Raw genomic sequence first — 51,461 nt, 5'->3', positions numbered from 1 at the left:
GGGGACTTCCTGCTGTGAAGCAGCATGCATTGCATCATTCGAAAGCGGGGAGCGGCCGGCAAGGCCACTCCCTCAAGGCTTTTCACCGGATCGCCTGTCGCCCGGTGGATCGCTTGCGGCTCGGCGTCTCGACACTTGCCGTGCTGGCGGCGGTGGCGGGTCCGGCATATGCCCAGGAAACAGAGACCGAGGCCGACGCCGAAGCTGTCGGCAATTCCGAGCCGACGGTGCTCGAGCAGATCGTCGTAACCGCCACCCGCGTCGGCGAGCGGGTGTATGAGACGCTTTCCGGCTCCAGCGCGGTCGGTCGCGACCAGCTTGAGGTCGAGATGCCCGGCGCGCCGGTTTCACAGATCGTCACCCTGATGCCCAGCGTGACGACGCAGACTTCCGCGGACGATCCCGGGACTGCGATCAACATACGCGGGTTGCAGGATTTCGGGCGGGTCAATGTGCTCGTCGACGGTGCCAGGCAGAATTTCCAGAAGAATGGCCACGAGGCGAACGGAACGTTCTATCTCGACACCAACATGCTCAAGAGCGTGGAGGTCACCCGCGGGCCGGCGGCGACCGTCTACGGCAGCGGCGCAATCGGCGGGGTGATCAGCTTCACCACCATCGATGCCGACGACGTGCTGCGCGAGGGGGCGACCAAGGGCGGACGCGTCAAGCTCGGCTTCGACACGAACGGCCCCGGGCCGACCATCCACGGCGAGGCGGCAGCCCGCATCGAGGACAGCGCGGACTTCGTCGTCGCCGGCACCTGGTACAAGCCGAACGACTACAAATCCGGCGACGGTACGAAGGTGGATTCGGCGCAGGACCTGCGCTCTGGCCTTGCCAAGGCTCGTTTCCGTCCGACCGACGACCAGGAGATCACGCTTTCGGCGTCGCGCTACTTCAACTCGTTCGAAAACGGCAGCACGCTCATCCGCAACATCGACGTGACCGTCGATACGTTGACCGCCGGATACCGCTATACGCCCGATTCCGATTTCTGGGACCTCAGCGCCAAGATCTATTACAGCGGCACCCTGTCGGATCAGCAGGGGACGGGTGACATCGCCGGCGAGAGCCAGTCGTTCAAGGTCGGCACGACCGGCATGGACATCTTCAACACCTCGACCTTCGATACCGGGGCGGTGACCCATGAAGTCACCTATGGCGGCGATGTGTTCCGCGACAAGGTGAACACGAAGGACGAGCTGGGCAGCAGCGACGACCTGACGCCGCCGGGTACCCGCGTCGCCTATGGCGCGTTCGTTCAGGACAAGCTTACCTATGAGTGGCTGGAGGTCATCGGCGCGCTTCGATACGACGGCTACAGCCTCGAGAATGACGAGACGAAGACGGACGGCAGCCGCCTGTCGCCCAAGCTCACCGTCGGCGTTACCCCCTGGGATTCCGTGACCTTCTACGGCGGCTACTCCGAGGGATACCGCGCGCCGGCGCTGACGGAAACGCTCATCGAGGGCTTTCATCCGCCACCGGTCATGGGGCAGTTCTTCCCCAATCCGAACCTGAGGCCCGAGGTCGCCCATACGATCGAGGCAGGCGTCAACCTGCGTTTCAACGACATCTTCACCGGCTCCGACCAGCTAGGCGTGAAGCTGGGCATCTTCCGCAACAATGTCGATGACTATATCGACCAGGTTTTCGTGATGTTCCCCATCCCCGGGGGATACCAGTACCAGAACATCGCAAAGGCGCGCATCGAGGGCTTCGAGTTCGAGGCAAGCTATGATGCGGGCAGCGTGTTCGCGGGGCTGGCCGGCCAGATCCTCGACGGCGAAAACCTGACGACGGGTGGACCGCTGCAGAAGGTGCCGCCCTTCCGGGCGGTCACGACGCTCGGCTTCCGCGCCTTCGACGAACGGCTGAGTGCCGGCACCCGGCTGACGATTGTCGGCAAGAAGGACGATGCCGCCGCAACGGGGTTCGTCGGCGAGGCCTATCAGCTCGTGGACCTCTTTGCGCAGTTCGAGATCAACGAGACGGCGACGGCCAACCTGGCGCTGAACAACATCTTCGACCGCCAGTATACCCAGTATCTCAACGCCGATCCGAGCCCCGGCTTCAACGCCAAGGCATCGCTGACGATGAAATTCTAGCGACCAGATTCCGCCGCCGGACGCATGGCGGCCGGGCAAGGGAATGCAACGCGGAGCAACGACATGACGATTACGATCAAGCTAACGGCCAAGCTCGGCTCTTCCACAGGCGTCGATTTCAATACGGAGTACGCCAAGTTCTTCTCCGGCCTTGTGCCGACCGGCTGGCCCTACATCCTGGGCGGCTCCACCAATTTCCAGGGCGATCAGATCGTGCTGCTGGACAAGATCGTCTCCGGCAAGGAATCCGATACCAAAGCCATCATCCTCGACGGCAAGAACTTCGACTACTACTTCAACGGCCACACGCTGAGCGGCACACTCACGACTGTCAGGCTTTCGACGCTGGGCGACAGCTATAATAGCTCCAACGGTTCGTTCGATATGGAGGATGGCCATATCACCAATGTCCTGACGCCGATCGAGATCAGCGGGCTGAACATCTCCAATGCAAAGGGCGTGAAGGGCGAGATGCACGAGGTGATCTACGGCCTCATGGGGGGAGGCCATGACAGCGGCGGCATTTCGCAGGTGGCCGCGCTCAACGCTTTCGTCTGGGGGCAGGGGCACAATGTCGTCGGATCGGCGGGCACCGATAGCTACACCGGGACGAAATACGACGACACCATTCGCGGCAATGGAGGCAACGACGTGCTGGACGGGGGGACGGGCAAGGACGTCGCCGTCTATTCCGGTGCGAAAAGCAACTATACGCTGACCAAGAACGCCGATGGCACCGTGACGGTCAAGGATAATCGCTCGGGCGCGAACGACGGTCGGGACACACTGAAGAACATCGAGATCGCGAAGTTCTCGGACGGCAGCGTCGATCTGACCAAGCTGGGTTCGACCAACCTTGCCCCGACGTCGCTTGCCCTGTCGAAGTCGAGCGTCAAGGAGAACGTCGCGGTCGGTACCACGGTCGGCACGCTGTCGGCCAAGGATCCCGAAGGCAAGACGCTGAGCTACACGCTGACCGACAATGCCGGCGGCCTGTTCAAGCTCGATGGCAACAAGCTGGTCACCGCCAAGGCGGTCGACTACGAGGCGGTCAAGTCCGGCAAGGTTACCGTCGAAGTCTCCGACGGCGTCAACAAGGTCGCAAAGACCTTCACCATCGCCATCGAGGACGTCGACGACGTCAACAAGGCCCCGACGTCGCTTGCGCTGTCGAAGTCGAGCGTCAAGGAGAACGTCAAGACCGGCACAACGGTCGGCACCTTCTCGGCCGTCGATCCGGAAGGCAAGACGCTGAGCTACAAGCTGACCGACAATGCCGGCGGCCTGTTCAAGCTGTCGGGCACCAATCTCGTCACCGCCAAGGCGATCGACTACGAGAAGGTGCAGAAGGACACGGTGACGCTTCAGGTCACCGATGCGGATGGGGCGAGCGCGAAGAAGACCTTCACCATCAAGGTCACCGACGTGGTCGAGACGATCGCAGGGTCTTCGAAGGGCGAAACGCTGAAGGGCGGCATCGGCGCCGACCTGATCAAGGGCGGGGCCGGCAACGACACGCTCTACGGCTATGCCGGCAACGACCACCTGAAGGGCGAGAAGGGCAACGACATCCTGATTGGCGGCAAGGGCGCCGACCGGCTGGACGGCGGGGCGGGCAACGACACCGCCTCCTACCAGGGGGCTGCGAAGGGCGTCACCGCCAGCCTTTCCAAGCCTTCGCTCAACACCAATGACGCCAAGGGCGACGTCTATGTCTCGATCGAGAACCTGACCGGCTCGAAATACGCCGACAAGCTGACCGGCGACAGCAAGGCCAACATCCTCACCGGCGGCGCCGGCAACGACGTGCTCAAGGGCGGGGCCGGCAACGACACGCTGATCGGCGGCAAGGGGGCGGACGACCTCTATGGTGGCAAGGGAGCGGATACCTTCCTGTTCAAGTCGCTCGCAGACCTCGCCAGCTCGAAGGCCAAGACCGACACGATCTTCGACTTCTCGCAGAAGGAGAAGGATCTGATCGACCTGACCGGCATCGACGCCGTCACCACCAAGTCGGGCAACCAGGCGTTCTCGTTCATCGGCACGGAGAAGTTCTCCAAGACCGCCGGCGAGCTGCGCTACTTCAAGGAGAAGGCCGACACCTACGTCTATGGCGACGTCAACGGTGACGGCAAGTCCGACTTCGCCATCCACATCGACAACCTCGTCAATTTCAAGGCGGACGACTTCCTGTTGTAACGGCAACGGGCGCACGATCGGCCGAACCGGCTGGCCGTGAGGCCGCAAACACATCGAAGCCGCTCATCGCAGGATGGGCGGCTTTTTCGGTGCGACTGCGGCACTTTATGCGTCTGCTGCCGGCCGATAGGAAACGAGCGGTTGCGCGGAGGGAACGTAGAGCGGATGCCGTGGGGAACCGTTCGCCGTGGTGCCGAGGCAATGCAAGTGGTTCCCCGTGAGGCGCAGGGCGTCGCCTGCGCGGGCGCGGGCCAGGGGATGCGAACCCCAGGCTGCGACCACGGCGCCTCTGCCGCCTGCACCGGTGCGGGCTTCGCGGCATGCCATGGCGAGGTAGGTGTCGTTTTCGGGACCGATCGGATGCACTTCTCGGTAGAGCTCGTCCGGGTTCGTCGCGCGAAGCCCATAGAGGTTCACGGCAATCATTGCGCCGTAGCCCCATTGCCGGGAGAAGGATAGGCAGCGCCGGATGGTCGGATCGTTGCTGCTGGCGTCGGCCTGCGACGGGTTCAGCATGATCCAGGCGACGATGCCGCCGGTCTCCGACCATCGGCGCCGCAGAGCATAGCGATACCGGCCGCACGGCGAGACGACAGCATTGCTCGCGCAGGCCTCCGGCAGCAGACCGGTCATTGGACAGGCGGGCGCGGCCCGCCATCGCGGCAATCCGGGCAATTTTGCATCTGCCAGCTGGTCATGTCATGCGGGCGCTTTTCGGCCGGAGGCTCGGTCAGGGGCCCTGCCGACGTGCAGGCCGTCAGCGCCAGTGCGAGAAGAATGTGCCTCATCGCCATCCTTTACCCTCCGCCGAGCCGTTGACGAGTGTACGCGAACCTGGCCGATCACGCGAACGTGCGCGCAAGGACGAAATTCCGCCGCGCTGATGGCGGATAAGCGATGTCAGCCTTGCGCATGGTCTGGCGGTCTTTATCTAAGGGGTCGCTTCCTCAGTTGCCGCCCGGCAGGTACCGAGCGATGAGGGGCGGCGGCGCCAACGCCAAATTGCAGTATATGGGACGGCAGAAAATGTTGAATTTCGGGCGCTTGGTAAAGCTGCGGGCTTTCTTTTCGCGGGGGTCGCTGAAAATCGGCAGGCGACCGAAGATGCCGTACCTGCCGCGTTTTCGCTGGCGCCAGGGCACGATCCGGATCGGCGATCGCATCTCGACACGATCGGGCGTGGTGATCGACGCGCAGAGCGGCGACATCGAAATCGGCCGCAACGTATCCATCAACGATCATTCGGTCCTGCTTGGCCACGGCGGCATCCGAATCGGCGACGACGTCCGAATCGCCGCGCATGTCGTCATCGCTTCCTTCGAACACGGATATGACGATGTGGACCTGCCCATCCGCCGCCAGCCTATCGTCAGGAAGCCGATCGTGATCGAGGACGACGTTTGGATCGGCGCCGGCGCGAAGATCCTCGGCGGCAGCCATATCGCAAGGGGTTGCGTCATCGGCGCAAACAGCGTCGTCAAGGGCACGACGGTGCCCTTCGGCGTTTACGGCGGCGCGCCAGCGCGACTTCTGAAGATGCGCGGCGCGCGCAAGACGCCGCCGATCGAGCTTGCAAGCGTACGCGCCGAGCGCGGTCGAAACAGCGGCGCGCATTGACAGCCGCGCCACCGGCTGCATCTTATCGGAGAAGAAACAGATCTTCGATGGACGGCAAGAGTGGCATTTTCAGACGCAAAGACCCGGATTTACCGGCGGATCAAGTACAATCTCCTGCGTCCCGCCCCTCCGGCCACCGTCGTGCCACTTGACGGTCCGGTCGTCGTCGTCGGCTCCGCGCCGGTTTCCCACAAGCCCGCAGGTTTCGACGAGAGTTTCCGCGTCGTCACCATCAACGGTGCGCAAACCGTCACGCAGCGCTGGGGTTTGAAGGCGCCGGATATCACCTTCATGATGTTCAACCAGGTGCGCGGCACGAACACCAATGCGGTGGAGGTGCGCCGCGTTCTGTCGGGACAGAGGACCGGAGCCCTCTACGTCCTTCTGTGGCGTGACGGGCGGTCGTCGCTGGAGGAGGGGCTGAAGGCGTTCGACTATGGCTACGACAACCTCACCATCGTCGATCGATACCAGCGCATGGCGCTGCTCGATCGTATCTGCGGCTTCAAGAGCGACGAGCTGGATGCCGAGAGCAAATGCTCGAACGGCATCAACGCGGCCCTCTTCGCCCTCTATCACGGGGCACCGGCGGTCATCCTGACCGGCATCAATCCGCAGTCCACCGGACACGTCTACAATCAGGAAAACCTTGTGCGGTTTCATCGCGACATGGACCAGAAGGTCCTGCAGCGGCTGCGCGAAAAGGGCTATCCCGTCTTCACCGCCGATCCCGAAGTAGCCGAGACGTCGGGCCTGCCGCTCTGGCAGGGGCGCGCCTGACAGAGACGGGCCTGACGCGGCAAGACCGCAGCCAGCCGGCGTGGTGCGGGCCTCAAGACGTGGCAGCGCCTGCGGAGGGGCGGGGCTGTTGCGCGGACGAAAGCCGGATGCCGTGCGCGGCAATGAAATCGAGCATGCTGCGATCTTCGGTTTCCGCCTGCTGGATGTTGCTCAGCGTGGTGCGCATCTTTTCCTCGAGCCGATCGGCGGAAACGGCGTAGTTCGAGCCGCGCGCCATCTTCGCCAGCATCTCCTCTTCGGACTTGCTGTAGTAGTGGTTCAGCTGGAGGAAGGCATTGGAATAGAACTTCTGGTCCTTGCGGCCGTCGCGGCTGGTGCGGAAGCCGGCATCGTTGACCGTCGCATCGCCGAATTGACGCGTCTTGAACTGGTGGATCGTCACCTCCACCACCTCGCAGGGGTCGACGATGCATTTGAAGTTCGTCGAGTGCTCCTGGCGGCTGATCGGCTCGGCGCCGCGCCGGGTATAGTTCAGCGTGACCGGGCCGTCCGGCCGTCTCTTGTGGCCGCTGGTCCCGAACATGTGCCAGGGCAGCGAGACGTTGGGAAACCCGCCGGTCGCGGCCAGGGCTTCCTCGATCGTCGCGCCCTTGCGCGGCAGGAGGAATTCGTCGGCATCGACGAAGGCCATGCGCTGGAAGTTGCCGCCGAAATTCAGGATTGCGTGGGCGTGCGCCAGCACCTGGCCATCAATCAGCTGCTCGGCCTTGGTGGCGACGACGCGGCCAGCCCACGGCATCAGCGTCAGCTCACCCGGCGAAAGCACGTCGCGCACGATTGCGCAGGTCTCGTCGGTCGAGCCGTTGTCGTAGACGACGAAGTGGCGGACGCCGACGGCCCGGTGGAACCGCAGCCATTCCTCGATGTAGCTCGCCTCATTCTTGACGCAGAGTGCAATGGCGATGCCGTGCCGGTCCGGGGCGGGTGGCGGCGGCGTGATGGTCAGGGCCTTTATGCCGCTCTTGCTTTTTCCGAACCAGCGCATTCCGCCTCCAGAAGTCCCGTTTTCATGCCCGGTCGCACGACCGGCGCACTATATATTGCGCATTGTCATTACAGGCCAGTGGCTGGCCTAAGATAGGCGTTTGTGCCTGCCGCTCCGGCCTTCTGTCGCATTGACATCGCTTCTTTCCTCATGCACACGATACCCCCGCTGCCGGCCCGCGACGCGCGGCGCGGTGGCAAATTGAGATTTGCCAACAGACAAGCTGAAATGCCCCATGGACGGGTAGAAAAGCGGAAGGCTTCGACATGAGAGATGACGTCGCACGTATTTTTGTCGGTTTTGATTCCAAGGAAGTTGTAGCTTATCACGTTCTTTGCCAGAGCATTATTGAACGCTCCAGCATTCCGGTGGTGTTTTCACCGATCGTTCTGAACAATCTTGGCCCGATGTTCTACCGCGAACGCAACGCGTTGCAGTCGACCGAGTTTTCTTTCTCGCGCTTCCTCGTGCCTTATCTCAGCGGCTTCGAAGGCTGGAGCATGTTCATGGATTGCGACATGCTGGCGCGCGCGGACATCGCAGAGTTGTGGGCATTGCGCGACGACAAGTACGCCGCAATGTGCGTCAAGCACGACTACGTTCCGAAGATCGAAACGAAGTTCCTCGGCCAGACGCAGACCAAGTACGAGAAGAAGAACTGGTCGAGCATGATCCTCTTCAACAATGCCAAGTGCACGGCGTTGAGCAAGGAGTTCGTCAACACCGCAACGGGCCTGCAGCTTCACCAGTTCAAGTGGCTGGAAAGCGACGACCAGATCGGCTCCGTGCCGGTCGAATGGAATTATCTCGTCAACGAGTACGACTATCGCGACGATGCAAAGATCGTACACTTCACCGACGGTGGTCCCTACTTCGACGAATACAAGGACGACGACTATGCCGAGGAGTGGTTCGCGATGCGCGACCGCGTGCTCTCGGTGCAGCAGAAGGCATAGTTCTTGGCGCAATCGCCCGATACTCCCATGGCCGATTCCGCGAACGGCGCCCTGCCGCCGCGGGGGGCAACTTCGGGGCTGACGCAGCCGGATGGATGGCGTCAGCTCCTTTCCTCATATTCGGACATCGTGCTCGTCGCCAACAGCACGGCGTCGAACGTTCGCGAGCTGCGGGCCCAGTATCCGGCGGACACGCTGTTCGTGTTCTTCAACAAGGTCTTCAAGGTTCTCGACCAGCCGTTCGAAGGGCATGCGCTGCTGATCACGCGCGGGCAGCCGCGCGGAGCGGGGATAGTCTATCGCGGTGAGGTGGACGAGGTTCTGTCGTTCTTTGACAAGGCGCATTTCCTCGGCATCATGAACATCCGCCTTGCGGAAGACGAAAAGCCGAACACGGCCGCCGATTTCCACGATGCGCCGACCGGGCATCTGGATCTGCGCGGGCATTTCGATCCGCTCTACACCGAAGGCAAGGTGCCGACGAGCGGCTTTGCCATGGCGATCTGGCTGAGCGAACTGCGGTTGCCGGGGCGGATCACCCTTGCCGGCTTTTCCGCCCGCCGCAGCGAGAAGTGGCGCGTGGTCTCGGTTCACGACTGGAGCTTCGAGCAGGTCTTTTTGCGGCTGTTTTCCCGTCTCGGCAAGATTGCCATCCATGGCGGCGCCGGATCGAACCCCTACCAGAAGCTTGCCGAGCGTTTCCCGGAAATTCCACCGGCCGAGATCGCGCTCGCCGCATCCGAGGTGCTGTCGGAGCGGCTGTCCAATACCGACGCGGAGGTGGACAAGCTGATCTCGCTGACGAATATCATCCGCGCTGCCGACAATTTTCTGCGCAGGCTGAAGCCTTCGCTCTTGAGAAAGCGCAAGCGGTCCTGACCGCTGCATCCTGTGCGCCGGGCAAATGTGGCTTCGCAATGCGGCGGGTGGTGATCCGCTGAAACTCCGCAACCGTTGAGCGGTGTCTTTCTACCGGGCCGCACAGTAGCCTGTGACGACAGAATGGCGCGGGTCGTCGGCCCGACATCCGGACGTTGCGCTATCTCTTTGTTTTGATGCAGTTCCATCCGGAAGCCTGCCGCGTTCACGGCGGAGCTTTCAACGTCGGTTATGGTTGTAGCCAAGATCGCGGCAGGTAACGATGCAGCAAAGCTTGCTCAAGGCGATCCTGTTTGCCGACGCTGTGCAATACAGCCAGCACATGGCGCACGACGAGCCATCCACCGTCGAATTCATCCAGCGCTGCTTCGACGTATTTCGCGAACTGGCCCCGCTGTATCGCGGCGAAATCCTCAAGACGATGGGGGACGGGGCACTGGCCGATTTCGAGTCCGCGGTCGAGGCGCTACGGTTTGCGCTGGAGGTGCAGAAGCGGTTTCGCCAGTTGGGCGCTTACCTGCCGGAAGAACGCCGCATCAGCTTTCGCATGGGGATCGATCTCGGCGAGGTGCAGTTCCGCGACGGCGAACTCTTCGGCCACATCGTCAATGTTGCCGCGCGCCTGCAATCGCTCGCGGAGCCGGGCGGCATCTGCGTTTCGCAGGCGGTACTCGATCAGGTCGACCGCCACGTCGTCGCCACCTTCCGCAATCTCGGCCCGCAGGCGTTAAAGAACATACCGCGGCCGGTTGTCGCCTACCAGGTCGTCGGCGGCGAAGACAGGCGCGGGGAGCGCGAACGCCGCCTGTGGCGCAAGCTCTCGGTTTCCGTGCTTTCCCGGATGGCGGCCTTCAGCGAGGCGGGCGAGGAACTGACACCGAACTCGCCCAAGGTTCGCGCGCTTCTCGGCTATCTCGCGCTCAGCCATCGCTCGCACGAGATGCGGGAGCGGCTGGCGGGGCTTTTGTGGAGCGACCGTGGCCATGCGGCGGCCCGGCACGCGCTGAGCGCTGCGTTGAAACAGATCGGCGAGGTGTTCAGGCGAGGGCAGTGCGAGGCGCCGGCCACCGATCTCGGAAAGGTCAGCGTCGCGCCCGGTAGCATCGAGGTGGATCTGCACCTGATCAGCGAAGGGCTGGCGCAAGGCGCGATCGCGCGCGAATTGCTCGACGGCCGCGCCTCGCCGGACGAGATCCTGGCCGGGCTCGATCATGTAGACGAGGTGTTCGCCTCATGGCTGCGGGTGGCGCGCCACCGCTGGCGCGAGCGGCTGGTGGAGCAACTGGAGCAGTGCGTGGAGCGCTTTTCGGGTGATCTCACGGCGATGAAGCCGGCCGCCACCGCACTGCTTGCCATCGATCCGACCCATGAGCGCGCCGCCTGCATCTTGATGCGCGCCTTCGTGGCCGAGGGGCAGGCGGCTGCGGCCCTGCGGGTCTATCGCAACCTGAACGACGTGCTCGCCTCCGAATTCGGAATCGGGCCATCGGGGGAGGCGCAGGAGATCGTCGCGCTGATCCGCTCGGGGCGATCTGATGCGAATGGCAGCGGTCCGCGCGCCGTTGCCGCGCGAATCCAGAGCGGGCGGCTGCCGGTAATCGAGGTGCGGCCCTTCGACGGAGCGGAGGAGGCCGCCGGTGCGGCGCACCTGTTGAGCGGCTTCCGCGCCGATATCGTCGGATGCCTGACCAAATTCCGGGAATGGGTAATCATCGAGGACCGCGGCGAGGGGTCGGCAGATGCGGACGGGTCCACCATCGACTATCGGCTGGATGCGCGGACGCCGGTTGGCGAGGGGGTGATCGTCATCACGCTGACGGATGTACGGAGCAATCATGTGCTCTGGAGCGAGCGCTTTCCGCTGGCGCTCGACAACTGGATTGCAGCATCGGCCGGCATCGCGCGTCGGGTTGCGGCGACGCTCGATATCTATCTTTCCGTCGAGCGCGTGGCCGGCGGTGGCGGACGGCGCGACGTTTCGCTTTCCGCCTATGACGCCTGGCTACGCGGCGAAAACCTGCTTCTGCGCTGGGCGCCGGAAGCGGAGACCGAGGCGGAGGGGCTGTTTCGAGATGTCATCCAGGCGATGCCGCAGTTTGCCCCCGCCTATTCGAGCCTTGCCAGCATCTTCAACGTGCGCCACCTGATCGTGCCGGGGTTCCGGCGGGATCCCGCGCTTGCGTCCGAGGCGCTTCGGCTGGCGCAGACGGCAGTCCAGCTCGACCCGCTCGAAACGCGCGCCCACCTGACGCTTGCCTGGTCCTGCATCATGGCGGGCCGGTTCGAGCAGGCGGCGATCCACTACGACCTCGCTTTCGAGCTCAATCCGAACAATCCGCGCACGCTGCTTTCCTGCGCGCACGGGCTCGCCTTCCTGGGCGATGCTGCCCGGGCGGAACTGATGGAGCGGCTGGCGCTGGAGCTTTCGCCGGTGATCGCGTCCTACCAGTGGGGCTATATCGCCGGCATTCATTTCATCGCGGGCGACTATGCCGGAAGCGTCTCGGCGGCCGAGAAGGGAACGGGCAGCATGCTGGACCTGCATGCCTGGCGGGCGGCCGCACTCGCTCATCTGGGCCGATCCGACGAGGCCCGCGTGGCCGGAGATGAACTGCTTGCATCCGTGCGCCGGCAATGGGGAGAGACAGCACCCGACGACCGCGGAATCGTCTCCTGGGTACTGCATGGCCTGCCTTTCAAGGAAGACAGGGCGCGGCAGCGGCTCGTGCGCGGCCTTCATCTCGCCGGCCTTGCCGTAGAGTGAGCCAGAAAGCCCGATCGAGCCGGTGCTATCGGTTCCTAAGATCGAGACTTGGTATAAGCGGCAAAAGTGCAGGAAATGGTTCCCTAGAATTTTATGGGGTGATGGCGCGTCTAGGAGAGTATCGGCGCCAGTCTGCTGCGTTTCGCCCTTTGCCGCCATGCGCCGCCGATCGACCTACAGAGAACTGTACCTGCCGTTTGGAGGGTGTGATGAGAGCGTTCAGCAAGACGATCGCCTTCATGATGTCGCTTTGGTTGCTCTGCACGGCGACCGCGCTGGCGCAGACGGTCAAGGTCGGAATTGCCGCCGAGCCTTATCCTCCGTTTGCCTCGTCGGATGCCAGCGGCAAATGGGGCGGCTGGGAAATCGAGTTCATGGAAGCGCTTTGCGCCGAGGCGAAGATCGATTGCGTCCTGACGCCGGTCGCCTGGGACGGCATCATTCCCGCGTTGACGACGGGCAAGATCGACATCATCGCCGCCTCCATGTCCATCACCGAGGACCGCAAGAAGCTCATCGACTTTTCCGAACCCTACTATCGCTCCCCCGTTCGCATCGTCGGCCCGAAGAACCGGCAGATGGAGGCGACCGCCGCCGGTCTCAAAGGCCTCGTTCTCGGCGTGCAGGCTGCGACGACGCATGAGGACTACGTCCACAAGCACTTTGCCGACAGCGTCGCCGAGATCAAGATCTACCAGACCCAGGACGAGGCGCAGCAGGATCTCGTTTCCGGTCGCATCGACGCGCTGCAGGCAGAGGCGATCGGCCTCGATGCCTTCCTCGAATCCGAACCCGGGAGTTGCTGCGAGTTCAAGGGCGACGTGCCCGATGATCCGGATCTCCTGGGTGAGGGTGCGGGCCTGGGCCTGCGCAAGGGCGACGACGCGCTGCGGGAGAAGCTGAACGCGGCGATCAAGGCGATCCGCGCCAATGGAAAGTACAAGAAAATCACGGACAGGTACTTCTCCTTCGATATCTACGGGCAATAGCGAACGATCGGAGCGGGGTGGCCATGGATGCAGGCGTCGAAACCGCTCTCCAGTCTCTCTTCGAGATCGTCCCGATCAATCCGCCGGAGTTTCCGGTGCATTTGACCATTGGGATGCCGCGCGCGCCGGGCGAGACAAGCGGTCTGTGGCTTCCGGACGCCGCCCGCCCCGAAAGCGGGCGGCTGGTTGCCGGGCGCGGGCTTGCGGCGGACGAGGCGCGCGTGAGTTGTGCCGGAGAGGCGGCGGAGCTCGTCTCCTGTGCCGCCTGGGGCGACGAGCCCCTTGTTCGCGCCTCCTTTGCGAGCCTGGGCAAGGCTGCGGTTCATCCGGCATCCCTGCTGCTTGCAAGCGATGAACAATACGAGTTGCGGGAGAGCTGGAACCTCCGCCATGGCGGTTACGATTGGCTGCCGGAACGCTTCGACGAGCATGCGGAAGTGGAATGGGTGGAGGCCTTTTCGCCTGACGGGTCCGACCGGGCCTATGTCACGGCTGCACAGGCCTATATCGGCTACAGCGAAGCCGGCGCGGCGGGCACATATGCCTTCGCCGACAGCAATGGGTGTGCGGCCGGCCGGACGCTTGAGGACGCAGCTGTGTCAGCCTTCCTGGAACTGGTCGAGCGCGACGCGACGGCGCTGTGGTGGTATGGCCGGCATAGGCGGCCCGCCGTGCCCCTCGACGGGGTGGCGGGGGCGCCCGCAATCGTCGCCTGGCTGGGAGGTCGGGGGCGGACCTGCCATCTCCTGGATCTCACCCCGGATTTCGGCATCGCCGTGCGTGCGGCGATTTCCGCAGGCGAGCACGGCGGGACGGTCGCGATCGGTGTTGCTGCGCACTTCGATCCGCATCGGGCCGCGACGGCGGCGATGACGGAAATGATGCAGACGCTTTATTCGCTCGACCTGCGCCGGGCGATGCCGGCGGAAGCGGGGGATCCGTTCCAGTTCTGGCTCGACACGGTCAGCTACGAAGCGATGCCGCACCTTGTGCCGGCCGGACCGATGGCTTCCGGCGCCGATGGCGCCGGGCCGATGCCGGCCACGTTGGAGCAGTGCGTCCGCCTCTGCCGGGATCGGGGCCTGCGTCTTCTGATGATCGACATGACACGCGCCGGTCTCGGCGTCCCGGTCGTCCGCGTCATCGTGCCGGGGCTTCGGCCGCTTTCCGCCCGCTTTGCGGCCGGCCGCCTGTTCGACGTGCCGGTGCAACTGGGATGGTGCGGCCGCCCCCGGACGATCGCCGAATTGAACGACGTGCCCTTTGTTTAACGCGTGTCGCGTCTATTTGGAGCCATTCTGCCGGAGCAGACGGGACACGCTTAGGCTTCCGGCGTCATCTCAGGCGAGGCCTCCTCATCTGCAGCGCCGCAGCAGGATGGTCCCGAGCAGATAGGCCATGGCATCCGTCTCCTTGGCGGCATTCTTGATGCGCGTGACGATGTCGGAGAGGTATTGCTCGTTCAGCTCCGGCTTTTGCGACGGCGTAATCATCACCACCTTGCGGAGGCCGAAATTGTCGTCGTCCGATCTCAGCTTGAGGCGGAACGAGCGTCCCGTGGTCGGTGTTGCAATCAGCCGGCCCTGACCGTCAAGGGTGACCGGCCAGTCGTTGATGCCGTAGGTGACGAGCACATTGGCCGTGTTGACGAGGGTTTTGATCCATTCCTCGAAAAGTTCGCTGGGCGACACGGCGCCGCTGGAGAAGTCCGGATAGAGGCGGTTGTATTCCTTGGCGGCGAGCTTGCCGCCTTCGAACTCGCTTCCGTTTAGGCGCACCTTGAACGTTGACATGTCGTCATCCTTTCCTCTTTCGGTTGGTCATCGGGTGGACAGGCCTGCGAATGCGATCAGGTCGGGGAAGCTGTATCGTTCCGGGTGGGACGGGCGGAGGCGTGGATCGGGGCGCCAGCCGCTGCCAAGGATGGAAGGCCGGGCCGCTTCGATCGCCGCGTGCAGCGTCTCCATGACGATGCGACTGCCGACCGGCCCGAGGCGCATACCGTTTTGCAGGATGGCGGCTTCCTTGAGGATGTAGAGCCAGAGCGGCGGGTGCTCGGCAAGCGTGCCGCCGCCATCTCTTATCGACAGCGTCAGAAGCCGCCGGGCCTCGTCGGGCTCGTCGCGAAGCATCTCTTTCGAGGTAAGCAGCCGAAAGCAGGGCCGGCCCTGCGTCCGTAACCGCGCCAGTATTCGCGCCGCCGCCGCCGGCCCGCTGTTCAGGCGCAGCGAGAGGCCACGCAGCAGCGAAAGCGCGGCGATGTTGGAGGACGGCTGCAGGCTGCTGGCCGCTAGCTGTGGTAGTGCCTGATGCGGGATCTGCGACAGGGGCTGGGCGAAGACCGTGTCGATGCGCGACGCCAGCAACGGAGGCAGGCCGAAGCGTCCCGGCGGATCGCCAAGCAGGCGGGTCCAGTCGGCAATCCAGTCGTCGAACAGGCGGGTGCGGGCCAGATCGCCGGTTCCGTCCAGCGGCCTGTCGCTGCTGTTGAACGTGTTGCGCCAGAAGGCATAGAGCCGGGCTCCGGGATTTTCCGCATTCCAGCAGCGGTAGAGATTGCGGATCATCGCGTGGCCGAAGCGGGCGCAGGCGGCGGCGAACTCCAGCGGTATTGCAAAATCGCCGTCGATTTCCGGCCCGGCGTGTACGACGCAGCGACCGTTGGCCATGACGTCCTCATACACCGCCGGATCAATGAGGCGCGGCAGCAGGTCGTGGATGACGACGGACTGAAAATGGGCGACGGCAAGCGCACGCGCGTCGCTCCGCGACAGGCCGGGGCAGGCGGCCACGATGGCGTTATGGAAGCGGAGGACGGCCACATGCGTCTGCGCCAGCGGCAGGTTGTCGTCGCTGCGGGTATCGCAGATCGCCGCACGTCCCGTCCCGTCGCGCGGCAGGTCGCAAGGCTGGCCGCGCGGGATGGTCCTGCCGACGGGCAGCGCAACGGCGCGCCCGTCGCGTGCCGACCTTTCACCGAAGACGCTATCGAGTTCGAGGCGGCCGGAATGGCGGTTGAAGGGCGACGCACCGGCGGCCGGCACGACCATCAGGGTCAGGTCGTGGAAGACGAACTGGCAGAGGTAAGTGTAGCCGACCGGTATGTCGGTTTCGGCTTCCTGGTTGGTGTCGTTGAAGCGGAAGGCGGCGCCCAGAGCGACAAGGTGTTCGATCGAGGGATGAAGGTGATCGGGCAGCATGCCGAAGCATCGGCGATAGGAATAGTGCTCCGCCGGGCTCCGATGTTCCGGCGATACGGGGCAGACTGTGATGCTATCGGCAACGGGCGAACGCCCCGATGTGCGGGCAGGGCGGGCCCTGGCCGTTGCGGGCGATTGCCGATGGTGACGGTCCGCCATGCCGAACAGCCTCCCTGATCCCGGAGCACATGCGTGATCCAGATCCCCCGGGGCGCATGTATCAGCTGAATGACAAAACAATCATCAAGAACGGATCTCTGCTTTCGGCCACTCTCATGCCTGCCATGGCATTCGAGGACATAAACCTGCTGGAAGTGCCACAATGGTAACACCTGCCGGAATCGCTGTCGATCAAGCCGAAAGCAGTACGGAGCGCGCATTGCAGGGAGAGAGACGCCGCCCATTGTGCGCTCTGCTGTCGGCGATATGTTTGAATCTCTGTGCATCCGCGGGCTTTACTTGGCTCCACTGTCCAGTTTTCGCATTTTCGTGTTCGAAAGGCTTTCCATGCCCCTGCAAAACCGCGTAACCCCCTTCGCAGACATCGTCGCCGTCGAGGCGCGCGGCCTCTTCACCGGCAATCGCGGCATTCTTCACGATCCTGAAACGCGCTCGCTCACACGGCGGCGATGGACGACGAAGGCGTGGATCACCTGCGCTTGCGAATACAAGGGCATCCGGCGCGAGGTCATGGCGCGGCGCAGCTGGACGGAACTGTTCTTTCTGGACGAAGCGACGGCGCTGGCTGCGGGGCATCGTCCCTGTTTCCTCTGCCGGCGCGACGCGGCGCTGGCGTTCCGGCAGGCATGGAGCGTGGGGCGCGCGGTTGCGGCGCCGGGTGCGGCGGAAATCGATGCCGCGCTGCACGCGGAGCGGCTGGACAAGGGGCGCAAGCGGCTTCATCCCCTCCGCCGTCCGGTGGGAGCGCTGCCGGACGGGGCGATGGTGGCGGCCGGCGGATCGGCCCTTCTGATCAGGAGCGGACAAACCTTTCTCTGGCAACCGGATAGCTATCGCCCGGTGCCGCTGCCGGACGTGATCGACGGCCTGCTGACGCCGCCGTCGACGCTTGCAGCGCTTGCAGCCGGTTATTCCCCGATCCTGCATCCGTCCGCCCGTGGCCCGGACGCATAGCTCAAGCCGTCAACCCTTCAGACCAATCCTTCACCGTCTGCGCCAGCGTTTGCAGATGATCGGCAGCGGAAAAGCCGGAAATCGTCTTGCGCGGCTTGAGGTCGTGATCGCCGTCCTCAAGCCAGAGCATCCGGATCGCGGGCGAGAGACGATAGTGCGCGACGTCCTCACGCGTGCCGAACTCGTCGCGGGTGCCCTGGCAGATCAGCGTCGGCGTCTTCAGGTCGACCAGATGCGCGGTGCGCAGCTGTTTCGGCTTGGCCGGCGGATGGAACGGGTAGCCAAGGCAGAGGAGGCCGGCGATCGTTCGCGCTGCGTAAAGTTCATCCGCGATCATGCTCGCCACGCGTCCCCCCAGCGACTTGCCGCCGATGATCAGTCGCCCGGATGCCGGCAGGCTGGCGACGGCCTCCAGGTATTCCGGCTTCAGCGTCTCGCCCTTCGGCGACGGTTTGCGCTCGCCGGAAACGCGCCTTGCAGCCATGTAGGCGAATTCGAAGCGCGCGACGCGAAAGCCGATGCCTGCGAGCGCCTGCGCGGTCGCCGTCATCGACGCGGAGTCCATCGGAGCGCCGGCGCCGTGCGCCAGGAGGATGGTCGTTTCTGAATGGGCAGGGCCGTCGAACAGGAATTTGTCGCTCATGACTGGTTTCCTTACGGGCGGTGGCGGGGCGGAACGATTTGCACGCAGCAGTGGTTTCGAAAGCGGGAGAGCACCATGTATGCTGCCTGCCGAAACGTAAAGTCTGCATTTTTTCGCAACGGCGATGACGGTTCCAAGGTCTGCGTTCCGCCGAACCGTCGTTTGTGGCGCTTGCTTGCGCGCAGAACGGCGCGCGAGGTGTCGGACTAATCTGTGGACCGCTACGCATGCCGCGCGATTCCTCGCCAGGCACCCTTGAAACATGCGCCGAATATTCACATATCGGCTGCCTGCCTGCAAAACGGAGGGTCATGGGATCGGCGTTGCCGAGCCGTGAAGCGTTCCGACAGGATGAGGGCGCTCCCCGCAAGGGTCGAGCGCCCTCTTTGCAGGCAGGCTGCCGATTGCACGGCCGATGCGTGCGGACCGCTGCAGCTTCTTGCGCGGGCGTGAACATGACGGGAGTTGCCGTAGCCCCTTGATCTCGCCTGCGGATTGAACGACCCTGCCGGCAGTGTATCCAGCCGGAGGAACGGCGAATGAACGAGCGCTTCTCCCAGTCGGGGCAGGTGGCGGGCCAGAAGGTAGAGCAGGGCGAAAGCGGTGCAATTGCACCGGCGGGCCAGGTCTGGATCGAAGGCGGCACCTTCGTCATGGGATCCGACCGCCATTATCCCGAAGAGGCGCCGGCACACCCCGTTCGCGTCGATGGCTTCTGGATCGATGTCGCGCCGGTGACCAACCGCCAGTTCATGGCCTTCGTGGAGGCGACCGGCTACGTCACCGTGGCCGAGAAGCGGGCAAGTGCGGAGGACTATCCCGGCGCCGCACCGCAGATGCTCAAGGCGGGCTCGGTGATCTTCGATCCGCCGAGGCGGATAACCGGGCCGGATCCTTCGCAATGGTGGCACTACAAGTTCGGCGCGAACTGGCGCCGGCCGTTCGGCGGCCAGAGCAATATTCGCGGCAAGTACGACCATCCCGTCATTCAGGTGTCCTATCTGGACGCCATGGCCTATGCCGAGTGGGCGGGCAAGGATCTGCCGACGGAGGCAGAGTGGGAATATGCCGCCAAGGGCGGGCTGGAGGGGACGGAGTTCGCCTGGGGCGACGAACTGGTGCCTGACGGACGCTTCATGGCCAACACCTGGCACGGCATCTTCCCGACGGAAAACCTCAAGCCCGACGGTTTCGAGCGCACCTCACCGGTCGGAAGCTTCCCGCCCAACGGCTACGGGCTCTTCGACATGATCGGCAACGTCTGGGAATGGACGAGCGACTTCTGGTCGTCCCGCCATCCCGAACCGGCCGGGAGCAGTTGCTGCGTTCCGGTCAATCCGCGCGGCGGCGGCGTGGAGGAAAGCCGTGATCCGCGCCTGCCGGACGTGATGATCGCGCGCCGTGTGGTCAAGGGCGGCTCTCACCTGTGCGCCCCCAACTATTGCCGACGCTATCGGCCGGCCGCGCGGCATGCGCACGAGGAGAACGCGGCGACGACCCATATCGGCTTCCGCTGCATAACCCGCAGATAGACGCGCCGGAGCAATGCGCTCCTTCGTTCCGCCATCGGCACTTGTGCCTGGACTGGCCGCAGGCTACGCAGACGGAACAGGCAGCACAGGACTGGGGAGGAGACAGGCATGACCGAGGATTTCAAGAGCGACATCGCGCGGCTCGAGGAACAGGAGGAACTGCTGCGGTTTTCACGCTTCGACACGGATACCGCCTGGAGGCTCGGCAATATCCTGCGCGAGATCGCGCTGGAGCGCGGTGCGGCGATTGCGATCGACATTTCGCTGCGCGATCGCATCCTGTTCCACACCGTCATCGAGGGAACGTCGACCGACAACGCCGAATGGATCCGGCGCAAGCGCAATACCGTATTGCGGCTGTGGCACTCATCCTATCTCGTCGGCCGGCGGCTGGCGCTCGCGCACCGCGGCCAGGAGGAGGCGCACAACCTGCCGCTCTCCGACTTCGCCACCCATGGCGGTGGATTTCCGATCCTGGTCGATGGGCTCGGCTGCGTGGGCTCGGTGACGGTTTCCGGCGTGCCGCAACGCATCGACCATGCGATCGTCGCCGATGGGCTTGCGGGCGTTCTGGGTGTCGATCTCGGAGAGGCGCGCCTGCCGGACTGACCAGCCTCCTGAGGGCCGCCGCCGCTATGCTCGCGGCGGCTTCCATCATCTTCCGTCAGCCTTCGTGCCAGGCCTTGCCGAGCACGCGCAGCCAGTTCTCGCGGCAGATTTTCGCAAGCGCATCCTCGTCATAGCCGGCGGCCCGGAGTGCCGTCACGATCTGCTGGCTGCCGGCCGCATCGCCGATGCCCGCCGGGATCGTCGCTCCGTCGAAGTCGGATCCGAGCGCCACGCAATCGATGCCCATGCGTTTCACCATATGGTCCACGTGCCGCACCATGTCCGACATCGGGGTGTCGGCGTTTTCCTGGCCGTCGGAACGCAGCATGGTGGTGGCATAGTTCAGGCCGACGAGCCCGTGGCTCTCCCGGATCGCATCCATCTGCCGGTCGGTCAGGTTGCGCGCGACGGGGGTCAGCGCGTGGGCGTTGGAATGCGTGGCGATCAGAGGCTGGTCGGTGGTCTTCGCCGCATCCCAGAAGCCCTGTTCGGTGATGTGGGAAAGATCGACAAGGATGCCGAGCCGGTTGCAGGCGCGCACGAGGTCGAAGCCGGCCTCGGTCAGGCCGGGGCCTGAATCGGGCGATGCGGGATAGGCGAAGGGCGCGCCGTGGCCGAAGATGTTGTTGCGGCTCCAGACCGGGCCGAGGGACCGCAGGCCGGCGGCATAGAACGTGTCCAGCGCCTTAAGCTCCCTGTCGATCGCCTCGCAGCCTTCCATGTGGAGGACCGCTGCGAAGGTGCGGTCCTCGAAGGCGCTGCGGATATCGTCGGTCGAACGGCAAAGCCGCCAGGCGCCGGCGCGGTCGATCCGGAGAGCGATCGAGGCCATGGCAAGCGCGATGTCGAGCGACGGCTGACGTTCCAGCGGCGCCTCGAGCGGGGTTGCGTAGTGCCCGTTCGCGTCGGGCTGCCGAGGCCCGTAGTGGCCGGAGGAAATGTAGATGGCGCTGAGGCCGCCTGCCAGGCCGCCGCTGCGGGCGCGAGGGGCGTCGATGTGTCCCTGGTCGGTGCCGTCGCGGAATTCGGCAACCGGATCGCCTCCGCCCTGCATGTTGGTCCACAGTCGGAGCAGGACATCATTGTGCCCGTCAAAAATCAGTTGCATGGCTTACCTGTCAAAGATGCCGGGGAGGGCGCCGGGTATGATCGATCCGGGCCCATTTATGGAATGAGACAAGGCGCACCCTAGCGCATATCCGTGGAAAACGGGATCACCGGAAAAGCGCTGTTCCTTCGTTTTTCTGCAATTCCGGACGCAATGCTGCTTCGCACCCTTGCCGCAGGAAAAATGCCCGACGCTTCAGTGTCTTCACGGCAGCAGAGCCGCCTTGCGCCAGCATCGGCAAAGGCCTCAGGCGCGAAACACCTCTTCGCCGCCGATATGGGTCGCACGCACGGCGAGTGTTTCGTCGAGCACTGCGAAATCGGCGTCATGCCCATGGGTGAGCCGGCCTTTCCGCCCGACCATGCCGATCGCCTCGGCAGGATAGAGCGAGGCCATGCGCAGGGCTTCCTCCAGGTCCAGGCCGACATTCTCGTGCATGAAGCGGACGCAGGAGGCCATGTCGATATCAGCGCCGGCGAGCGTGCCGTCGGCAAGCGTCAGGCGCCCGTCCTTACGGAAGATCTCGCGGCCGTTAAGGGTGAAGCCGGTCATGTCGGTGCCGATCGGCGACATGGCGTCGGTGACGAGGAAGATGCGGCCCGGCCCCTTCTTGGCGCGCAGCGCGACGCCGATCGACACCGGGTCGACATGGAAGCCGTCTGCGATCAGTCCGGCATTGAGGTGGCCAATGTCGAGTGCTGCGCCGACCATTCCGGGCTCGCGATGGCCGAGCGGGCTCATCGCATTGAAAAGATGGGTCATTATGCTGGCGCCGGCCGCAGCTGCGGCACCGACGGTGCGATAGCCGCTGTCCGAGTGCCCCAGGCTGACGGTCACGCCCGCCTTCGCCAGAGATGCGATCTGCTCGTCGGTCACGCTTTCCGGCGCGACCGTCGTCAACAGGGCGTCGAGCCGGCCGCGCGCCTCAACGATGCAGGCGAGGTCGTCTGCCTCCATGCGGCGGATCAGTTTCGGATCGTGCGCGCCCTTGCGGGCGATCGACAGATGCGGTCCCTCCAGGTGCAGGCCGAGGAAGCCAGGCACTTTCGCCTCGCGTGCGGCCACGCCTGCCGCAACCGTGCGGGCGGTGATTTCCGGTGTGTCGGTGATCAGCGTCGGCAGCAGCGCCGTCGTGCCGAAACGGGCGTGCGCTTTGCAGATGGTGCGAATGCCGTCCACATCCGGCTGTTCGTTCAGGAGCACGCCGCCGCCGCCGTTGACCTGCAGGTCGACGAAGCCGGGGACGATGCGGGAGCCGGCGGCAGGCTGGCGCCGGACTGTGGCCGGGATATCGGCGTCGGCGACGATTGAGGCAATCTTGCCGTTTTCGATCAGAAGCGCGGCGTCGTCGTGCCAGAGGTCGCCGTCGAAGATGCGGGCGCCGGTGATTGCGGTCAGGGCACTCATCTTGTCTCCGTGACTTTCTTCAGGTTGACCGGCTTGTCGGGGTCGAGGCCGCGGGCGCGCGACCAGGCTTCGACAAAGCCGTAGAAGGGGACGATCAGCGCCAGCGCATCCGTGATCGGGTGGCCGGTGGCAACGAAGGGCAGCTTCTTGGCCGCGATGGCGCCGGCGGAAGTGACGCAGGCATAGGTGCCCTTCGCGGCAAGCCCGTCGGCCATGCCGGTGACCGACTGTTCGGCGGCGTCGCGGGCGGCAAGCGCGATCACCGGAAACGAGGGGCCGACCAGAGCGACAGGGCCGTGCAGCACCTCGGCGGACGAATAGGCTTCGGCATGCAGGCCGGAGGTTTCCTTGAACTTCAGCGCCGCTTCGCTGGCGATGGCAAGACCGGGGCCGCGGCCGAGCACGTAGAGCGATTTCGCTTCCGCCAGATCGGCGATCAGTTCGCTCCAGTCGAGCGCAATCGCCTTTGCGAACTGGTCGGGCAGGGCTGCGACCGCCGTCTTCAGTGCTGCATCGCTCGTCCACTCGGCCAGGATCGCAAGACCCGCGACGATTGAGTTGACGTAGGACTTGGTGGCGGCCACGCTGATTTCGGGGCCGGCACAGATGTCGAGGGGGTGGCTGCAGGCGTCTGCAAGCGGCGAGGGGATGGTGTTGGTCAGCGCCATCGAGATGGCGCCTGCATCCGTCGCAGCCCTTGCCATGGCGACGATGTCGGGGCTCTTGCCGGACTGCGAGATCGCGATGGCGGCTGCGCCATCCAGCTTCAGTTTTGCGCCGTAAATCGAGGCGAGCGAGGGGCCAAGCGAGGCGACGGGGCGCCCGGCGGTCAGCTCGATCGCATATTTGAGGAACAGGGCCGCATGGTCGGAGGAGCCGCGGGCGACGGTGACGAAGAAGCGCGGATCGGCGGCCTTCAACGCGCTTCCGGCGCGGGCGATGGCATCCTTCTGCTCCGAAAGGAGCCGGGCGGCGGCTTCCGGGATCTCGTTCACTTCACGGCGCATGTTGGTCTGCATGGTCTGGTCTTTCCGTTCCAGCGGTACGCTCACGTATCCGAGAGCGTCAGTTCCGCGACGAAGTCATAGGCATCGCCCCGGTAGAGCGAGCGGGTGAATTCCACGACCCTGCCGGAGGCAAGGTAGGAGACGCGTTCGATCGACAGCCCGGCCACGCCGGGGGGGACGCCGAGCAGGGCCGCGTCCGGCTCCTTGATATTATATGCCGAGATGCGCTGTACGGCGCGCACCGGCCGGCAGCCGCGCTGCGCGAGGGCGGCATAGAGCGAGCCCGTCACCCGTGCGGGGTCCGGCAGGAATTCCGAGGAAATGCAGGCGCGTTCGATCGCCAGCGGCATGTCGTCGGCAATACGCAGGCGGCCGAGCCGGGCGACCAGTGCATCGGCCGGCAGGCCAAGGATCATCATCTCGTCGGGCGAGGGGTGGAACAGGCCGCGGTCGAGCCATTGAGCGCGCGTCGTCAGCCCGCGCCGTGCCATGTCCTCGGTAAATGAGGTCAGCCGCGACAACGACTGTTCCACCTTCGAGACCGGCTTGACCACGAAGGTGCCTGAGCCGTGCCGGCGCACCAGAAGCCCGTCCTTGACGAGGTCGTCCACCGCTTTGCGGACCGTCACGCGGCTGATGTTGGCGTAATCGGCAAGGTCGCGTTCAGGCGGCAGGGCGTCGCCGTGATTGAGCTTGCCGGTGTTGATCGCCTCTTCCAGCGTCTGGCGAAGCTTCAGGTACAGCGGGCCGGATCCGCCAGCCTGCAGGCGCTCGGGGGACAGGATCGTGGCCAGCAGTGCCGTCATGAGGCGTCTCCGGCTCCGTCTTGCTGGGCCCCGTCTTTTTGGGCCCCGTCTCTTTGGGCCCCGTCATTCTGGGCTCGATCCTGCCGGACCTCGCCGTTGCGGGATCTGGTTTCGTGGCGCTTTGCGGCCAGCGCGACTGCGCCCGTCAGCGCGTCCGCCTGCGGCTCGACCAGGATTGTCCGGTGGTGCTCTTCGAGCCATGCGGGGTAGAGCGGTGCCAGTCCGCCGAGCAGGCACAGCCGCTCGTGGCCGCCGATCCGGGTGATCGCGTCGAGCGCCTCGTTGACGGAGCGTGCGGCGGCCTGCAGCAGCGCCAGCGCGCCCGTGTCGCCGGCCTGCGCATGCTGGAAGACGAGCGGTGCATAGCGGCCGAAGTCGCCGGGCTTGGAGAGGCGGGCGAACTCGACCATCGCGGTCGGGTCGTGGCGGAATTCGTCGAGAATGGCCGTGGTCACGGCAGATCGCTCGCGGATGCCGTCATGGGCGAGCAGCGCCTCCTGCAGCAGCGCGTGGCCAAGGCGGGCGCCGCCGCCCAGATCGCCGATGGTGAAGCCCCAGCCGCCGATATAGTGGACCTTGCCGTCGCGTCGGGCCATGAAGATCGTGCCGGTACCGAGGATGGCGACGGAGCCGTCGGCTTCGCCGATCGCACCCTGCAGAGCGATCAGGCCGTCGGAATCGATGTCGGTGTGGCGAAAGGGCAGGCGCTCGCGCACATATTGCGTGAGGTTGCCGACATTGGTGCCGGCGAGACCGAGGAAGGCGTCGGCATTGCGCACCTCTTCCGGCGGCAGGCCGGCGTCGCGAAAAGCGGCCTCGGCAGCGTCGGTGATGCTTTGAATGGCGTTGTTGGGATCGGTCAGGATGTTGGCCGCGCCGCTCTTGCCCCGCCCGAGGACGACGCCCCGCGGGTCCGCGACCGCCGCGCGGCAACTCGTTCCGCCGCCATCGATACCGATGATGAAATCTGCCATGGGGACCTCCGGAAAATACAATACCAAAAAAATACCATTAACCAAGCGGAAAACAGATGGCGATTGACTATTCTGTTCTAAATTATTGAAATATAGTGATAAAATATGAAGGCGGGATTTTTCCATTCATGCACGTTAATTTCCTATGGACAATTGGTATGTTTTTGGCATTAAATCCTCCGCAAGGGAGACTATGCGATGGCATCTGCCAGAACTGAAGCAAGGCACGAACAGGCGGAGGGGCTCGACGAGCGTCCTGCGGTGGATGTGTTGAAGGTCCTGTCCGCGGCCCAGCAGCAGGCCGCCGGCGCGGTCGACAGTGCGCTCGAGGATATCGCCGAGGCGGCCAAGCTCGCCACGGAAGCCCTGCGCACAGGCGGCCGCCTTGTCTATGTTGGAGCGGGCAGTTCCGGCCTGATGGGCATGGCCGACGCGCTGGAGCTTCCCGGCACCTACGGTATTACGCGCGACCGCATCGTCATTCTGCTTGCGGGCGGGGCGGCGAGCCTTGAGGATCTCGCGGGTGGCTACGAGGATGACGAGCAGCTTGCAGTCTCGGATGCGGAGCGCGCCGGCATCGGCAAGGGCGACTGCGTCATCTGTGTCACCGCCAGCGGCACCACGCCCTATGCCATCGCGATCGCGGACTACGCTAGGGAGCACGAAGCCAAGGTCGTGGCGCTCGCCAACAATCCCGGTGCGCCGCTTTTTGCCTATGCCGACATCTCCGTCCTGCTGCAGACGCCGCCGGAAGTGGTCTCCGGATCTACGCGCATGGGGGCGGGGACGGCGCAGAAGATCGCCTTCAACATGCTCTCCACGCTGGTCGGCATCCAGCTCGGCCACGTGCATGACGGCTACATGGTCAATCTCAAGGCGGACAACATCAAGCTGAAGGACCGGGCGGCCCGCATCGTTTCGGGCATTTCCGGCGTGGGCTTCGACGAGGCGGAACGGCTGCTGGAGCAGTCCGAAGGCTCGGTCAAGGCGGCCGTGCTGATCTCAGCCGGCGCAACCGACAAGGCCGCGGCAGAGGCGGCGCTCAACAATTCCGGGCAGAGCCTGCGGCGCGCCCTGAAGAACCTCCGATAACGGGAACGCGCCGAACGGGCGCACAAAAGGGAGAATGTCATGACACGCAACCTGATCAAGGGACTGCTCCTTGCCACCAGCATTCTCGGCACGGCCGGGATAGCCCAGGCGCAGGACGTCTCGCTGACGATCGAAAGCTGGCGCAACGACGACCTTTCGATCTGGAAGGACAAGATCATCCCGGCCTTCGAGGCGAAGAACCCGGGCATCAAGGTGACCTTCGCGCCGACGGCGCCGACCGAGTACAACGCCGCCCTCAACGCCAAGCTCGACGCGGGCTCCGCCGGCGATCTCATCACCTGCCGCCCGTTCGACGCCTCGCTCGAGCTCTACAACAAGAAGCATCTGGCTAGCCTGAACGACCTGCCGGGTATGGAGAACTTCTCCGACGTCGCCAGGTCCGCCTGGACGACGGACGACGGCTCGGCGACCTTCTGCGTGCCGATGGCTTCGGTGATCCACGGCTTCATCTACAACAAGGACGCGTTCGACCAGCTGGGCATCGCGGTTCCGACGACGGAAGACGAGTTCTTCGCGGCCCTCGACAAGATCAAGGCCGACGGCAACTACATTCCGATGGCCATGGGCACCAAGGATCTGTGGGAAGCTGCGACCATGGGCTACCAGAACATCGGCCCGAACTACTGGAAGGGCGAGGAAGGCCGTCTGGCGCTGATCAAGGGCGAACAGAAGCTGACCGATCCGCAGTGGGTGGAGCCGTTCAAGACGCTGGCGAAGTGGAAGGACTATCTCGGCGACGGTTTCGAGGCCCAGACCTATCCCGATAGCCAGAACCTGTTCACGCTCGGCCGTGCCGCGATCTATCCGGCAGGTTCGTGGGAAATCGGCCTGTTCAACACCCAGGCGCAGTTCAAGATGGGCGCGTTCCCGCCGCCGGTGAAGACGGCCGGCGACACCTGCTACATCTCCGACCACAACGACATCGGCATCGGCCTGAACGCCAAGAGCGTCAATCCGGAAGCTGCGAAGAAGCTGCTTACCTTCATCGCCTCTCCGGAATTCGCCGACATCTATGCCAACTCGCTGCCGGGCTTCTTCAGCCTGAACTCGACTGCGGTCAAGATGGCCGATCCGCTGGCGCAGGAATTCGTCTCCTGGCGCGAGAAGTGCCAGCCGACGATCCGCTCGACCTACCAGATCCTGTCGCGCGGCACGCCGAACCTCGAAAACGAGACCTGGACCATGTCGGCCAATGTCATCAACGGCACCGATACGCCGGAGGCAGCCGCCGAGAAGCTTCAGAAGGGCCTCGACAGCTGGTTCAAGCCGGCGAAGTGAGGCTTGTGACATCGGGTAGGGCGATTGCCCCTCACCCTACCCTCTCCCTGCAGACGGGGAGAGGGACTTGCACAGCAATTGCTGATCCCTTCGCGACGATGGTCGGGGGACGGCGCGGCAACTGTCCTTCTGCCCGCTTGCGGAAAGAAGGTGCCGGCAGGCGGATGAGGGGCGCGCGACGTCCCGTTGATTGCGGCCCAGGCCCGCGTCTTCCGCGCAAAAACGTGTAAGCTGAACGTCACTGCCGGACATCCGGCAAGGCGGCATGCGGCAGGACCGGCCGTGTGGCGCCGTCCGCTTATCGCGGGCGCTACGGACCACCGGTCGGGGCAGCGGGGAAAGAACCATGACGGATGCCACACTTTCTCAGGGCGAAATGCAGGCGGCGAGCCGTCCGCGCCGCTGGCACATCGCCGTGTTCCTGCTGCCGGCGCTCGTCGTTTACAGCGCGGTGATGATCCTGCCGCTGTTCGAGACGCTCCGGCTCTCCTTCTACAACACCGTCGACGGGCAATCCGCCTTCGTCGGGCTTGCCAATTTCAAGACGCTGTTTGGCGATGCGCGCTGGGCTGCCGACTTCTGGAACGCGCTGAAGAACAACTTCATCTTCTTCGTCATTCACATGCTGGTACAAAACCCTATCGGGGTTGCGCTTGCCGCACTTCTGTCGATACCGAAGCTGCGGGGAGCTGCTTTCTACAGGACCGCCATCTTCCTGCCGACGCTGCTCTCCTTCGTCATCGTCGGCTTCATCTGGAAGCTGATCCTGTCGCCGATCTGGGGCGTCTCGCCCTACCTGCTGGATCTCGTCGGGCTGAAGTCGCTGTTTGCGCCCTGGCTCGGCAAGCCGAATTCGGCACTGATCGCCGTCTCGCTGATCTCGGTCTGGCAATATGTCGGCATCCCGATGATGCTGATCTACGCGGCCCTGCTCAACATTCCCGAGGAGGTGATCGAGGCTGCCGAATGCGACGGCGTCACCGGCTGGGCGCAGTTCTTCAAGATCAAGCTGCCGCTGATCCTGCCGGCGATCGGCATCATCTCGATCCTGACCTTCGTCGGCAACTTCAACGCCTTCGACCTGGTCTATACGGTGCAGGGGGCGCTGGCGGGGCCGGACGGCTCGACCGACATCCTCGGCACGCTGCTCTACCGCACCTTCTTCGGCTTCCAGCTGCAACTCGGCGACCGTTCGATGGGGGCAACGATTGCAACCGTAATGTTCCTGATCATCCTTGCCGGCGTCTCGCTCTACCTGTTCGTCATCCAGCGGCGCATCCGCCGCTACCAGTTCTGAGGGAGCCGACCATGTCCAAGGCACGCGCCTCGCTGTCCCGTACGGCTCTCGTCCACGCCGCCCTGATCGCCTATACGCTGGTCGCGGTCTTTCCGGTGTTCCTGACGATCATCAACTCATTCAAGAACCGCAATGCGATCTTTCGCAACCCGATGCAGCTGCCGACGCCGTCGACCTTCGACCTGGTGGGCTACCAGACGGTGCTGGGGCAGGGGGACTTTGCGGTCTATTTCCAGAACAGCCTCATCGTCACCGTCGTGTCGATCGCGCTTGTACTCCTGTTCGGGGCCATGGCGGCGTTCGCGCTGTCCGAATACCGTTTCCGCGGCAATACGCTGATGGGGCTGTATCTCGCGCTCGGCATCATGATCCCGATCCGGCTCGGCACGGTGGCGATCCTGCAGGGCATGGTGGCGACCGGGCTCGTCAACACGCTGACGGCGCTGATCCTTGTCTATACGGCGCAGGGCCTGCCGCTCGCCGTCTTCATCCTGTCGGAGTTCATGCGCACCGTCTCCGACGACCTGAAGAATGCGGGACGGATCGACGGGCTGTCGGAATACGCGATCTTCTTCCGCCTGGTATTGCCGCTGGTAAGGCCGGCGATGGCGACGGTCGCGGTCTTCACCATGATCCCGATCTGGAACGACCTGTGGTTCCCGCTGATCCTGGCGCCGAGCGAGGCGACCAAGACCGTCACGCTGGGTTCCCAGATTTTCATCGGCCAGTTCGTGACCAACTGGAACGCGGTTCTGGCTGCGCTGTCGCTGGCGATCCTGCCCGTTCTCGTCCTCTATCTGGCCTTCTCGCGGCAACTGATCCGCGGCATTACCTCAGGAGCAGTGAAATGACCCATTCGTCCGACCCGATCCGCGTCCTTTCCGCGGGCCTCGGCAACATGGGCCGCAGCCATGCGCTCGCCTATCACGAGAATCCCGGCTTTGAGATCGTCGGCCTCGTCAACCGCTCGAAGGTCGAACTCCCGGAGGCGCTGACCGGCTACGAGATTTTGCCTTCCTTCCCGCAGGCGCTGAAGGAGCTGAAGCCCGATCTCTGCTCGATCAACACCTATTCCGACAGCCATGCCGACTTTGCCGTCATGGCGATGGAGGCGGGCGCGCATGTGTTCGTCGAAAAGCCGCTGGCGACGACGGTGGCGGATGCAGAGCGCGTGGTCGCCTGCGCCAAGGCCAACGGCCGCAAGCTCGTCGTCGGCTATATCCTGCGCCACCATCCCTCGTGGATGCGGCTGATCGCGGAAGCCCGCAAGCTCGGCGGCCCCTACGTGTTCCGCATGAACCTGAACCAGCAGTCGAGCGGGCCGACCTGGGAGACGCACAAGGCCTTGATGCAGACGACGCCGCCGATCGTCGACTGCGGCGTGCACTATGTCGATGTGATGTGCCAGATCACCGACGCCAGGCCCGTCGAGGTGCGCGGCATGGGGCTGCGGCTGTCCGACGAGATCGCGCCGGATATGTACAATTACGGGCATTTGCAGGTGCTTTACGACGACGGCTCGCTCGGCTGGTACGAAGCCGGCTGGGGACCGATGATCTCGGAGACGGCCTTCTTCGTGAAGGACGTGATGTCGCCGAAGGGTTCTGTGTCGATCGTCATGGACCCGAACGCCAAGTCCGACGATATCGATACGCACACCAAGACCGCCGTGATCCGCCTCCACAATGCCGAGACCGGGCCGGACGGCCGTTTTCTGAAGGCCGACGAGGATCTGAAGATGACCGGTGAGCCGGGACACCAAGAACTCTGCGACCGGGAGCAGGCCTATGTGCTGAAGGCGATCCGCGAGGATATCGACCTGACCCGGCACATGGACGATGCGGTGCAGTCACTCAGGATCTGCCTTGCCGCCGACGAGAGCGTGCGCACCGGCCGGCCGGTAAAGCTGTAAGGAAGGAACGACGATGGGCTCCCTGCAACTCAAATCCGTGCGCAAGTCCTTCGGGCCGGTCGACGTGCTCAAGGGCATCGACCTCGACGTGAAGGACGGCGAGTTCGTCATCTTCGTTGGGCCGTCGGGTTGCGGGAAATCGACGCTTTTGCGCATTATCGCGGGGCTTGAGGATGCGACCTCGGGCAACATCCTGATCGACGGCGCCGAAGTCAGCGCCGTGCCGCCGGCCAAGCGCGGTATCGCCATGGTATTCCAGTCCTATGCGCTCTATCCGCACCTGAGCGTCAAGGACAACATGGGGCTCGGCTTGAAGCAGGCCGGCACGCCGAAGGCGCAGATCGAGGAGCGGACGAAGAAGGCGTCTGCCATGCTGTCGCTGGAGAAGTATCTCGACCGGCGGCCGGCCGAACTCTCCGGCGGGCAGCGCCAGCGCGTGGCGATTGGGCGTGCCATCGTGCGCGAGCCGAAGCTGTTCCTGTTCGACGAGCCGCTCTCCAACCTCGATGCGGCGTTGCGCGTCAATACGCGGCTCGAGATCGCTCGGCTGCACCGCGAGCTGAAGGCGACGATGATCTACGTTACCCACGACCAGGTCGAGGCGATGACGCTGGCCGACAAGATCGTCGTGCTCGACGGCGGCGTGATCCAGCAGGTCGGCTCACCTATGGAGCTCTACAACAGGCCGGCCAACCTGTTCGTTGCCGGCTTCATCGGTTCGCCCGCCATGAATTTCATCGATGCAGCCCGCCTCGGGCGCAGCGACGCCGCCACGATCGGCATCCGCCCGGAGCACATGAGCCTGTCGCGCGAGGCCGGCGAATGGAGGGGGACGATTGTCCATGTCGAGCATCTCGGCGCCGACACGATCGTCTATCTCGACAGCGAAAAAACGGGCCTGCTGACGGCGCGGCTGTTCGGGGAACACCACTACGAAGCGGATGAAATCGTGTATGCAACGCCAAATTCCGGACAGTTGCATCGTTTCAATGCAAATGGTGAAGCCATACTATGAGGACCCTCATCACAAACTCGTGATCAGGATTGTGCAGCGCGATAGATGCGTTGCGCTTTGTCAGCATTTAACATACACACCTGACTGTAAAGCTGCGATGCGGGGGCCTACCGGCCTTCCGCATCGAATCATTTCAAGGCCTTCCGGCGGTATGTTCGACCGTCAGGCCAGCGCCGACCCCTCTTTGTGGAAGAACCCATGCGTTTGACGAGACCTTTCGTGATTGCAACGATGAGCAGCCTTCTCGTTCTGGCCGGATGCCAGAAGGAGGAGCAGGCGCAGGGCGCCGGCGGCTTTCCGCCGCCGCAGGTGGCAGTGATCACGGCCACCGCCGAAACCGTGCCGATCATCAACGAACTGCCCGGCCGCATTGCAGCGACGCGCACCGCCGAAGTGCGGCCGCGGATCAGCGGCATCGTCGTAGAGCGGGTGTTCCAGCAGGGCTCGATCGTCAAGGAAGGCGATGTCCTCTACCGCATCGATCCCAAGCCGTTCCAGGTGCAGGTCGACAGCGCCGAGGCCACGCTGCGCCGCGCCAAGGCCGTGCAGTTGCAGGCGCGCCAATCGGCAGATCGGCAGGAACAACTGAAGAAGTCGAACGTCGCTTCCGCGCAGCAGTATGACGACGCCGTGGCCCAGCTTGCCCAGGCCGACGCGGATGTGGCGATCGCCGAAGCAGGGCTCGCAACGGCGAAGCTGAACCTCGAATATGCGGATGTGAAGGCGCCGATCAGCGGCCGCATCGGCCGGGCCCTCATCACCGAGGGTGCGCTCGTCAGCTCGACCGGCACCGAGGCGCTGGCAACGATCCAGCAGCTCGATCCGGTCTATGCGGACTTCACTCAGTCGGCGACCGACCTGATACGGTTGAGAAAGGCGCTCGAAGAGGGCGACCTGATCGAGAACAACTCCGCCGATGTGCGGCTTCTCCTCGACGACGGCAGCGCCTACCCGCAGCCGGGCAAGCTTCTCTTCTCCGAAGCGGCCGTCGATGCCTCGACGGGGCAGGTGACGCTGCGCGGGGAGTTCCCGAACCCGGACAACGACCTGCTGCCGGGCATGTACGTGCGCGTGCAGATCGAACAGGGCAGCGAAAAGGGCGTGGTGCTCGTTCCCCAGCAGGCCGTGCAGCGCGACAGCGCCGGCACCGCCAACGTCTACGTCGTCAGCGCCGACAACAAGGCCGGGATTCGGCCTGTCCGCATCGGCCGCGCGGTCGATACGCGCTGGGTCATCACCGACGGTCTCAAGGACGGCGAGCGGGTGATCGTCGAGGGCTTCCAGAAGGTGCAGCCCGGCGCCGAAGTGGTTCCGGCTGACTGGAAGCCGGAAGACGCGGCCGCCGGTGCGGATGCGCCGGCTGCCGGCGCCGAAGCGCCCAAGGCGGACGATGCCGACAAGACGGGTGCCGTTGACGGCGCTCCCGCCGCCGATGCGACCGAGCAGGCGAAGTGAGGGCCTGAATAATGCCAAGTTTCTTTATCGACAGGCCAATCTTTGCCTGGGTGGTGGCGATCTTCATCATGCTCGCCGGCGCCATAGCCATTCCGATGCTGCCGATCTCGCAGTATCCGGACGTCGCCCCGCCGCAGATCTCGATCAGCACTACTTACCAGGGCGCGTCCTCGCAGGACACTTATCAGAGCGTCACCAAGCTTATCGAGGATGAGCTGAACGGCGTCGACGGGATGCTTTACTTCGAATCCACGTCGAGCGCTGCCGGTTCGGTCGAAATCAACGTGACCTTCGCGCCCGGCACGGATCCGAGCCAGGCCTCAGTCGACGTGCAGAACCGCATCAGCCGCGTCGAACCGCGGCTGCCGGATTCCGTTCGCCGTCAGGGCGTACAGGTCGAAGAGGCCGGCTCCGGCTTCCTCCTGATCATCTCGCTGACCTCGACCGATGGTTCGATGGATGCGATCGGTCTCGGCGACTATCTCAACCGCAACATTCTGAGCGAAATCCAGCGCGTTCCCGGCGTCGGTCGCGCGCAGCTCTTTGCCACCCAGCGCTCGATGCGTATCTGGCTCGACCCCGACAAGATGCTCGGCCTGAACATGACGGCGGCCGACGTAACGGCGGCGGTCGAGGCGCAGAACGCCCAGATTCCGGCCGGCAGCATCGGTGCGCAACCGAACCCGATCACCCAGCAGATCGCCGCACCCGTGAACATCAAGGGGCAGCTGTCCAGCCCGGACGAATTCGGCGCGATCGTGCTTCGCGCGAATGCGGACGGCTCGGCCGTACGCCTGCGTGACGTCGCCCGCATCGAAGTGGGTGGCGAAAGCTACTCCTTCAGCACGCGCCTCAACGGCAAGCCTTCCGCAGCGATCGGCGTGCAGCTCTCGCCGACGGGCAACGCCATGGCGACCTCCGAGGCAATCCAGGCGCGCATGCAGGAACTGTCACAGTTCTTCCCGCCGGGGCTCGAGTACTCCATCCCCTACGACACGTCGCCCTTCGTGAAGGTGTCGATCGAAAAGGTTCTGCACACGCTCGTGGAAGCCGTCGGTCTGGTGTTCCTCGTGATGTTCCTGTTCCTGCAGAACATACGCTACACGATCATCCCCACACTCGTCGTTCCCGTGGCACTGCTCGGCACCTGCGCGGTGATGTTCGCCATGGGCTTCTCGATCAACGTGCTCACCATGTTCGCCATGGTGCTGGCGATCGGCATTCTCGTCGACGACGCCATCATCGTGGTGGAGAACGTCGAGCGCATCATGTCGGAAGAGGGGCTGACCCCCAAGGAAGCGACCCGCAAGGCAATGAAGCAGATCACCGGCGCCGTCATCGGCATCACGCTGGTGCTTGCATCGGTGTTCATCCCGATGGGCTTCTTCCCCGGCGCGGTGGGCGTCATCTACCAGCAGTTCTCGCTGACCATGGTGGTGTCGATCCTGTTCTCCGCCTTCCTGGCGCTGTCACTGACGCCCGCATTGTGCGGCAGCTTCCTGAAACAGGTTCCGAAGGGGCATCATCATGCCAAGCGCGGCTTCTTCGGCTGGTTCAACCGCGGCTTCGACAAGACTTCGCGGAGCTATAGCGGCAGCGTGGGCTGGCTCGGACGCCGTGCCGGACGCGTGATGGTGATCTATCTCGCGATTCTCGTCGGCCTCGGCTACATGTTCATGCGCCTGCCGTCTTCGTTCCTCCCCGACGAAGACCAGGGCTTCGTCATCGTCATGATGCAACTGCCGTCGGAAGCGACGGGGCACCGTACCGACGAAGTCATCGCGCAGACCGAGAAGATCTTCGGTCAGGAAGAGGCGGTCGACAAGATCGTGGCGATCAACGGCTTCTCGTTCTTCGGTGCCGGTCAGAACGCAGGCCTTGCCTTCGTGACGCTCAAGGACTGGAGCGAACGCGGGCCGGAGAATGCCGCGCAGGCGATCGCGGGGCGGGCCACCATGGCGATGAGCCAGATCAAGGATGCGATCAGCTTTGCGCTCTCGCCTCCGCCGATCCAGGGTCTCGGCACCACGGGCGGCTTCTCCTTCCGCCTGCAGGACCGTGCAGGGCTTGGCCAGCAGGCGCTGTCGCAGGCGCGTGACCAGCTTCTCGGCCTTGCGGCCCAGAGTCCGGTGCTCGCAGGTGTCCGCTTCGAGGGCATGCCGGATGCGGCGCAGGTGGACGTCGTGATCGACCGCGAAAAGGCGAATACCTTCGGCGTGACTTTCGCCGAGATCAATTCGACGATCGCGACCAACCTCGGCTCGACCTACGTCAACGACTTCCCGAATGCGGGACGCATGCAGCGCGTGACCGTCCAGGCGGACGAGAACAAGCGCATGCAGATCGCCGACCTCCTGAACCTCAACGTGCGTAACTCCAATGGCGGGATGGTTCCCCTCTCGGCGTTCGCAACGGTCGAATGGATCAAGGCACCGACGCAGACCGTCGGCTATAACGGCTACCCATCGGTGCGCATCAGCGGCGACACCAAGCCGGGCTTTTCGTCCGGTGACGCCATCACCGAGATGGAGCGGCTTGTCGCGCAGCTGCCGCCGGGCTTCGGCTACGAGTGGACCGGCCAGTCTCTGCAGGAGATCCAGTCCGGATCGCAGGCACCCATCCTTATAGGCCTCTCGTGCCTGCTGGTGTTCCTGTGCCTTGCAGCGCTCTACGAAAGCTGGTCGATCCCGATTGCCGTCATGCTCGTCGTTCCGCTCGGCGTGATCGGCGCGGTGGTGGCCGTGACCCTGCGCGACATGCCCAACGACGTGTACTTCAAGGTGGGCCTGATCGCCATCATCGGCCTGTCGGCGAAGAACGCGATCCTGATCATCGAGTTCGCGAAGGAGCTGATGGAGGACGGCAAGTCGTTGATGGATGCAACGATTGAGGCATGCCACCTGCGCTTCCGGCCGATCCTGATGACGTCGCTGGCGTTTACGCTCGGCGTGGTGCCGCTGGCGATCGCGACAGGAGCGAGCTCCGGCAGCCAGCGCGCCATCGGTACCGGCGTGCTCGGCGGCATGATCAGCGCGACGGTGCTGGCGCTCTTCTTCGTCCCGGTCTTCTTCGTCTTCGTGATGAAGCTGTTCGGCTATGGAAAGAAGAAGACAGTGCCGGCCGCGGAAGCGGCACCGGCGGCTGGCGAATGAGAAGAGAAATGCCCGCCGCAAGGCGGGCATTTCCGCAAGGGGAAGTGTGATGCGACGGACGAAGGCCGAAGCGGAGGCGACGCGCCAGCAGATCATCTGCGCGGCCGAACGGGTGTTTTTCAAGAAGGGCGTCTCCAACGCGACGATGGAGGATGTGGCCCATGCCGCTGGCGTGACCCGCGGCGCCATCTACTGGCATTTTGCCAACAAGACCGATCTGTTCATGGAACTCTACAAGTCGGTGCCGCTGCCGCAGGAGGACATGGTCGCGCGTGAACTCGAATCCGAGGACGCTGAGGTTCTGACGGTGATCGAGAGGGTCGCGGCGGAGTGGCTGGATACGCTGGCCAATGACGAGCAGCGACAGCGCATCCTTTCGATCCTGCTTCGCTGCGATTATACCGGCGAGCTCTCTGCGGTGCTCGAAAAGCAGCAGAGCGTGGACGACGGGCATATGCGGACGCTGGAGGCGGCATTCGCGCGTGCGGCGGAAAAGGGCCAGCTCGGCACCTGCTGGACACCGAAGTCCGCGGCCTCGGCGCTGCGCTGGATGATGAAGGGCATCTGCTCGGAATGGCTGCTGTTCGGCCGCCGGTTCGATCTGGCCAGCGAAGGGCGGGAAGGGCTGCGGCGGCTGATCGGCAGCCTTCAGGCGGCGAAGTAAATCGGACGGGCGCGCCGCGCCCGCCGGGCGTGCTTCCTTGAGGCGGCTATCTGCGGTCGCTCAACAGGTCATTTGGCCGTTGTCTCGACCTTTTCGATCCAGTCTTCGCCGATTTTCCAGCGTCTCAGCACCGACAGCGGATCTTCCGAATCAAGCCGCGAGCAGATGCGGTAGACCTCCAGCACCTCGGGAGCCATTGCTCCCTTCTGATAGAAGTACATTGCCGCCGCATAGCGGGCGCGCCCCGACCATTCGACGCCTGCGGGTGTCCGGATCAGTTCCCATTGCTTAAGGGTTTCTTCGTCCATCAGTGTCCACTCGTTTACGGTGGGTGGATTGAAATGCCCCTCACCCTGCCCCTCTCGCCGCAGGCGGGCAGAGGGAGCGGAGACGTTGTGGCCGCCTGACTTTTTCTGTCCGGCGGACCGGTAATGCAGTGGCCACGACTGTCCTTGCTGCCACCGGCGGTATAGGGGCCGGAGACGTTGCAGCAATCGCCCTTCTCCCCGCTTGCGGGGAGAAGGTGCCGGCAGGCGGATGAGGGGCGCCTGCATCGGCTTTGCATCTCACATCCCACGCCGCTGCAAATTCCCTTATCGCAGCCCCGGCGGTGTCACCGTCCGCCGCGCCAGCTTCACGAATGGGCGGGGGACGATCTTCGCGCGCTTCATCATCTTCTGGTAACTCAGCTCGCGCATCGCGTAGATCTCGACCCACAGGTCGTCGACGAACTTCGTGCCGTAGGGGCGCGTCAGGCTGGCGATGGCGATGTTGCGCTTGGCGGTCGGCGACCAGGTGGCGGCGGTGACGAGGCCGGCCTCGCGCTTGCCGCGGTGGTAGACGATCGCGTGTTCGGCCGAAATATTGCCTTCGATTTCAAGGCCTACCAGGATGTGCTTCAGAGTTTGATTCCGGCGAGCGTCGAGGATCGCGCGGCGGCCGTTGAAGTTCGGCTTGTCCGGGTCGACCAGCCAGTCGAGGCCGATCTCGTCAGGCAGCCGGACACGGTCGGCGCGAAGGGCTGCCTCGGCGGTGACGAAATCGGCATTGGCGACGATGAAGCCCGCCTCGATGCGGGTGCGGTTCAGCGCGGAGTAGCCGATGGCGCGGATTCCGTGCTCGGCACCGGCATTCCACAACCGGTCCCACAGCGACACGGCCGCGGCGCGGGAGACGAACAGCTCGTAGCCGAGGTCGCCGGTGAAGCCGGTGCGCGAGATCGTGACCGCCCCGCCTTCATGGGCGAAGCTTGCAATGTCGAACGGCTTCAGCCGCTCGGTGCCGGCAAAGCCCGCCTCGGCCAGCACCGCATGGCTTGTCGGCCCCTGCAGGGCGAGGCCGGCGATCTCGTCGGTCTCCTCGAAGATCTCGACTTCGAAGCCAAAGGCGCTGTCCAGCAGCCAGGGCAGGTGACGTTCCTGGCAGCAGAGGCGGAAGTCCTTCTCGCCGAGCCGGAAGAGCGTGCCGTCATCCAGCACATGGCCGTGGTCGTCGCACCAAGCGGTGTAGTGCACGCGATTGACGCCGAGCTTGCGCACGTCGCGCAGCGTCAGCCGGTTCAGGTAGCGCTCGGCGTCGTAACCGGTGATGCGGTACTTCACCATCGGCGAGATGTCGAACAGCGCGGCGGTGGAGCGGATGGCGAAATATTCCAGCTCCTCGTCGAAGATCGAATGCGGCGCCTTGTAGCCGGCCCAATTGTACCAGTCGTTGACCTCGTCGAGGGCTACAAGCCGTGGATGGAACGGCGTCTCGAGCCGGGGTGTGAGGATGTGGTTGCGGGCAGTGCGGCGGGCTTCGGTGGCATTCAGCGGCTTCGTCAGGGCGTTCATCGGGTGCCTCCGGCAAGGATGTGGCGGGCGGCGTTCCATCCGGCGAGGCCAGAAATGCCGCCGCCGGGATGCGCGCCGGCGCTGGCGAGGTAGAGCCCTTCGATCGGCGTCGCATAGCCCGACGCCGCACCCGTCGGGCGGTTGATCAGCAGCTGGTCGGCCTGCAATTCGCCGTGGTGCCAGTGCCCACCGGGAAGATTGTATTCGGCCTCGATGTCGATCGGCGTGCTGAGATCGGCCGCGACGATCGTGCGCCCGAGACCTGGAGCGTGATGCTCGAGGATGTCGAGCACGATCTTCAGGAAGGCCGGCTTGCCGGCTTCCCAGCCCTGCTGCAGCTTGTAGGGAGCGTATTGCACGAGTGCCGAGAGCGTGCAGGCCCCGTCGGGCGCGAGCGTGGCATCGGCAAGGCTCGGAAGAACGATCTCCATCACCGGGTCCTGCGAGAACTCGCCGTACTTGGCCGGGTTGAAGGCTTCTTCCACATGCGTCATCGAACGGACGATAACGATGCGGCCGGCATGGTCGCGACCGGTGAGGCCGGTGAAGTTCGGCATGCGCGAGAGCGCCAGGTCCAGCTTGGCGACATTTCCGGCGGAGCGGACATGGCGGATGGCGCGCAGGAAAGCGGTGCCGGTCTCGGCCGGATCGACCAGATGCAGGAAGGTCGCCTGCGGATGGATCGCCGAGACGACGACGGGGGCGGTCAGTTCCGAGCCGTCGGTGAGTACGACGCCGCGCGTACTGCCGCGATCGGCAAGGATGCGGCCGACACGCGCACCGCAGCGAACGGTGACGCCGGCACCCTTGGCGGCCTTGAGGAAGGCGGGTGCCACGGCGGCCATTCCGCCCTCCGGGATAAACTGGCCGCCGGCCCTGCCGTCGACTTCGCCGGTCAGGCGATAGTAGAGCCCGAGCAGCGAGGTCGGCGAGCGAGGCCCCAGATGGATGCCGAGCGTGGCGTCGAAGGACAGGAGCCCATTCAGCCGGCCGTCGTCGAGGTATTCGTCGGCGACGTCGGCAACGTTCATCAGCAGCATGCGCAAGAAGTCGCGGCCCTCGGCGCGCCCCTTCCGTATCAGGCCTATACCGGCGGCCATGAGTGTCGAGACATCGCCGATGCCGATCGCGCCGAGCTGCGGCGGCGGGCGGCGGAGGAAGCGCTTGAGGATGCCGGCCTGGAAGGTCAGCTTGTCGCGCAGGCGGGAAAAGGCTGCGGCCTCCTCGGGCGTCACCCCATCGATCGTCTCGCCATAGGCGCCACGCAGGACCGCCGGCTCGTTCATGCCGTCGAGCACTGCGGTCGGCATGGCATGGCCGGGCTTTGCTGTGAGCGTCAGGCCGAGGTCGCGGGCGACCTCGGGATCAAGCCGGTTGACGAGGTGGGCGAGGCCGGCGGAACGGAAGCCCGGGGCGAACTCGCGTCCGCGGGTCGCGCCCCCCGGTGCGTTCGCCGCCTCGAGCACCAGCACCTTCCGGCCGCTGCGACCGAGCTTGGCGGCGGCGGCAAGGCCGTTATGGCCGGCGCCGATGACGATTGCGTCGTAGGCGTTTGCGGGTGTCTTCGAAGATTTCAGGGGCGCATCAGATGACGTCATGGGCGTTGCTCATCGTTTCGGGGCTGCGCTTGAGGTCGCGGAGGATCTCCATGGCGGCGTTGCGTCCGGGCGCGCCCATGACGCCGCCGCCGGGATGGGTGGAGGAGCCGCAGATGTAGAGGCCGGCGATCGGGCTGCGGTACTGTGCGTAGCCGGGCACCGGGCGGTTGAACAGCAACTGGTCGAAGGTCAGTTCGCCCTGGAAGATGTTGCCCTCGGTCAGCCCGACTTCGGCTTCGAGTTCGCGCGGCGTGCGCACCTCCATGTGGACGATGCGGTCGCGGAAGCCGGGCGAATAGTCGGCGATCTGGCTGACGACGGTCTCGGCGAAGGCTGCGCGGTCGGCATCGGTCCAGTCGCGGCCCTCCACCTTCGGCGGGCAGTATTGCACAAAACAGCTCATGAAATGCTTGCCGGGCGAGGTCATGGTCGGGTCGAGCGTGGTCGGGATCATCGTGTCGAGCATGGGATCGGCCGACCAGCGCCCGGCCTTCCAGTCGTCATAGGCGCGTTCCATGCGCTCGATGCTGTCGGTGAAGTGCAAGTCGCCGCGGATGCAGGATGAGCCTTTCGGCAGGGCGGGGAACTCCGGCAGGCTGTCGAGGGCGATGTTCACCTTGCCGGACGAGCCGCGCATCTTGAAGTGCTTCACCCGGTGGACGAAGCTTTCCGGCAGATCGGCCTCGTCGACGAGCTTCAGGAAGGTGCGCTTCACGTCGGCGTTGGAGACGACGAGACCGGCGCGGATCTCCTCGCCGCTCTCCAGAACGACGCCGGTGGTACGGCCGCCGCGGGAGAAGATCTTGGCGACTTCCGCATCGGTGCGGATCGTGCCGCCGGATGCGAGGAAGGAGCTTGCGAGCGCCTGGGTGACCGCACCCATGCCGCCGCGGGCATAGCCCCAGGCACCGACCGAGCCATCGACCTCGCCCATGTAGTGGTGCAGGAGCACATAGGCCGTTCCGGGCGACATCGGCCCGAGTGCCGTGCCGATGATGCCGGAGATCGCCAGATAGGCCTTGATCACGTCGGTCTCGAAATACTCGTCGAGGAAGTCGGAGATCGACATGGTCCAGAACCGCAGCGTCTCGGCCATTTCGCTCGGGCTGAACTCGCCGAATTTCTTCGCGAGGTAGACGAATTCGGCGATGTCGCGCGGGCGGAAGCCGAAGGGATCTGGCGCGGTGCGCATCAGAAGCGGCTGGATGAAGCGGCATTGGCGGGTGACGTCGCGGGCGTAGCGCTCGTAGGCCTCGGCGTCGCGTTTCGAATAGCGGGCGAATTCGCGGCGGTGGCTGTCGTGGTCGCGGTAGGAGGCGAGATAGTCGCCGTCGCGGGTCAGCACGGCGCCGCCCTCGTAGGCGACCACCTGCAGGCCGTGTTTCGGCAGCTCCAGGTCGCGCATGATCTCCGGGCGGAACAGCGAGCAGACGTAGGAACAGTTGGAATAGAGGAAGCCGGGGGTCAGTTCGCGGCTGGTGGCAGCGCCACCGACCCAGCCGTTCTTCTCCAGCACTGCGACCTTCAGGCCGGCCCGCTGCAGGTAGCAGGCGGTGACCAGGCCGTTATGGCCGCCGCCCACCACGAGGACGTCATATCGCTGCATGCTCGTTCTCCCTCAGTTGCCAAAAGGCTGCATCAAAGCCAAAAGCTTGTCCAGATATTTTGAATGAATATTCAGCAAGTATGTTGCAATCCGCTGATAATCCGGTAAAATTTCGTGTCAGACGCAAAGAGGACGTGGCTGGTTTCGAGGGGCGCATGACGGCGGAAAGCGAGAGCGGAGCGGAGCACGAACCCGAATATGACGACACGGCGATCCGGTTTCTGGCGGTGGTCTGGGGAGATGGATACCTTTCGCCCGGTGGCCCGGAGGAGGTCGATCGCGTGCTTTCCGGGCTCGATCTTGCCGGCAAGTCGGTGCTCGACTTCGGCTGCGGAGCCGGCGGCATCACCCTGCATATCGCCAAGAAGTACAACCCTGCCGAAGTGGTCGGCTACGACGTCGAGCAGCCGGTGATCGACCGGGCGCGGCTGGCCGCCGTGCGCGAGGGGTTGACGGCGCAGGTGCGCTTCATCGCCACGCCGCCGGGAACGCTGCCCTTCGACGACGACGAGTTCGACCTCGTCTTCTCCAAGGACGCGATGATCCATGTGGACGACAAGGAGTGGCTGTTTTCCGAACTGTTCCGGGTGCTCAAGCCGGGCGGGCGGCTGGCCGCGTCCGACTGGCTGATCGCGCATGACGGCGAGCCGTCGAGCGAGATGCAGGACTACATCGCCGCCGAGGGGTTGCGCTTCGGCATGGCCTCGCCGCAGCGCTATCTGCAGGCGATGACGGCAGCGGGCTTCGTCGACGTATCGGCGGAAAACCGCAATGCCTGGTATCGGGAGGTCGCCCGCGGCGAGCTCGAGCGGCTGTCGGGGCCGCTGCATGCGCAGGCCGTGGCCGCCGTCGGCGAGGAATACGTGGCAAAGAACATCCGCACCTGGGGCGCCATGCAGAAGGTGCTTGACACCGGCGAGCATTGCCCCACTCATCTGCGCGGCAGCAAGCCGGGCGGAGGCCATCCGTGAACGAGGCGCTGCGAAATCCCAAAATGAGAACGGCGGTGAAGATGCGGGCAGGTGCGGCGCAGAAGGACGTGACGGAAGTCGAAAAGAAGGGCCGCAAGGCATCCAAGGAAACGCGGCGGCTGCAACTGATCGAGGCGACGATCGATTCGCTTGCCAGGCGCGGCTATGCCGACACCACGCTTGCCGACGTCGCAGACGGTGCCGGGCTTTCGCGCGGCATCGTCAACTTCCACTTCGAGAGCAAGGAAAAGCTGCTCGTTGCCACGCTGCAGTTCATGGCCGACGAATATGCCAATCACTGGTACTCCGCATTGGAAAAGGCGGGCGAGCGGCCGGCTGACCAATTGTGGGCGCTGGTTGCGGCCGATTTCGACCGCCGCATCTGCACCAAGCGCAAGCTTGCCGCCTGGTGCGCCTTCTGGGGCGAGGCGAAGTCGCGGCCGACCTACCAGGCGCTCTGCGGCGCCCGCGACGTCAAGTATCAGGAAATCGTCGTCTCCCTGTGTGCGCGCCTCAAGGAGGAGGGCGGCTACGACTATGTCGTCGAGCCCATGGCGCTTGCCGTCTCGACCATGCTGGAAGGCCTTTGGCTGCGCCTGATGATGGGCGACGGGCTGACCCGCGAGAAGGCCCACGAGGCCGCCGTCGAAGCCATCACCGCCATGTTCCCGAGGCATATCGCGCGAACGGGACCCAAATAGCCAACATCAAAAAGGGGAATGAGCATGAGCATCAGCTACAGGACGGGCAAATTTCTCGTTGCCGCTTTCGCCGCTGCACTTTCGGTCTCCACCGCCCTGCCTGCACAGGCCGGAGACGGGCTCACCGTCTTCGACTGGTCCGGCTACGAGGATCCGGCTTTCTTCCCCGCCTTTATGGAAAAACACGAGACGCCGCCGGACTTCAGCTTCTTCGGCGACGAGGAGGAGGCCTTCCAGAAACTGCGCGCCGGCTTCAAGGCCGATGTCGCCCATCCCTGTGCGCAGAGCGTGGAGAAGTGGCGGGAGGCGGGATTGCTGGAGCCGCTCGATACGTCGAAGCTTCACAACTGGAACGACGTGCTTCCGGGGTTCAAGGCGATGAAGGGCCTGATGACATCGGAGGACGGCACCGCTTGGCTCATTCCGTTCGAGTGGGGAAACACCGTGCTGACCTACCGCACCGACACGGTGAAGCCGGAGGAGGTGGCATCGCTCAAGGCTTTCGCCGATCCGAAGTTCAAGGATCGGGTCTCGATCGGCGACAATGTCGACGATGCCTATGCGCTGGCGAGCCTTGCGATCGGGCTGAAGGACTGGTCGCAGATGACGGATGAGCAATTCAAGGAGGCGTCGGACTTCCTTCGCCAGGTCCACCAGAACATTCGCCTCTACTGGACCGACAACACCGAGCTGAGCCAGGCGATGGCGAGCGGCGAAGTGGACCTCGCCTGGGCCTGGAACGAAACCTCCGTTACGCTGCAGGCAGACGGCGTGCCCGTCGACATGAAGCGCGACACGGGCGAGGGACTGTCGACCTGGGTCTGCGGCTACGTCAGGCTCAAGGGCGGCGAGGGTAGCGAAGACAAGGCATACGACTATCTGAACGCGCTGACCGATCCGCCCGTCGCCAACTACATGGTCGAATCCTGGGGTTATGGGCATTCGAACGCCAAGGGGATGGCCGCGGTCGATGCGGCGCTGCTGGACCAGAAGGGCTATGGCGACATCGACGAGTTCGTCAAGGACACGCTGTTCCAGTCGCCGCTGCCGACCGAACTGCGCCAGAAGATGATCGCCGAGTTCGAGAAGATCAAGTCCGGCTACTGATGGCGCAGCATCATGACGTGATCGTCGTCGGGGCCGGGTTCACAGGCCTCTCGGCCGCAGCCATGCTGGCCGAGCGGGGCTTTGATGTTGCCGTGCTGGAAGCGCAGATGCGCGTCGGCGGGCGCGCCGAGGCGCACACCCTTGCGGACGGCGCACGCGTCGATAAGGGCGGCCAGTTTGTCTGCGACGACATGACGAACGTGATGGCGTTGATCCGCCGCTACGGCAAGACGCTGGTCCAGACACCGGTCGAGGGCGCCTTCGTCGTCCAGCCGGAGATCGACGCGCCGGACAGGGCCTATGCCGAGTCACGGTCCCTGCGTCTGCGAATGCGGGCGCTCGACCCGCGCGATCCGGCCATCGGCGGCATGAGCGTTGCGGACTGGCTGGCCGCGCAGCCCGTCAGCACCGACGCCGCAAAAGCCTTCCGCTCGACGGTCGAGGGGCTGTGGTGCCGGCCGATCGGCGAACTGCCGCTCTGGTACCTCGTCTCCAACGACCGACGGATCACCAACCGGCAATCGGAGATCGAGTATTTCGTCGGGGAGACGATCCATTCGCTGGCAGAGGACATGGCAGCGGGTCTCGATGGCCGGGTCCTGACGGGCAGGCCGGTTACACGGATTTCGGCGAGGGCGGAACGCGTCCAGGTTCAGGCCGGGGACCTTCTATTTTCCGCAAGGCACGTGCTTGTCGCCGTGCCGCCGGTGGCCGCGTCGCGCATCGGCTTCGAACCGGACCTGCCGGCTGCGCTCAGGCGGGCGCTTTCGGTATGGAAGAGCGGGGCGGTCATCAAGGCGCTGGTGCGCTATCCGCGGCCGTTCTGGCGCCAGCGCGGCCTGAGCGGCATGGTGTCCTGGCTCGATCCGTCTGGGCTGTTTGCCTGCGACGTCAGCCGCGAAGGGCTCGGTGCCGCGCTGGTGGTCTTCGTCGGCGGTCCGCTCGCGATCGCGGCACAGGCGATGCCGCCGGCGGCGCTTGAGGAGATGATACTGGCAAAGCTTGCAACCGCGCTGGGAGAGACTGCCCGCACGGCGACCGCCATCGCGGTGAGGGACTGGACCGGCGACGCCTGGAGCGGCGGCGGCTACAGCGATACCGTCTGCGACCTGCGGGCGCAGGATGCCGAAGACGTGCTACGCGCGGGCGCAGGACGCATCCGGTTTGCCTGTTCGGAGCTGTCACCCTCCTATCCCGGCTACATCGAGGGGGCGATCGTGGCAGGGCGGGTCGCAGCGGAAGAGATCATGGCGGCGGTCGGACAGGACGCCCTGTAGCCATTGTCGAGCGGCAAAGGCTCGCGAAAAGTGCCGTCTCTCGGCCATGGCCGCGCCGGCACATCGTCAGGCCCGCAGGGCCATTTCGTCATCCGCCAGCAGCACGAAGGCGTCGGGGTCGTATGCCAGCCTGATCTCCGCGCCGACCGGCAGGTCGTCGGCGCCGTAGTCGTTCGTCTCGATCATGGAAAGCGGTTGCTCCAGGCCATCGACGCCGATCGTCAGGTGCGTCACCTCGCCGAAATAGGCGCGGTTCTCGACGCGTCCCGTCAGCTCGTGCGGCGCCCTTTCGTCGTCCCAGAGCAGGCGAAGCCGCTCGGGCCGGATGCCGACCGTGACGTGCCCGTCCGACGCGGTGAACCCCGCCGGCTTTGCCAGGTTCACTGTGCCGAATTGCGCCGCGTCGACCGATACGTCGCCCTTGCGGTCGGCAAGGAGGCGGGCGCGGAGAAAATTCATGCCGCCGAGAAAATCTGCAACTTTGCGCGTGCGGGGATGCTGGTAGATCTCCTTGGGCGTCGCCACCTGGGCGATGCGTCCGCCGAACATCACAGCGATGCGGTCCGACAGCGCGAGAGCCTCGTACTGGTCATGCGTGACGAGGATGAAGGTGATGCCGACGGCCTGCTGCAGGCTGCGCAACTCGACCTGCATCTGCTCGCGCAGCTTCTTGTCCAACGCCGAGAGCGGCTCGTCCAGCAGCAGCACCTTGGGGCGCATGACGAGGGCGCGGGCGAGTGCCACCCGCTGGCGCTGGCCGCCCGAAAGCTCGTCGGCCTTGCGTCGGTCGAGGCCCGTCAGCCGCACCTGGTCGAGCGCATCCGAGACGCGCCGTCGTTCCTCGGTGGCATCGAGCCTCAGCCGCTTCAGTCCGTAGGCGACGTTTTCACCGACGTCGAGATGCGGAAAGATCGCATAGTTCTGGAAGACCATGTTGGTCGGGCGACGATTGGCCGGCAGCAGGGTCGAGGCGACGCCGTCGATGCGGATCTCGCCGCTGGTCGGCACGTCGAAGCCCGCGATGGAGCGCAGCAGCGTGGTCTTGCCGCAGCCGGACGGCCCCAGCAGCGAGAAGAACTCGCCTTCGCCGATCTGCAGCGATACGTCGTCGAGCGCCTTGTACACCCCGTAATAGCGGGAGACGTTTTCGATGGAGATCATCGGGCGGTCAGCCATGCGGGCTCCTGTCAGTGTGCGAGTGCGGCTTGCGTGCGCCGTTCGGCCCGCCGGCGCAGCACTTCGGCAACGGTCAGCAGGACGACGGAGGCGAGGATCATCAGGCTTCCGAGCGCCAGCACGCCCGGCAGCTTGGCGGCGAAGCGGAGCTGTCCCCAGATGTAGACGGGCAGCGTCGGTTCGGTGCCGGAAAGGAAGAAGGCGAGAATGAACTCGTCGAGCGAGATCGTGAAGGTGACGAGCAGGCTGGAGACGATTGCAGGTGCGACCACCGGCAGGGTGACGCGACGGAACGTCCCGAAGGCGGTCTCCCCCAGATCGTAGGAGGCCTCCTCCAGGCTGCGGTCGAAACCTTCGAAGCCGGAGACCAGAACCGACATCGAATAGGGGATGCAAAAGACCACCTGGCCAAGGATCACGGTGACGAGCGACAGCTGCAGCCCGAACTGAAGCGCGATCATCAGCAGGGATACGGCGACGATGATCTCCGGCAGAAACAGCGGCGCCATGATCAGCCCGCCTGCGGCGCGCTGGCCGCGGAAGCGGTAGCGAGTGATGGCGCGGGCGGCGCAGATGCCGAGGATGGTGCTGAGCAGGGAGACGCAGACGCCGACGATGAGGCTGTTGCGCGCAGCCTGCAGCAGCACGGAATTGCCCCACAGCGAGGCGTACCATTTCGTCGTGAAGCCGGCGAGGGGGAAGGTGGTCGTCGCCGCGTCGTTGAAGGAAAGGACCGGCAGAAGCAGGATCGGCAGATAGAGGAAGAGGAAATAGATCGCCACGTAGACAGGCAGGAACGGCAGAAAGCGTATCCTCTGCAGCATCAGCGGATCCTCCGTACGGCAAAGCGCAGGGCAAGGACGACGGCTGCCGCCGCCAGCGAGACCAGCACCATGGTGGTGACCGACAGCGCCGCGCCGAGCGGCCAGTTGGCGCTCTTGCCGAACTGCGCCTGGATCGCGGTCGCGATCATCACGCCGTCCTTGCCGCCCACCAGCTTGGGCGTCACGTAGTCGCCGACCGTCGGTATCATCACGATCAGGAAGGCGGAGATGACGCCGGGCATCGACAGCGGCAGGGTGACGCGGAGGAAGGAGCGCACGGCGCCGTCGCCCAGATCGCGCGCGGCTTCGATCAGCGAGCGGTCGATCTTCTGCAGCGAGACGTAGATCGGCAGGATCGCAAACGCGGCCCAGCTGTGGACGAGGGTGATGACGACGGCATTGGCATTGTAGAGCAGCGAAGTGATCGGCTGTTCGATGATGCCTGTTGCCATCAGGCCGGTATTGAGAACGCCGCCATAGCCGAGGATCACCTTCCACGACATCACCCGCAGGAGATAGCTGGTCCAGCAGGGAATGGTGACGAGAAAGAGCCAGAGGTTCTTGTGCGGGCCGCCGTGGAAGGAAATGTACCAGGCGATCGGATAGGAAAAGCCGACGGTGATGGCGGCGGTCAGCAGCGAGATCCACAGCGAGCGCACGAAAAGGTCGCGGTAGATCGGCTCGGTCAGGGCGAGGCGATAGTTCTCGAAGGTGAAGGTGCGGTCGATGTCCAGATAGTTCTGGGTCCAGAAGCTGTAGGCGATCACCAGCAGGACAGGCAGAAGCAGCAGCGCAAGTGCGTAAAGCAGGGTCGGCGAGATCATCGCCAGCCCGCGGGCCTCTTCGCCGTGTAGCCAGCGGATGCCCTTGGCGGGTGCCGGTTTTTCCGGCGCGCTGACGATGGCCGCGGTGCTCATCGCCGGGGCTTTCCCTGGATATGAGCCTTTCCCTGCATGCGGATCCGGCCCTGCATCCGAATCTGGAACCCGGGACAGAGCCCGTCTGCCTGTGATGCCGATTTCATTTCGACCGCCTTTTCGGCTGTTGCTGTTCCCTGGCGAAAGATGAGCGCAAACCGCCATTGAAATCAAGCGCTAATTCTGCAATATTGATTGAACGAACATTCAATATGTCGTGAAAAGAATATTCTTTTCATTGCGTTGAATGATGATTTGGCGTTTTCAACATATCTGGAGCGTAGGATGGCCGCGATACCGAAGACGACCGGAATGCAGGGCGGGGCAAAGGTGGAGGAGGCTGCGGACGAACTGACGCTGCTGGCCGAGCGCCATCTGGTGCAGCCCTGGCCCGTGTCGGGCTCTATCGGTGCGGAAGCCCGCGGCCGGCTCGAGGGCGGCGATGGCATCTACGTCACCGACGCCGCCGGGCGCAAGCTGATCGACGGACCTGCCGGCATGTGGTGCGTCAATGCCGGGCACAGGCGCAAGGAACTGGCCGAAGTCATGGCGGCGCAGGCGATGGAGCTTTCCTACAATTCGCCCTGGTACACGACCAACGCGCCCGCAGCACGCCTGTCCGGACGGCTGGCCGGCCATGCGCCCGACGGGCTCGACCACGTGTTCTACACGACCGGCGGCTCCTCGGCGGTGGAGACCGCGCTGCGTTTCATGCAATTTGCCAACAATGTGAAGGGACGGGGCGAGAAGAAGCTCATCGTCTCGCGCCAGGGTGCCTATCATGGCTCCACCTATCTCTCGGCCTCGCTGAACGGGCGGCCGCGCGACCAGGACTGGATGGACGGCGCCGGCGAACAGGTGGTCAAGCTGAGCTGTCCCAATCCGTTCCGTCGGCCGGACGGCGTGGCGGCGGCGGAGTTCTGCGACTATCTGGTGGCCGAGTTCCTGGACGTGATCGAGACGGTCGGCGCCGAGCGCATCGGCGCCTTCGTCGCCGAACCGGTGATGGCATCGGGCGGCGTCATCGTTCCGCCGGACGGCTATCTGCGACGCATTCGCGAACTGTGCCGACAAAACGACATCCTCTTCATCGCCGACGAGGTGGTGACCGCCTTCGGAAGGCTCGGGCACGTCTTTGCCTCGCAGGAGGTATTCGGCCTCGATCCGGACATGATCACCTTCGCCAAGGGCGTGACGTCAGGTTATTTCCCGCTCGGCGGCGTGATGATCGCCGGGCGTCTTCTGGAGGAACTGCGCCGCTCCAATCATTCGGAGGCGATGTTCGCGCACGGGCTCACCTATTCGAGCCATCCGGTCGGATGCGCCGTGGCCTTGAAGAACCTCGATCTTCTCGAAGACGGGCTTTTGGAGCACGCACGCTCGGTATCCGGCCATTTCCAATCCAGCCTGAAGGCTTTGGAAGAACTTCCGCTGGTCGGCGAAGTGCGTGGCATGGGGCTGATGGCCTGCGTGGAATGTGTGGCCGACCGGGTGAGCAACAATCCGCTGACGCTCGACCTCGAGGTGGGCAAGCGCATCGACAATCACTGCCAGGAACTCGGCCTGCTGGTGCGGCCGCTCATCAACATGTGCGTGATGTCGCCGCCGTTGACGATCAGTACCGGCCAGATCGACGACATGGCGGCGATCCTTCGCCGCGGCATCGAGCTGACGATGGACGACCTTGTTCGGGAAGGACTGTGGCGCGGTTGAGGCCGCGCCCTGCCGGCCTGTCGGGTCACTCATTCCCGACCCCGACATTTTGAGCCCGCGAAAGCGGGCTCTCTTTTTAGCGACTGTGCCGAAAGGGGATGGCGGGAATGTTGCAGCCACCCGCCTCAGCGC

General features: G+C 64.5%; 44 protein-coding genes (1 of these 44 running past the window's edge). 26 read left to right on the top strand and 18 right to left on the bottom strand.

The window, feature by feature from the left end:
- Positions 1-2,111 (top strand): TonB-dependent hemoglobin/transferrin/lactoferrin family receptor (locus tag HV823_RS15275; RefSeq protein WP_210270805.1); only part of this gene is annotated, 2,111 nt, incomplete at its 5' end.
- Positions 2,112-2,174: 63 nt separating this feature from the next.
- The gene (locus HV823_RS15270) at positions 2,175-4,310 is read left to right on the top strand and encodes a cadherin domain-containing protein (RefSeq protein WP_176950577.1); all 2,136 of its coding nucleotides are present in this window, start codon (positions 2,175-2,177) and stop codon (positions 4,308-4,310) included.
- 105 nt (positions 4,311-4,415) lie between these two features.
- Here HV823_RS15270 and HV823_RS15265 read toward each other — a convergent pair whose 3' ends face one another.
- Positions 4,416-4,943, bottom strand: coding sequence for a DUF1643 domain-containing protein (locus HV823_RS15265; protein WP_176950576.1), 528 nt, complete (start codon positions 4,941-4,943; stop codon positions 4,416-4,418).
- 471 nt (positions 4,944-5,414) lie between these two features.
- Between HV823_RS15265 and HV823_RS15260 the strand changes: the two genes are divergently transcribed.
- The gene (locus HV823_RS15260; protein WP_176950575.1) at positions 5,415-5,927 is read left to right on the top strand and encodes an acyltransferase; all 513 of its coding nucleotides are present in this window, start codon (positions 5,415-5,417) and stop codon (positions 5,925-5,927) included.
- A 60-nt stretch (positions 5,928-5,987) separates the two neighbouring features.
- Positions 5,988-6,707 carry a membrane-anchored protein gene (locus tag HV823_RS15255; RefSeq protein ID WP_176950574.1) on the top strand — a complete coding sequence of 240 codons (720 nt, stop codon included), beginning with the start codon at positions 5,988-5,990 and terminating at the stop codon, positions 6,705-6,707.
- Positions 6,708-6,759: 52 nt separating this feature from the next.
- Here HV823_RS15255 and HV823_RS15250 read toward each other — a convergent pair whose 3' ends face one another.
- A complete protein-coding gene (locus tag HV823_RS15250; RefSeq protein WP_176950573.1) occupies positions 6,760-7,713 on the bottom strand; it encodes a glycosyltransferase family 92 protein in 954 nt (317 codons plus the stop codon).
- A gap of 266 nt (positions 7,714-7,979) precedes the next feature.
- Between HV823_RS15250 and HV823_RS15245 the strand changes: the two genes are divergently transcribed.
- The 5 genes from HV823_RS15245 (at position 7,980) to HV823_RS15225 (ending at position 14,572) form a co-directional block, all read left to right on the top strand.
- Positions 7,980-8,669 (top strand): glycosyltransferase family protein, encoded by a 690-nt coding sequence (locus HV823_RS15245; RefSeq protein WP_176950572.1) that lies wholly within the window; start codon positions 7,980-7,982, stop codon positions 8,667-8,669.
- 27 nt (positions 8,670-8,696) lie between these two features.
- The gene (locus HV823_RS15240; protein ID WP_246301473.1) at positions 8,697-9,548 is read left to right on the top strand and encodes a 3-deoxy-manno-octulosonate cytidylyltransferase; all 852 of its coding nucleotides are present in this window, start codon (positions 8,697-8,699) and stop codon (positions 9,546-9,548) included.
- Positions 9,549-9,810: 262 nt separating this feature from the next.
- Positions 9,811-12,312, top strand: coding sequence for a BTAD domain-containing putative transcriptional regulator (locus HV823_RS15235; RefSeq protein ID WP_176950571.1), 2,502 nt, complete (start codon positions 9,811-9,813; stop codon positions 12,310-12,312).
- Positions 12,313-12,521: 209 nt separating this feature from the next.
- A complete protein-coding gene (locus HV823_RS15230; protein ID WP_176950570.1) occupies positions 12,522-13,301 on the top strand; it encodes a transporter substrate-binding domain-containing protein in 780 nt (259 codons plus the stop codon).
- 23 nt (positions 13,302-13,324) lie between these two features.
- Positions 13,325-14,572, top strand: coding sequence for a YcaO-like family protein (locus tag HV823_RS15225; protein ID WP_176950569.1), 1,248 nt, complete (start codon positions 13,325-13,327; stop codon positions 14,570-14,572).
- 84 nt (positions 14,573-14,656) lie between these two features.
- On the opposite strand, the gene HV823_RS15220 is transcribed toward HV823_RS15225, so the two are convergent.
- Positions 14,657-15,094 (bottom strand): hypothetical protein, encoded by a 438-nt coding sequence (locus HV823_RS15220; protein ID WP_176950568.1) that lies wholly within the window; start codon positions 15,092-15,094, stop codon positions 14,657-14,659.
- Positions 15,095-15,121: 27 nt separating this feature from the next.
- On the bottom strand, positions 15,122-16,501 hold the full coding sequence (locus HV823_RS15215) for a peroxidase family protein (protein WP_176950567.1): 1,380 nt from the start codon (positions 16,499-16,501) through the stop codon (positions 15,122-15,124).
- Between the two features lie 507 nt (positions 16,502-17,008).
- Here HV823_RS15215 and HV823_RS15210 point away from each other — a divergent pair.
- Positions 17,009-17,635 carry a hypothetical protein gene (locus HV823_RS15210; protein WP_176950566.1) on the top strand — a complete coding sequence of 209 codons (627 nt, stop codon included), beginning with the start codon at positions 17,009-17,011 and terminating at the stop codon, positions 17,633-17,635.
- A gap of 1 nt (position 17,636) precedes the next feature.
- Here the strand turns inward: HV823_RS15210 and HV823_RS15205 are convergent, their stop codons facing one another.
- Positions 17,637-18,278 (bottom strand): alpha/beta hydrolase family protein, encoded by a 642-nt coding sequence (locus HV823_RS15205; RefSeq protein WP_176950565.1) that lies wholly within the window; start codon positions 18,276-18,278, stop codon positions 17,637-17,639.
- A gap of 539 nt (positions 18,279-18,817) precedes the next feature.
- On the opposite strand from HV823_RS15205, the gene HV823_RS15200 reads away from it, so the two are divergent.
- Complete coding sequence (locus HV823_RS15200) at positions 18,818-19,810, top strand: formylglycine-generating enzyme family protein (RefSeq protein ID WP_176950564.1); 993 nt, start codon at positions 18,818-18,820, stop codon at positions 19,808-19,810.
- A gap of 108 nt (positions 19,811-19,918) precedes the next feature.
- Positions 19,919-20,419, top strand: coding sequence for a heme-degrading domain-containing protein (locus tag HV823_RS15195; protein ID WP_176950563.1), 501 nt, complete (start codon positions 19,919-19,921; stop codon positions 20,417-20,419).
- A 55-nt stretch (positions 20,420-20,474) separates the two neighbouring features.
- On the opposite strand, the gene HV823_RS15190 is transcribed toward HV823_RS15195, so the two are convergent.
- The 5 genes from HV823_RS15190 to HV823_RS15170 form a co-directional block, all read right to left on the bottom strand.
- Entirely contained in the window at positions 20,475-21,527 is a 1,053-nt protein-coding gene (locus HV823_RS15190; protein WP_176950562.1) for a dipeptidase, read from the bottom strand.
- A 246-nt stretch (positions 21,528-21,773) separates the two neighbouring features.
- Positions 21,774-22,934 (bottom strand): N-acetylglucosamine-6-phosphate deacetylase, encoded by a 1,161-nt coding sequence (nagA, locus tag HV823_RS15185; RefSeq protein ID WP_176950561.1) that lies wholly within the window; start codon positions 22,932-22,934, stop codon positions 21,774-21,776.
- Complete coding sequence (locus tag HV823_RS15180) at positions 22,931-23,953, bottom strand: SIS domain-containing protein (RefSeq protein WP_176950560.1); 1,023 nt, start codon at positions 23,951-23,953, stop codon at positions 22,931-22,933. Before HV823_RS15180 ends, nagA begins: the two co-directional genes overlap by 4 nt.
- Before the next feature lie 29 nt (positions 23,954-23,982).
- Positions 23,983-24,747, bottom strand: a complete 765-nt coding sequence (locus HV823_RS15175; protein WP_176950559.1) for a GntR family transcriptional regulator — start codon at positions 24,745-24,747, stop codon at positions 23,983-23,985.
- Positions 24,744-25,721, bottom strand: coding sequence for a glucosamine kinase nucleotide-binding domain-containing protein (locus HV823_RS15170; protein ID WP_176950558.1), 978 nt, complete (start codon positions 25,719-25,721; stop codon positions 24,744-24,746). Before HV823_RS15170 ends, HV823_RS15175 begins: the two co-directional genes overlap by 4 nt.
- Positions 25,722-25,919: 198 nt before the next feature.
- Here HV823_RS15170 and HV823_RS15165 point away from each other — a divergent pair, with 198 nt between their 5' ends.
- The 9 genes from HV823_RS15165 to HV823_RS15125 all read left to right on the top strand — a co-directional run bounded on the left by HV823_RS15165 (position 25,920) and on the right by HV823_RS15125 (position 37,607).
- On the top strand, positions 25,920-26,813 hold the full coding sequence (locus HV823_RS15165) for an N-acetylmuramic acid 6-phosphate etherase (RefSeq protein ID WP_176950557.1): 894 nt from the start codon (positions 25,920-25,922) through the stop codon (positions 26,811-26,813).
- A 39-nt stretch (positions 26,814-26,852) separates the two neighbouring features.
- Positions 26,853-28,112, top strand: a complete 1,260-nt coding sequence (locus HV823_RS15160; RefSeq protein ID WP_176950556.1) for an ABC transporter substrate-binding protein — start codon at positions 26,853-26,855, stop codon at positions 28,110-28,112.
- Positions 28,113-28,458: 346 nt separating this feature from the next.
- Positions 28,459-29,409, top strand: a complete 951-nt coding sequence (locus HV823_RS15155) for a carbohydrate ABC transporter permease (protein ID WP_176950555.1) — start codon at positions 28,459-28,461, stop codon at positions 29,407-29,409.
- Between the two features lie 11 nt (positions 29,410-29,420).
- Complete coding sequence (locus HV823_RS15150; RefSeq protein ID WP_176950554.1) at positions 29,421-30,260, top strand: carbohydrate ABC transporter permease; 840 nt, start codon at positions 29,421-29,423, stop codon at positions 30,258-30,260.
- Positions 30,257-31,321, top strand: coding sequence for a Gfo/Idh/MocA family protein (locus tag HV823_RS15145; RefSeq protein ID WP_176950553.1), 1,065 nt, complete (start codon positions 30,257-30,259; stop codon positions 31,319-31,321). The genes HV823_RS15150 and HV823_RS15145 overlap by 4 nt, the downstream gene beginning before the upstream one ends.
- A 13-nt stretch (positions 31,322-31,334) precedes the next feature.
- Complete coding sequence (locus HV823_RS15140) at positions 31,335-32,336, top strand: ABC transporter ATP-binding protein (protein ID WP_176950552.1); 1,002 nt, start codon at positions 31,335-31,337, stop codon at positions 32,334-32,336.
- A 198-nt stretch (positions 32,337-32,534) separates the two neighbouring features.
- A complete protein-coding gene (locus HV823_RS15135; RefSeq protein WP_176950551.1) occupies positions 32,535-33,791 on the top strand; it encodes an efflux RND transporter periplasmic adaptor subunit in 1,257 nt (418 codons plus the stop codon).
- 11 nt (positions 33,792-33,802) lie between these two features.
- Positions 33,803-36,943, top strand: coding sequence for an efflux RND transporter permease subunit (locus HV823_RS15130; RefSeq protein WP_176950550.1), 3,141 nt, complete (start codon positions 33,803-33,805; stop codon positions 36,941-36,943).
- A gap of 49 nt (positions 36,944-36,992) precedes the next feature.
- Positions 36,993-37,607 carry a TetR family transcriptional regulator gene (locus tag HV823_RS15125; protein ID WP_176950549.1) on the top strand — a complete coding sequence of 205 codons (615 nt, stop codon included), beginning with the start codon at positions 36,993-36,995 and terminating at the stop codon, positions 37,605-37,607.
- Positions 37,608-37,675: 68 nt separating this feature from the next.
- Here HV823_RS15125 and HV823_RS15120 read toward each other — a convergent pair whose 3' ends face one another.
- From HV823_RS15120 to HV823_RS15105, 4 genes are all read right to left on the bottom strand, one after another.
- Positions 37,676-37,915: a hypothetical protein gene (locus HV823_RS15120; RefSeq protein WP_176950548.1), complete on the bottom strand. Its 240-nt coding sequence runs from the start codon at positions 37,913-37,915 to the stop codon at positions 37,676-37,678.
- Between the two features lie 285 nt (positions 37,916-38,200).
- A complete protein-coding gene (locus HV823_RS15115) occupies positions 38,201-39,439 on the bottom strand; it encodes an aminomethyl transferase family protein (protein ID WP_176950547.1) in 1,239 nt (412 codons plus the stop codon).
- Positions 39,436-41,037: a phytoene desaturase family protein gene (locus HV823_RS15110; protein ID WP_176950546.1), complete on the bottom strand. Its 1,602-nt coding sequence runs from the start codon at positions 41,035-41,037 to the stop codon at positions 39,436-39,438. Before HV823_RS15110 ends, HV823_RS15115 begins: the two co-directional genes overlap by 4 nt.
- Positions 41,024-42,643 (bottom strand): phytoene desaturase family protein, encoded by a 1,620-nt coding sequence (locus HV823_RS15105; protein WP_176950545.1) that lies wholly within the window; start codon positions 42,641-42,643, stop codon positions 41,024-41,026. The genes HV823_RS15110 and HV823_RS15105 overlap by 14 nt, the downstream gene beginning before the upstream one ends.
- Before the next feature lie 155 nt (positions 42,644-42,798).
- Between HV823_RS15105 and HV823_RS15100 the strand changes: the two genes are divergently transcribed.
- From HV823_RS15100 to HV823_RS15085, 4 genes are read left to right on the top strand one after another with little or no spacing between them, the layout of a single operon-like run.
- Positions 42,799-43,614: a methyltransferase domain-containing protein gene (locus HV823_RS15100; protein WP_176950544.1), complete on the top strand. Its 816-nt coding sequence runs from the start codon at positions 42,799-42,801 to the stop codon at positions 43,612-43,614.
- Between the two features lie 23 nt (positions 43,615-43,637).
- Positions 43,638-44,315 (top strand): TetR family transcriptional regulator C-terminal domain-containing protein, encoded by a 678-nt coding sequence (locus HV823_RS15095; RefSeq protein ID WP_176950596.1) that lies wholly within the window; start codon positions 43,638-43,640, stop codon positions 44,313-44,315.
- A gap of 24 nt (positions 44,316-44,339) precedes the next feature.
- Complete coding sequence (locus tag HV823_RS15090) at positions 44,340-45,422, top strand: extracellular solute-binding protein (protein WP_176950543.1); 1,083 nt, start codon at positions 44,340-44,342, stop codon at positions 45,420-45,422.
- Positions 45,422-46,699, top strand: coding sequence for a flavin monoamine oxidase family protein (locus tag HV823_RS15085; protein ID WP_176950542.1), 1,278 nt, complete (start codon positions 45,422-45,424; stop codon positions 46,697-46,699). Before HV823_RS15090 ends, HV823_RS15085 begins: the two co-directional genes overlap by 1 nt.
- Before the next feature lie 66 nt (positions 46,700-46,765).
- Here the strand turns inward: HV823_RS15085 and HV823_RS15080 are convergent, their stop codons facing one another.
- Genes HV823_RS15080 through HV823_RS15070 form a run of 3 tightly spaced genes read right to left on the bottom strand, consistent with a single transcriptional unit; the run spans position 46,766 to position 49,523 of the window.
- On the bottom strand, positions 46,766-47,860 hold the full coding sequence (locus HV823_RS15080) for an ABC transporter ATP-binding protein (RefSeq protein ID WP_176950595.1): 1,095 nt from the start codon (positions 47,858-47,860) through the stop codon (positions 46,766-46,768).
- A gap of 26 nt (positions 47,861-47,886) precedes the next feature.
- Positions 47,887-48,699, bottom strand: coding sequence for an ABC transporter permease (locus HV823_RS15075; protein ID WP_176950541.1), 813 nt, complete (start codon positions 48,697-48,699; stop codon positions 47,887-47,889).
- Entirely contained in the window at positions 48,699-49,523 is an 825-nt protein-coding gene (locus HV823_RS15070; protein WP_246301481.1) for an ABC transporter permease, read from the bottom strand. The genes HV823_RS15075 and HV823_RS15070 overlap by 1 nt, the downstream gene beginning before the upstream one ends.
- Positions 49,524-49,901: 378 nt before the next feature.
- Between HV823_RS15070 and HV823_RS15065 the strand changes: the two genes are divergently transcribed.
- Positions 49,902-51,329 carry an aminotransferase gene (locus HV823_RS15065; protein WP_425487666.1) on the top strand — a complete coding sequence of 476 codons (1,428 nt, stop codon included), beginning with the start codon at positions 49,902-49,904 and terminating at the stop codon, positions 51,327-51,329.
- Positions 51,330-51,454: 125 nt separating this feature from the next.
- On the opposite strand, the gene HV823_RS15060 is transcribed toward HV823_RS15065, so the two are convergent.
- Positions 51,455-51,461, bottom strand: the 3' portion of a protein-coding gene (locus HV823_RS15060) for an aromatic ring-hydroxylating oxygenase subunit alpha (RefSeq protein ID WP_176950539.1). 1,184 nt of this gene lie beyond the right edge of the window; the window shows 7 of its 1,191 coding nt (coding positions 1,185-1,191); the start codon falls outside the window, past its right edge; it ends in the stop codon at positions 51,455-51,457.

Origin of the sequence: Mycoplana rhizolycopersici (assembly GCF_013378445.1) — a bacterium.
Classification (GTDB): domain Bacteria; phylum Pseudomonadota; class Alphaproteobacteria; order Rhizobiales; family Rhizobiaceae; genus Mycoplana; species Mycoplana rhizolycopersici.
The sequence above is the reverse complement of the archived record's forward strand: the minus strand, read 5'-3'. Positions and strand labels throughout refer to the sequence as shown.

Coding starts and splice junctions, on each gene's coding strand:
- HV823_RS15105 (WP_176950545.1), bottom strand. CDS start 42,643: ATGCAGCGATATGACGTCCTCGTGGTGGGCGGCGGCCATAACGGCCTG.
- HV823_RS15085 (WP_176950542.1), top strand. CDS start 45,422: ATGGCGCAGCATCATGACGTGATCGTCGTCGGGGCCGGGTTCACAGGC.
- HV823_RS15090 (WP_176950543.1), top strand. CDS start 44,340: ATGAGCATCAGCTACAGGACGGGCAAATTTCTCGTTGCCGCTTTCGCC.
- HV823_RS15120 (WP_176950548.1), bottom strand. CDS start 37,915: ATGGACGAAGAAACCCTTAAGCAATGGGAACTGATCCGGACACCCGCA.
- HV823_RS15070 (WP_246301481.1), bottom strand. CDS start 49,523: ATGATCTCGCCGACCCTGCTTTACGCACTTGCGCTGCTGCTTCTGCCT.
- HV823_RS15195 (WP_176950563.1), top strand. CDS start 19,919: ATGACCGAGGATTTCAAGAGCGACATCGCGCGGCTCGAGGAACAGGAG.
- HV823_RS15145 (WP_176950553.1), top strand. CDS start 30,257: ATGACCCATTCGTCCGACCCGATCCGCGTCCTTTCCGCGGGCCTCGGC.
- nagA (WP_176950561.1), bottom strand. CDS start 22,934: ATGAGTGCCCTGACCGCAATCACCGGCGCCCGCATCTTCGACGGCGAC.
- HV823_RS15100 (WP_176950544.1), top strand. CDS start 42,799: ATGACGGCGGAAAGCGAGAGCGGAGCGGAGCACGAACCCGAATATGAC.
- HV823_RS15155 (WP_176950555.1), top strand. CDS start 28,459: ATGACGGATGCCACACTTTCTCAGGGCGAAATGCAGGCGGCGAGCCGT.
- HV823_RS15125 (WP_176950549.1), top strand. CDS start 36,993: ATGCGACGGACGAAGGCCGAAGCGGAGGCGACGCGCCAGCAGATCATC.
- HV823_RS15135 (WP_176950551.1), top strand. CDS start 32,535: ATGCGTTTGACGAGACCTTTCGTGATTGCAACGATGAGCAGCCTTCTC.
- HV823_RS15180 (WP_176950560.1), bottom strand. CDS start 23,953: ATGCAGACCAACATGCGCCGTGAAGTGAACGAGATCCCGGAAGCCGCC.
- HV823_RS15225 (WP_176950569.1), top strand. CDS start 13,325: ATGGATGCAGGCGTCGAAACCGCTCTCCAGTCTCTCTTCGAGATCGTC.
- HV823_RS15140 (WP_176950552.1), top strand. CDS start 31,335: ATGGGCTCCCTGCAACTCAAATCCGTGCGCAAGTCCTTCGGGCCGGTC.
- HV823_RS15210 (WP_176950566.1), top strand. CDS start 17,009: ATGCCCCTGCAAAACCGCGTAACCCCCTTCGCAGACATCGTCGCCGTC.
- HV823_RS15175 (WP_176950559.1), bottom strand. CDS start 24,747: ATGACGGCACTGCTGGCCACGATCCTGTCCCCCGAGCGCCTGCAGGCT.
- HV823_RS15150 (WP_176950554.1), top strand. CDS start 29,421: ATGTCCAAGGCACGCGCCTCGCTGTCCCGTACGGCTCTCGTCCACGCC.
- HV823_RS15205 (WP_176950565.1), bottom strand. CDS start 18,278: ATGAGCGACAAATTCCTGTTCGACGGCCCTGCCCATTCAGAAACGACC.
- HV823_RS15080 (WP_176950595.1), bottom strand. CDS start 47,860: ATGATCTCCATCGAAAACGTCTCCCGCTATTACGGGGTGTACAAGGCG.
- HV823_RS15215 (WP_176950567.1), bottom strand. CDS start 16,501: ATGCTGCCCGATCACCTTCATCCCTCGATCGAACACCTTGTCGCTCTG.
- HV823_RS15230 (WP_176950570.1), top strand. CDS start 12,522: ATGAGAGCGTTCAGCAAGACGATCGCCTTCATGATGTCGCTTTGGTTG.
- HV823_RS15110 (WP_176950546.1), bottom strand. CDS start 41,037: ATGACGTCATCTGATGCGCCCCTGAAATCTTCGAAGACACCCGCAAAC.
- HV823_RS15160 (WP_176950556.1), top strand. CDS start 26,853: ATGACACGCAACCTGATCAAGGGACTGCTCCTTGCCACCAGCATTCTC.
- HV823_RS15075 (WP_176950541.1), bottom strand. CDS start 48,699: ATGCTGCAGAGGATACGCTTTCTGCCGTTCCTGCCTGTCTACGTGGCG.
- HV823_RS15115 (WP_176950547.1), bottom strand. CDS start 39,439: ATGAACGCCCTGACGAAGCCGCTGAATGCCACCGAAGCCCGCCGCACT.
- HV823_RS15270 (WP_176950577.1), top strand. CDS start 2,175: ATGACGATTACGATCAAGCTAACGGCCAAGCTCGGCTCTTCCACAGGC.
- HV823_RS15240 (WP_246301473.1), top strand. CDS start 8,697: ATGGCCGATTCCGCGAACGGCGCCCTGCCGCCGCGGGGGGCAACTTCG.
- HV823_RS15095 (WP_176950596.1), top strand. CDS start 43,638: ATGAGAACGGCGGTGAAGATGCGGGCAGGTGCGGCGCAGAAGGACGTG.
- HV823_RS15235 (WP_176950571.1), top strand. CDS start 9,811: ATGCAGCAAAGCTTGCTCAAGGCGATCCTGTTTGCCGACGCTGTGCAA.
- HV823_RS15130 (WP_176950550.1), top strand. CDS start 33,803: ATGCCAAGTTTCTTTATCGACAGGCCAATCTTTGCCTGGGTGGTGGCG.
- HV823_RS15165 (WP_176950557.1), top strand. CDS start 25,920: ATGGCATCTGCCAGAACTGAAGCAAGGCACGAACAGGCGGAGGGGCTC.
- HV823_RS15265 (WP_176950576.1), bottom strand. CDS start 4,943: ATGACCGGTCTGCTGCCGGAGGCCTGCGCGAGCAATGCTGTCGTCTCG.
- HV823_RS15245 (WP_176950572.1), top strand. CDS start 7,980: ATGAGAGATGACGTCGCACGTATTTTTGTCGGTTTTGATTCCAAGGAA.
- HV823_RS15220 (WP_176950568.1), bottom strand. CDS start 15,094: ATGTCAACGTTCAAGGTGCGCCTAAACGGAAGCGAGTTCGAAGGCGGC.
- HV823_RS15190 (WP_176950562.1), bottom strand. CDS start 21,527: ATGCAACTGATTTTTGACGGGCACAATGATGTCCTGCTCCGACTGTGG.
- HV823_RS15065 (WP_425487666.1), top strand. CDS start 49,902: ATGGCCGCGATACCGAAGACGACCGGAATGCAGGGCGGGGCAAAGGTG.
- HV823_RS15250 (WP_176950573.1), bottom strand. CDS start 7,713: ATGCGCTGGTTCGGAAAAAGCAAGAGCGGCATAAAGGCCCTGACCATC.
- HV823_RS15170 (WP_176950558.1), bottom strand. CDS start 25,721: ATGGCAGATTTCATCATCGGTATCGATGGCGGCGGAACGAGTTGCCGC.
- HV823_RS15200 (WP_176950564.1), top strand. CDS start 18,818: ATGAACGAGCGCTTCTCCCAGTCGGGGCAGGTGGCGGGCCAGAAGGTA.
- HV823_RS15260 (WP_176950575.1), top strand. CDS start 5,415: ATGCCGTACCTGCCGCGTTTTCGCTGGCGCCAGGGCACGATCCGGATC.